Source organism: Veillonella sp. 6_1_27, assembly GCF_000163735.1.
In the GTDB taxonomy this organism is placed as follows: domain Bacteria; phylum Bacillota; class Negativicutes; order Veillonellales; family Veillonellaceae; genus Veillonella; species Veillonella parvula_A.
Genome location: NZ_GG770216.1, coordinates 115,343 through 173,013, shown reverse-complemented (window position 1 = coordinate 173,013; position 57,671 = coordinate 115,343). Strand labels below are relative to the sequence as shown.

Annotated in this window: 43 protein-coding genes and 2 CRISPR repeat arrays (2 of these 45 running past the window's edge); of the genes, 7 read left to right on the top strand and 36 right to left on the bottom strand. The window is 37.1% G+C overall.

All coding sequences use genetic code 11. The annotated features are described in order from the left end of the window. The 17 genes from HMPREF0874_RS04660 to HMPREF0874_RS04580 all read right to left on the bottom strand — a co-directional run. A protein-coding gene (locus HMPREF0874_RS04660) for a hypothetical protein (protein ID WP_008601973.1) crosses the window boundary here: on the bottom strand, positions 1–142 show its 5' portion. 2,114 nt of this gene lie to the left of the window's left edge; only the first 142 of its 2,256 coding nucleotides appear in the window; its start codon is at positions 140–142; its stop codon lies beyond the left edge, outside the window. A 116-nt stretch (positions 143–258) separates the two neighbouring features. Further along, positions 259–795: a hypothetical protein gene (locus HMPREF0874_RS04655; protein WP_008601971.1), complete on the bottom strand. Its 537-nt coding sequence runs from the start codon at positions 793–795 to the stop codon at positions 259–261. 26 nt (positions 796–821) lie between these two features. Beyond that, positions 822–1,769, bottom strand: coding sequence for a DNA-processing protein DprA (locus tag HMPREF0874_RS04650; protein ID WP_232197512.1), 948 nt, complete (start codon positions 1,767–1,769; stop codon positions 822–824). 1 nt (position 1,770) lies between these two features. Next, a complete protein-coding gene (locus tag HMPREF0874_RS04645) occupies positions 1,771–2,433 on the bottom strand; it encodes a phosphoribosyltransferase (protein WP_232197511.1) in 663 nt (220 codons plus the stop codon). A 346-nt stretch (positions 2,434–2,779) separates the two neighbouring features. Next, a complete protein-coding gene (cas6, locus tag HMPREF0874_RS04640) occupies positions 2,780–3,583 on the bottom strand; it encodes a CRISPR system precrRNA processing endoribonuclease RAMP protein Cas6 (RefSeq protein ID WP_008601968.1) in 804 nt (267 codons plus the stop codon). Beyond that, entirely contained in the window at positions 3,583–5,508 is a 1,926-nt protein-coding gene (locus HMPREF0874_RS04635) for a TIGR03986 family CRISPR-associated RAMP protein (protein WP_008601966.1), read from the bottom strand. Before HMPREF0874_RS04635 ends, cas6 (HMPREF0874_RS04640) begins: the two co-directional genes overlap by 1 nt. Position 5,509: 1 nt before the next feature. Beyond that, entirely contained in the window at positions 5,510–6,073 is a 564-nt protein-coding gene (gene csx19 / locus HMPREF0874_RS04630) for a CRISPR-associated protein Csx19 (RefSeq protein WP_008601964.1), read from the bottom strand. Then, complete coding sequence (locus HMPREF0874_RS04625) at positions 6,066–7,421, bottom strand: RAMP superfamily CRISPR-associated protein (protein ID WP_008601962.1); 1,356 nt, start codon at positions 7,419–7,421, stop codon at positions 6,066–6,068. Before HMPREF0874_RS04625 ends, csx19 begins: the two co-directional genes overlap by 8 nt. 12 nt (positions 7,422–7,433) lie before the next feature. Then, the gene (locus HMPREF0874_RS04620) at positions 7,434–8,993 is read right to left on the bottom strand and encodes a hypothetical protein (RefSeq protein ID WP_039965181.1); all 1,560 of its coding nucleotides are present in this window, start codon (positions 8,991–8,993) and stop codon (positions 7,434–7,436) included. Continuing rightward, positions 8,981–9,628, bottom strand: coding sequence for an RAMP superfamily CRISPR-associated protein (locus tag HMPREF0874_RS04615; protein WP_039965180.1), 648 nt, complete (start codon positions 9,626–9,628; stop codon positions 8,981–8,983). Before HMPREF0874_RS04615 ends, HMPREF0874_RS04620 begins: the two co-directional genes overlap by 13 nt. Positions 9,629–9,630: 2 nt before the next feature. Next, positions 9,631–11,235, bottom strand: coding sequence for a hypothetical protein (locus tag HMPREF0874_RS04610; protein ID WP_008601961.1), 1,605 nt, complete (start codon positions 11,233–11,235; stop codon positions 9,631–9,633). Between the two features lie 30 nt (positions 11,236–11,265). Then, positions 11,266–11,631, bottom strand: coding sequence for a hypothetical protein (locus tag HMPREF0874_RS04605; RefSeq protein WP_008601959.1), 366 nt, complete (start codon positions 11,629–11,631; stop codon positions 11,266–11,268). A gap of 191 nt (positions 11,632–11,822) precedes the next feature. Further along, positions 11,823–12,818, bottom strand: coding sequence for a CRISPR-associated endonuclease Cas1 (cas1, locus tag HMPREF0874_RS04600; RefSeq protein WP_232197510.1), 996 nt, complete (start codon positions 12,816–12,818; stop codon positions 11,823–11,825). 17 nt (positions 12,819–12,835) lie between these two features. Beyond that, on the bottom strand, positions 12,836–13,111 hold the full coding sequence (gene cas2, locus HMPREF0874_RS04595) for a CRISPR-associated endonuclease Cas2 (protein ID WP_232197509.1): 276 nt from the start codon (positions 13,109–13,111) through the stop codon (positions 12,836–12,838). Between the two features lie 114 nt (positions 13,112–13,225). After that, positions 13,226–13,624 carry a DUF805 domain-containing protein gene (locus HMPREF0874_RS04590; protein ID WP_232197508.1) on the bottom strand — a complete coding sequence of 133 codons (399 nt, stop codon included), beginning with the start codon at positions 13,622–13,624 and terminating at the stop codon, positions 13,226–13,228. Between the two features lie 1,869 nt (positions 13,625–15,493). Continuing rightward, a CRISPR array of direct repeats spans positions 15,494–16,182; the repeat unit is 35 nt; unit sequence GTTTCAATACCGTAAACGGTAGGTACTGTTGCAAC. Between the two features lie 546 nt (positions 16,183–16,728). After that, the gene (locus HMPREF0874_RS04585; protein WP_008601947.1) at positions 16,729–18,693 is read right to left on the bottom strand and encodes a hypothetical protein; all 1,965 of its coding nucleotides are present in this window, start codon (positions 18,691–18,693) and stop codon (positions 16,729–16,731) included. Then, on the bottom strand, positions 18,690–21,539 hold the full coding sequence (locus tag HMPREF0874_RS04580) for an ATP-dependent RecD-like DNA helicase (protein ID WP_008601945.1): 2,850 nt from the start codon (positions 21,537–21,539) through the stop codon (positions 18,690–18,692). Before HMPREF0874_RS04580 ends, HMPREF0874_RS04585 begins: the two co-directional genes overlap by 4 nt. Positions 21,540–22,519: 980 nt before the next feature. Here HMPREF0874_RS04580 and HMPREF0874_RS04575 point away from each other — a divergent pair. Beyond that, the gene (locus tag HMPREF0874_RS04575) at positions 22,520–24,538 is read left to right on the top strand and encodes a TM1812 family CRISPR-associated protein (protein WP_008601944.1); all 2,019 of its coding nucleotides are present in this window, start codon (positions 22,520–22,522) and stop codon (positions 24,536–24,538) included. A 60-nt stretch (positions 24,539–24,598) separates the two neighbouring features. On the opposite strand, the gene HMPREF0874_RS04570 is transcribed toward HMPREF0874_RS04575, so the two are convergent. Next, positions 24,599–26,743 carry a TM1812 family CRISPR-associated protein gene (locus tag HMPREF0874_RS04570; RefSeq protein ID WP_039965179.1) on the bottom strand — a complete coding sequence of 715 codons (2,145 nt, stop codon included), beginning with the start codon at positions 26,741–26,743 and terminating at the stop codon, positions 24,599–24,601. A 168-nt stretch (positions 26,744–26,911) separates the two neighbouring features. On the opposite strand from HMPREF0874_RS04570, the gene HMPREF0874_RS04565 reads away from it, so the two are divergent. Further along, positions 26,912–29,281 carry a hypothetical protein gene (locus HMPREF0874_RS04565; RefSeq protein WP_232197507.1) on the top strand — a complete coding sequence of 790 codons (2,370 nt, stop codon included), beginning with the start codon at positions 26,912–26,914 and terminating at the stop codon, positions 29,279–29,281. Positions 29,282–30,089: 808 nt separating this feature from the next. Then, a CRISPR array of direct repeats spans positions 30,090–30,986; the repeat unit is 35 nt; unit sequence GTTTCAATACCGTAAACGGTAAGCACTGTTGCAAC. 442 nt (positions 30,987–31,428) lie between these two features. Here HMPREF0874_RS04565 and cas6 (HMPREF0874_RS04560) read toward each other — a convergent pair. The 8 genes from cas6 (HMPREF0874_RS04560) to HMPREF0874_RS04525 form a co-directional block, all read right to left on the bottom strand. Beyond that, positions 31,429–32,199, bottom strand: a complete 771-nt coding sequence (cas6, locus tag HMPREF0874_RS04560) for a CRISPR system precrRNA processing endoribonuclease RAMP protein Cas6 (protein WP_008601932.1) — start codon at positions 32,197–32,199, stop codon at positions 31,429–31,431. Positions 32,200–32,861: 662 nt separating this feature from the next. After that, the gene (locus HMPREF0874_RS04555) at positions 32,862–33,470 is read right to left on the bottom strand and encodes a hypothetical protein (protein WP_004694448.1); all 609 of its coding nucleotides are present in this window, start codon (positions 33,468–33,470) and stop codon (positions 32,862–32,864) included. A 319-nt stretch (positions 33,471–33,789) separates the two neighbouring features. Next, positions 33,790–34,656, bottom strand: coding sequence for a sigma-70 family RNA polymerase sigma factor (locus tag HMPREF0874_RS04550; RefSeq protein ID WP_039965178.1), 867 nt, complete (start codon positions 34,654–34,656; stop codon positions 33,790–33,792). Between the two features lie 291 nt (positions 34,657–34,947). Then, positions 34,948–36,012, bottom strand: coding sequence for an ATP-binding protein (locus HMPREF0874_RS04545; RefSeq protein ID WP_008601927.1), 1,065 nt, complete (start codon positions 36,010–36,012; stop codon positions 34,948–34,950). Positions 36,013–36,474: 462 nt separating this feature from the next. After that, positions 36,475–37,623 (bottom strand): glycoside hydrolase family 3 N-terminal domain-containing protein, encoded by a 1,149-nt coding sequence (locus HMPREF0874_RS04540; RefSeq protein WP_008601926.1) that lies wholly within the window; start codon positions 37,621–37,623, stop codon positions 36,475–36,477. A gap of 413 nt (positions 37,624–38,036) precedes the next feature. Beyond that, complete coding sequence (locus HMPREF0874_RS04535; RefSeq protein ID WP_039965177.1) at positions 38,037–39,467, bottom strand: [FeFe] hydrogenase, group A; 1,431 nt, start codon at positions 39,465–39,467, stop codon at positions 38,037–38,039. Positions 39,468–39,907: 440 nt separating this feature from the next. Further along, positions 39,908–40,282 carry a hypothetical protein gene (locus HMPREF0874_RS04530; protein WP_004694437.1) on the bottom strand — a complete coding sequence of 125 codons (375 nt, stop codon included), beginning with the start codon at positions 40,280–40,282 and terminating at the stop codon, positions 39,908–39,910. 112 nt (positions 40,283–40,394) lie between these two features. Further along, positions 40,395–41,492 carry a metalloregulator ArsR/SmtB family transcription factor gene (locus tag HMPREF0874_RS04525; RefSeq protein ID WP_004694435.1) on the bottom strand — a complete coding sequence of 366 codons (1,098 nt, stop codon included), beginning with the start codon at positions 41,490–41,492 and terminating at the stop codon, positions 40,395–40,397. 102 nt (positions 41,493–41,594) lie between these two features. Between HMPREF0874_RS04525 and HMPREF0874_RS04520 the strand changes: the two genes are divergently transcribed. Beyond that, positions 41,595–42,950, top strand: a complete 1,356-nt coding sequence (locus HMPREF0874_RS04520; RefSeq protein WP_004698075.1) for an MFS transporter — start codon at positions 41,595–41,597, stop codon at positions 42,948–42,950. A 448-nt stretch (positions 42,951–43,398) separates the two neighbouring features. On the opposite strand, the gene HMPREF0874_RS04515 is transcribed toward HMPREF0874_RS04520, so the two are convergent. Then, the gene (locus HMPREF0874_RS04515) at positions 43,399–43,770 is read right to left on the bottom strand and encodes a hypothetical protein (RefSeq protein WP_004694430.1); all 372 of its coding nucleotides are present in this window, start codon (positions 43,768–43,770) and stop codon (positions 43,399–43,401) included. Between the two features lie 78 nt (positions 43,771–43,848). Further along, the gene (gyrA, locus tag HMPREF0874_RS04510) at positions 43,849–46,317 is read right to left on the bottom strand and encodes a DNA gyrase subunit A (RefSeq protein ID WP_039965176.1); all 2,469 of its coding nucleotides are present in this window, start codon (positions 46,315–46,317) and stop codon (positions 43,849–43,851) included. Between the two features lie 259 nt (positions 46,318–46,576). Here gyrA and HMPREF0874_RS04505 point away from each other — a divergent pair, with 259 nt between their 5' ends. Further along, positions 46,577–47,818 carry an MFS transporter gene (locus HMPREF0874_RS04505; RefSeq protein WP_008601915.1) on the top strand — a complete coding sequence of 414 codons (1,242 nt, stop codon included), beginning with the start codon at positions 46,577–46,579 and terminating at the stop codon, positions 47,816–47,818. Between the two features lie 131 nt (positions 47,819–47,949). Here HMPREF0874_RS04505 and HMPREF0874_RS04500 read toward each other — a convergent pair whose 3' ends face one another. After that, complete coding sequence (locus tag HMPREF0874_RS04500; protein ID WP_008601913.1) at positions 47,950–48,747, bottom strand: hypothetical protein; 798 nt, start codon at positions 48,745–48,747, stop codon at positions 47,950–47,952. Between the two features lie 222 nt (positions 48,748–48,969). Beyond that, positions 48,970–50,232, bottom strand: coding sequence for a DNA/RNA nuclease SfsA (gene sfsA / locus HMPREF0874_RS04495; RefSeq protein ID WP_008601911.1), 1,263 nt, complete (start codon positions 50,230–50,232; stop codon positions 48,970–48,972). 394 nt (positions 50,233–50,626) lie between these two features. On the opposite strand from sfsA, the gene HMPREF0874_RS04490 reads away from it, so the two are divergent. The 3 genes from HMPREF0874_RS04490 to HMPREF0874_RS04480 all read left to right on the top strand — a co-directional run bounded on the left by HMPREF0874_RS04490 (position 50,627) and on the right by HMPREF0874_RS04480 (position 52,883). Then, the gene (locus tag HMPREF0874_RS04490; RefSeq protein WP_008601910.1) at positions 50,627–51,583 is read left to right on the top strand and encodes a DUF1858 domain-containing protein; all 957 of its coding nucleotides are present in this window, start codon (positions 50,627–50,629) and stop codon (positions 51,581–51,583) included. A gap of 1 nt (position 51,584) precedes the next feature. Next, on the top strand, positions 51,585–52,250 hold the full coding sequence (locus tag HMPREF0874_RS04485) for a hypothetical protein (RefSeq protein ID WP_008601908.1): 666 nt from the start codon (positions 51,585–51,587) through the stop codon (positions 52,248–52,250). Between the two features lie 345 nt (positions 52,251–52,595). Then, positions 52,596–52,883, top strand: coding sequence for a cupin domain-containing protein (locus HMPREF0874_RS04480; RefSeq protein ID WP_008601907.1), 288 nt, complete (start codon positions 52,596–52,598; stop codon positions 52,881–52,883). A 163-nt stretch (positions 52,884–53,046) separates the two neighbouring features. Here HMPREF0874_RS04480 and HMPREF0874_RS04475 read toward each other — a convergent pair whose 3' ends face one another. The 6 genes from HMPREF0874_RS04475 to HMPREF0874_RS04450 all read right to left on the bottom strand — a co-directional run. After that, positions 53,047–53,568, bottom strand: coding sequence for a nitroreductase family protein (locus tag HMPREF0874_RS04475; RefSeq protein ID WP_008601906.1), 522 nt, complete (start codon positions 53,566–53,568; stop codon positions 53,047–53,049). Positions 53,569–53,656: 88 nt separating this feature from the next. Further along, on the bottom strand, positions 53,657–54,115 hold the full coding sequence (locus HMPREF0874_RS04470) for an OmpH family outer membrane protein (protein WP_004698051.1): 459 nt from the start codon (positions 54,113–54,115) through the stop codon (positions 53,657–53,659). Between the two features lie 280 nt (positions 54,116–54,395). Next, complete coding sequence (locus tag HMPREF0874_RS04465; RefSeq protein ID WP_004698027.1) at positions 54,396–54,773, bottom strand: GerW family sporulation protein; 378 nt, start codon at positions 54,771–54,773, stop codon at positions 54,396–54,398. An 83-nt stretch (positions 54,774–54,856) separates the two neighbouring features. Continuing rightward, entirely contained in the window at positions 54,857–55,996 is a 1,140-nt protein-coding gene (locus HMPREF0874_RS04460; protein WP_039965175.1) for a hypothetical protein, read from the bottom strand. 29 nt (positions 55,997–56,025) lie between these two features. After that, on the bottom strand, positions 56,026–56,604 hold the full coding sequence (locus tag HMPREF0874_RS04455) for a cob(I)yrinic acid a,c-diamide adenosyltransferase (RefSeq protein WP_004694402.1): 579 nt from the start codon (positions 56,602–56,604) through the stop codon (positions 56,026–56,028). 129 nt (positions 56,605–56,733) lie between these two features. Beyond that, positions 56,734–57,671, bottom strand: partial view of a M23 family metallopeptidase gene (locus HMPREF0874_RS04450; RefSeq protein ID WP_008601903.1) — the 3' portion only. 19 nt of this gene lie beyond the right edge of the window; 938 of the gene's 957 nt are visible here — the last part of the coding sequence; the start codon falls outside the window, past its right edge — the gene reads right to left on this strand; its stop codon occupies positions 56,734–56,736.

Genomic DNA, 57,671 nt, shown 5'->3' with positions numbered 1-57,671 from the left:
CATCCTCTAGGAAACATCGATCTGGTACATAATAATCCAAAGCAAGCAAAAATGTCGTTGTTTCTTTTCCTTCTATAGGTGGAAACAACGATGGTCGAATAGCATTAAATATACCTGTTGTACTTAAGGTTAAAAATCTCATAAATCCTCCCCGTGCATAATACTACATAAAAACAAACTCTCTTTATTCAAACGGTTTAACATATAACAGCTATTTGCTCAATTATTACATTAAATCTTATTTCTCTATTTAATACCCTATGCAACTGTTTCCACTTTCACTTCAACAGCCATTACGGTCATACCTAGCTTTCGTAGGTGGTTAATAACCTCAGGATTATCTTCGTGAAAGCATAGTTCCTCTGGTTCACAGTCAAAGAGCACACAGAAATCTTGCACCGCATGGGATATATCGTTCTCTGTTTTATTGCTAAAGCGTATCGCTCTATAATCAGTGACCATATGGTGTCTTAGCAACATGCGTATCCGTTCAGGATTAGCCGCTGTCCATAAGGCACATCGCTCTCTGCCATATGTGCTGAGCACACGAGCTACAGAGGAATTCAATTGAGACATATCTAAGTGGCTTTCTACATATGATTGTTTTAGGGTAGCGATATGAACTAAGTCATACTCTGACAGCTGTGGATACCATTCCTGTACGATTTCACGAGTAATACGTGGCACGACCTTATGAGGTTCTAATGCCATACATGCCAAAGCGTGTACATAGCCAGCTGTATTTAATTCATCAGTAAAGACCAATGTATTATCTACATCTACAATGTGAAACATGAGAACCTCCTTTAGTCATATACATATCAAAATAGTTTTTGCTGTGCCTCTAGAGCTGGATTTACAAGGCCTACTAGGTCATCCACCGTTACCGATGTATACCCCGCAGCACCTACCACACTTGGAATTGTCACTAATTGCCGCGCTTTTTGTCGTGAAATCAAGTTACGGTTCAGTTTCATCTCTAACACTTCGCTATCTGTCGTTTCATCGTACATAGCACAGGCAAGATGTCCGTAAGAATATGCTTTTCCCATAGCATGGCGGGATCCACTGTCTCCATCACGGCCTTCATAGCTTGCGATGAGCACTACAGCCTTGGCAAATAACGCTTGCAACCGATCTCGCTCTACATAACGATTAATCGCTTCATTACGACTACGTGGCCCATTGTAGTATTCAGAAATAACAAGACCACCTTTTTCGATAATTTGATGAGCCATGTCCCGATGGTCTGCCGGTGAAATAGCATTTAATGGTGATGGCAAGATGGCAATTGTTTTTCCTCCGTAATCCATACAAACGGTATGCCCAATAGCATCACAACCTTTTGCAAGGCCGCTCACAATATGCTGACCGCGCTGTACTAATTGCTCAACAATCTTACTTTCACGAGCCATGATGTCCTCGTTCGGCGTTGTGTAACCAATAACAGCCACATTCCGATTCAAATCACTCAACAAAGACAAGTCACCCTTATAAAACAAGAGATACGGACGATCCCCTTTAGGAGCGCTTTCATTAATAACTGGAAAATCCGCATCAAAGCAGCATACAGCACCGTCCATCCAGTCCATGTCATCTACCGCAACGGATAGGTCATGCACTACATCATCGATGTTTGGAATATCGCTCATCATAGTGAGGAACTCATCCTCTGTTTTCCAGTTATCATGAAAGCTCTTTCTCGTTGTAATGCGACTCGTCGTATTATGGACGGCCCAGATTTTTAAAGCTATCGGTGAAATGTTCATATTATGCCCCTTTTCTATAAGAAGAACGACGGTAGGTGTATGCCACAGCATAGAATACAACACGAGCTGCGCCCGCATCATATAATGCCTGAATACAATCCTCATCAACGTTCACTGTTTTTGTATAAATATCATCAATTAAAATAACCGTTTTGTCTCGAACTACATCGGCATTGATATGACAAGTGTCATTTGTAATCCCCACATAGGGCTCGCTACCACAATTATCAAATCCTGGCAAATTTTTATGAATATGTGTTGTCTTCGTATTTGTATGTCGCATAATACAACTGATGCCATCTGTGATACCTGAGTATCCGTTGGCCTGTAATATTCTGACACACTCTTGCACCGCATCGCGGAAGCCCAACTGGTTAGGTGACATAAGGGCTTTAGATCTAGGTACAACGGCAACAACCGCCTCCTCAAGCTTTTCAGCCTTCATGATATCGGGTATATCCCTTTTTACTCTATCATACACTTCCTGACGGGCAGATTTTAGGACACTAGGACAATAGTTGTTCAATGTATTTTTTAAGGTATTAAGAAAATCAGGATTTCCAGGCTCACGAAAGCGCAAATACAAGTCACGATAATAACCAACACAGTCACGAGATAAATATTCATTGCTAGATAAAGTAAAACGTCTAATTAACTGTTCCATATGAACCTCCATGTATAAAAACTACATAATTATTGTTAAACCTGTGGAGTGCCCATCACTCAATTTCAAACCGTCAAGGACGGTCTCCAAACAAAGGAGATTTATGTATATAGAGAGGAGAAAATTTATTTTTAAAAGGAGAACTATCATGCTACTTGATGTTTCAACCCCTCAGGTTTAACTTGTGTGTTCATTATACGAGTTATACAAAAATGGAGATAATCAAAAAAACTAGGAACAAAAAAGAGGTCTCAAAGACATCTATAACAGATGCCTTTAAGACCTCTTTACTTGAGAGTAACTATATTTGAACTCCCATAGAATTCATCTGTACGGGCTATAAACCCTATTTGTTTTGTAATGTCACACGCACTTGACCAAGACTTTGGCTAGACAAACGACCTATGCCACAATGCTGACCGAAGAGTGCCAAAATAGTAATCAGTTGATTTTCTTCTTCTGTTAATTTGGAGATATTAAAGGTAAACTTACCTACAAAACCAGTAAGCCCTCGATCACGACCATAAAACACTCGTTTTGTATGACCTTCCCAACGTTCAAGGGTAACCTTCTCAACGACCGTCCGTATTAAATCCTTATTTAATGCATCGGTCATATCACCAGCATTCCATTTGTCTACGAGAGAAGAAAAAATAAGACTTGCTGTAGGAAAGGTTATATCCCCATGGGTTCCATTAAAGGATGTAGGCATCATAACTTCAAAAGTAATACGTCTCACCTGTTTTGCAGAAAGGCGCCGACTAATAAGCTCCAGTTCATTATCTACTTTCAACGGTAGATTAAACGGTGCCCCGTAGCGAACCCCTACAATTGTAGTTCGTAGTCTACCAAAGACTACCTCTAAGCCCTCAGATATACCTTCTAGTAATCCCCATAACTCACTATGCCATACAGAAACATGTAAATATAAGATATCCCCACGTCGAATGATATTATCTTGACGAGGCTCTTTAAAGGATAATTGTAGTGAGAAAGGCTTTATTCCTTCCATATCATGCCACCATGTAGCCTCATCTGCATCTACATGACTAAGAATAGAGAACAGTGCTGCATGTAGATATCTCCCTGGAAAGGCAGGCAAACTCCCTCTATTCTGAACTTCTAAAGCAATTGTAACTGTGCCGAGCATTATTTTTTACTCCAAGCTTTAATAAATTCACTTGGTGTACCTAACTTAACTCTTTTTTTGAATCGTTCATGTTCGTCATTATCAACCGACATCATAGACACTGCTTCGCTCCACTTTTCAATCGGTTTTTGACCATTTGCTAAATTCCAATCCATCATAGTTAATAATTCACTAAGCATTGTATCAGAACTTGATTGATTTTCTCCAAGAATATTGTTTCTATATTTCAAAAAAGCATCTATAAAGATATCTTTTGAAATATCTATTTCTCCTAGCTGCCAAGCGTTATTGTCAAACAATGTGTTGTATCGCTTATCTCTATCCAAGATATGTAAAGAAGAGTTTAGTTTGATACTACCTAAACCAATTGATTTTCCCTTACCTAATTTATAGGAAATATTTTTCTTTTCATCAGCCACTGTGTCAAGTTCTAGCCGATCAAGATTTAAAGTTAATAATAATGCACCTAATTCAATATCACTAAGATTATCAAAATAAATTCTACTTTGAAATGTCATACCAGAATCAATAGGCTGAATATATTTTGAAAGTTTATCTCCCTCCTTAACCGAAATATTCTTCCAAGAATTCGCTTTTTTTGTCGGCTGGTGCCAATATAACTTATACCCTCTAATAGTAGCATCATCATTATTCCAATTCTTACATTTATCAGTCTTTGAATTCTGGTTTAAATAAAATTGGAAAGAGGTTGGTTTCGGTCCCATCAATGGATGTGGTTTACCGCACTCACACCACTTAGGCTCATTACATAAATGAGCTTCTGAAAAAGATACTCGTCCGGCCCAATCACGAGAACGACCTAAAATACTTTCTGTTAAATCTACAACATCCTTTTGTTGTTTCAATGCTGTTGACAAATGATTACCAATACTTTTATCATATGGAATACGATAAAAACGGCCATGTCCGAAATGCTGTACCTTACCATTTTCTATCTTATAAAAACAAGGAACTACATAAGTTATATCTAAACAACCTGTATAGCCTTTTGCCACACTCCCTGATTTACCAGACTTACCATTCTTATCAACTTTATCGTTGTCTATTTCCAACAAATTTATGGTGTTTCTATTACTATCAAAATTATAGTTATTAATAACCTCTTCTGATATTAATATTCTACTATTAGCAAAATCTCTTGGCTTAAAAATACGCACAAAAGAATTTTTATTTGCCATTGCCCCTGTATGAATATCTACATAACTATCTTCCCAATCAATACTAGCATTACCATTTTTATGTTTTAGATGAGGATACTTTTCATATTTCAAAGGTTCAAAATCCGCATTTACTACATAAAACTTATGATCTACTGTCTTCATTATAAATCCAGCTTTAGCCTTAGTTTTAGAAGTCCATTTACCATTAACACGACAAGATTCAATCATCTTACTTTGATAATCTGTTATAGCCGATCCCACTTCCCGATAGAATAAACGGTAATCCTCAAAATCCCCAACACCAGATTTACTATCGTAAGCCTTAAAACCACTCGCAGTTACTATCTTTAATATCTGTTTAATCATACTTTTTATGCTACTACCGGGAATAATAGGGTTGTCATTACCACCAAAGAACTCTTGATATTCTTCTCCATTCTTCGTAACAACATTACCACCAATAAATAGAGGCGTTTGCGTCAGAATATCAATATCTATATAGCCTGAATTTTTGCCATTAGTTAAAATATGTTGTTTATATAACTCTTTATTGTCTTTACTAGAGTCTAATGTAAAGAATTCTGCAGGAATAACTTGTTTAGGCAAACTTACAAAATTATATGGCACAGATACTGGTTCAGTAGATTTCTGTTGATCTTTACTACTATAACTCTGATTTCCTTTATTATTTTTTGCCATACGGGCCTGATACTCTTTCTTTCTTTGAGCTTGTGTTTTTGCCATACTACACCTCCTTATCTAGAATCTTAACATACCGATAGTCGGTATAGCTTGCTTGATAGTTGTCTAGATAGCCAATATAATTGCGTGTTGTTAAATAGTAATATGGCTTTGATGTAGATACTGGAATAATTTGTGAAAGTTTACGCCCTGTATCCACTAAATAAGTAAAACCTTCTATTCGATTAAGCTGGCTATATTCAGCATTATTTTCTCCAATAAGACGAGATGTAGAATCTACATAGCTTACAGGTTCACCCAGTTCGTCACTAATATAACGATATAGTACTTCACCATGCTGTATAGTGAGTCTTAATTCTTCAACATCGTTAAAAATCCGCATATCTTGTAAGAAAGCTAAATCAACATCAGTTGTACCATCAGAAAATAAGAATCCACCTTGTCTGTAATATCCCCATTTCACTTCGTGTACTGACCAAATAATCACACGTCCATCATACTTCATAAAATCTTTTGCAGTAGATAACACATTTACTTCAGCTTTAAGTCCACATGTGCCAATAGTTTTTGTATATACGCCTTCATGACTATTTAATTGCTTACTCATGAGCCCCCTCCTTAGCTGAAACCGTATCTTTTTTAAAGTGATGTAAGGATTGAACTAATGCTTCTAAAGTCTCCTCTTGCCCCTTTGTAACCTTACCACTATCATCAATTACATAGCTTTCACCATTATATTGAATCGTAACAGATTCCCCCTTTATACGACCGCAACCAATTGTGCGATTAGCGCCCATTGTAACTTGACCACTCATTAAGTCCTTTACGAGAAGCATTGCAAGACCTGCTTCACTATTACTACAATCTTTAATTCTTATGTGCAAAGGAAACGTTAGTTTTGCCCCTTTCGTATTCCGTAGAGGATGATCAGCAAACAAGGCTCCATTCATAACACCGCCAGTAAATCTGTCAACACGAATGCGATGCTGTTCTTCTTGAGTGTAAGCTGTATCAAAATACACCTCATTAACCAAGACACGCCCCTTATGGCTCTCCTTAGTCTTATCATTACTATAGCCAAAAAGCTTATCAGTCATTGTAGTACCACGACCTAGTACATTTAATATACGACTACATTGATGACGTAATACACCTTTAACAGACGTACCAGGAATAAATAAAGTCAGTGACTTATTATCCCAACCAGCCTCAAAAATAGATTTAATAAGAATTGTATCCTCTAAATAGCAATCCATATCAATAATAAGGTCATTTTTTTCTATATTAGGTTTCTCAGGAAAAGTAACGGTTGTACCTGATTCATTCAATAGCCAAGACTGTACGTTCTTTGGTTTTGTAAAATCATAATGCTCTAAAGAAATTTCTTCACAAGCAATACAACCAAAGCCATTTACCGTACGAGCTCCGATAGAAATACCGTTTTTTAATAAGTTTGCTAATGTTATAAGAGTATCTTTAATTATATCTACTTGATTTTGATGGCATTCACGAATGATACAATCGATACGCAATGTACCATGGGCACCTGATTCAATGACTTCGAAATCATATTTTGCCCCATCTTTGGTGACACCAAGTACATCATCAATACAAATCCCATCACGAACAGAAATATTTGTATTTTCTAATGGGATATCATTAATTTGAAGTGCACTTTGTGTACCCTTATGCTCATCTATAGAGCCAAATAATACATTGTCTAAAGTTCTTTTAGAATCTTTAATCCCGTCAATATCTTGAATGGTTTGACGCAATACCCCTGCTAAAGATGTACCAGGAATAAATGGTTGCCCATCATGATAGGTTACCACTATGTCATCTACTGTATCATTTAAGATATCATTATAGACACCTGCCCGAATGATAAGTGGACTTATTAGTTTAACAGTGCCGGTAAGAGTATACCGCCCCATGATTTTTGCAGAATTTGACATATGACGGCCCCCTTACTGAATCTTTCTAATATGTCTAAAGAAATACACCCAATATTCGTAAGCTATAACCTTTGAAAACTCCTCTTTATCAATACCAATCATATCAACTAAATCAGCAGGAATTTCATAGTAAGAATCTTTTGTACGAGACTTAGATAAGCAAATTTCTAATAATATATCCTTATTAAATGTAATAATATAATCCATTAGATTTACATATTTTTCGACTTCATTTGTATACTCATGTTTTATATTGAATGGTTTTAAATTTTTTGCCAATATCTTATCATCATCTTTTATTTTGGCTACAAAATCCTTCAATTTTTCATAACCTGTTTTACGTTCCATACCTAGTTCAAATAGTAGAACAGTAGTAAAATGCTTTACTTGGCCACCTACATTAAATCTTGGTTTAATATATATATCTACATCCTTAGCAGCACGCAAACGAGCATTTACAATAACTTGTTTTTCCAATACCTTTTTAGCAATTTCTTGTGTTGGCGTATGTAAAGATTTAAGCTTAGGTGCTTCTTGCTTACCTAATTTCACCATCTTGAACTCGCCAGGAGTCCATAAACGGCCTTGACCGTAGCCCTCTTGAAGTCGAGTACCCATTCCGTTATACAAGATATTTTGTAGTTTATCTAGATCATCTTGGGACCAACCAGATTCCTTTACAAGCTCTACGATACTACCAGCAGATGCAGACGCTTCCGCGCTACTACGAACGCCCCAAATACTATTAAAGCTTTGCTCCTCTTGATAAGAAGCAAACACAGCACCTACAGAGATATCTGAACCAAGCGGTTGGACTGCTTGAGCTACTACATGACCAATAGACTCATTACCTAGCACTAATGGCGTATGAAATCTTACATATACAGAGTTACCACTATTTACTAGCGTTGGAACAACTGTAATATCACCAATTTCAACGAGACAATGACCATATTCAGTGCGACGAGAGCGACCGATATGACAATCCAACTGTTTAGGGAATTGACGAACAAACTCTTCTAATGAAGCTTTAGGCCCCACCACAGAACCTACAAACACTTGATTTGGCTCAAGATATTCATAGTTGAAGATATTGCCATCTTTACTGCGACCTTGTACACGTTCTTGCTCTAAAGAACGAGACATATGCAATTTAATAGCTGTTTCAATTTGTACAGGGCTGCATTCTTTGCCCTCTACAACAACAAAACCTTTAACGCCTTTAAAACCCAAAAGATCTTTACCGGTGTAGAAGTCTACGACATCATCACTGGCATAGCCTTCTGCATTTTTGTTCTTTTGTAAGCTCAGCGGTGCTGGAAAAGACGTACCTTTTGGCGTATGCTTATAGGCAGCAACAAATCGTAAGTCACCATAGAATAACTTCATAAAGTCTTGGTTTTTATGAGCTTCTCTACCAAGCTTATGAGCTGAAATAAATTGAGATGCAAAAAGACCTCGCAATACGCGACCATCAATAAAACCACGCGTAGATGTTAATACACCAGCTGTAGAGGAATTCGCAATGAGCGTTGGGGCTTTAACGGTAATCGTAATATTTACTTGTTCCATAATGTACCCCCTACAGTTTCTAAATCAAAAGCCTTATCATCAATCGTACATTCTATTTGACCAAAGCCACGGTTACGTTTGCCACCAATACCTGTCAAGTTGCGTACCGCACAAGCTAAAATTAATCGTTCTGTTTCTGTTATATCTTCCACACCAATACGACCACTAAATACGAGGCCTCTATTGAGCACGCGAGAGTTATGCAATGTCCCCTCTAGTGCTGTGCCTGTCACTTGATCGATAGATGTGTAATAGCGCATGGATGTGTACTCTTCAAGAACACGTTTCTTTGTAAACACGTCTGGATAGTGCTGCTCAAGAGCGGCCAACTCGCTGGCTACCACATCATAATCAGCAATAGTTAAATTAGAAAGAGATAATCTAGGATTATCTTCCACACTTTCAAGACGGTTAAATAATACTTTTACATCATCAATAGTAAATGTCTTAAGCCCTGCAGCCTGCATCATTTCAGCTACTTCAAGAGCACTTTCATATAAAACACCACGCACACGTTTAGCAGGAATAAAAGGAATTCCATAACGATCATGAACGATGGTACTGTCTGTGTTAACATCGCCTTGGCCGGACATAAGCATCGTTGGCGACAATAATTTAATAGTTAATGTGTACATACTTACTCCAATCCAGGCAAAATATAATCCATTAATTCTATGGCATCTACGTATGGCGTACGCATTTCACCGTCCACTTTAGCCCATAATTTTTCTTTGAAAGCATCCCAACCAGATACGGTAGGCATAGATTTATCAGTATTGCGCAATTGCTCAAGGAATACAGTCCACATATGCTCGTTATCTTGCAATACGGAACGCAGTTCTTTTACCTTATTATGAGCCAATAAGTCACCTACATAGCCCTTATCTTTAACCAAATTGAATTGACCTGTGCAATCTAACAATTGATGTAATGCTTCCATATCTTTGGTGGCATTTGCGTCCGCCTTACCATACACACGATATGGGCCAAAGTGCATATTACCAGTTAAACTGCTGTATTCATTAGCAAAGAACTGCTCTAATGTAGGCGCTGTTTCACCATGAAGAAAAGCAAAGTCCATCCAACAAGACTCATTAACTTTGTGAGATGCGTTATAAGCGCGCATTTTAGATTTAGCACTATCACAGAGTTGCTCTGCCATTTCGTACCCTCTAAAAAATGGATAAGACGTTGGGATAACTGCGATACCTGCACAAGAGGAAATAGACATGCCGTCTGTATCGCTCAATAATTGTTGCATCAAATAATGGGATGCTTGCACCGCAATACGAGCATTACAGATAAAAGTAATATCATCGCCACCAATGATAATCGGACGGATCGGCAACATATTCTTAGACAATTCGAGGTTTTCATCAAGAATATCATATTTATCAATAATCCATTTTACCAATGCTTTGAAGCTCTCCAATGTTTTAGTGGCAACACGTTTAGATAAAGCGCTACGCTCTTCTAATGTTTTACATTGTCTAAAGTGAGCACCCATGTTATTACCATCGATATGAACAATAGCAATATCATTAATTCCTGTTTTACTCTTTTCGGTAGATTGGTTTTGACCTAACTCTTCAAATTCAGATGGAAATACCCAATCAGTCGTTTCCGTACCAAATAAGTCTATTTTTAACCGGCTATTCGCAGCCTCAAAGGCTTCAAATTTAGCTGTGAAGGATGTAGCAACTAAGCGCTTTTCATCACCAAAGCTTTGCGTTGTATCTGCTACATCACCACTGAAATCACAAATAGTTGTCAAACCTGTATTAGCAGGATGCACTATTGGATTCAATGCAAATTGATTAGCTTTCAATTGTTTATATAATTTGCCGAGATCTGCAGAAAACTGTGTTCCATCAAGAGTAATGTAACCAGTTGTGGCACCTACTTTTAGACCTGGATACTGCACCAAAACTTGAGTCGTAAATTTCTTAACAATATCTTGAACCAAACTTTCATGTTTATCATCTATAAGAACCAGAGCATTACCGCCGCCAATATACGCAACATATATAGTTTTTGGAAGAGATGTAATGCTGTCACTACGTGTCAACCAGGATGTAGTGTCAGCCTCTACCCCAAGCTTATTGATAATTTCTTTACACAATACATCCTCAAACAATCTATCCACAATAAACGATGCTCCAACATTGGCCTTCAGTTTATTGTTAGCAAAAATATACTTTTGAATAGACTGCACATCAAACAATATGGCATTTACTTGCATAGGCTCACTCCTTACCTATTAACACAACATTTATAAATGACAATATTCTCGAAATTGAACAAACTGAAAGTTGACGATTTTCTCATTTATGCCTGCTTCGTAAGATTCACTCACCAAGCGCTCACTAGTGGCTACTAATACAGTAATTCCCACTGCTAATAGTCGTTCCACTAAAGCGTGACAGTATACAAATTCCCCCTGGCACAAGACAGCCTGTGGATTGAGACTTATAATCCTCCCTGCATATTCCTGTACTAGCTGCCCAATTTCACCAGATGGTAACGCTGGATCAATGAGGGGAAATGGTATATCTACCACCTCACCATATTGATGAGCTGCTGCCAACTGTTCATCCGACCAATATTGAGAAGGATGATTCGTATGATTGATAAACATAACCACTCCTCACTATACAAACTACAAAACAAAATTCATTTATTATTCATCTTTAATGATAGCAAATCGTATAAAAAAAATCACTCATAAATACATGATTTATGAAAGATTTTTCATATTTTATAAATTGTATATAATTACACGAATGTATAGGCTAATACCATATTTTACATATACATCAGCCCCTACTATCAAGATATATTCTCAGATTTTTCAATATCTACTGTTTCACCTAACGATTTGAGATATGAAATAAAAGCTTGTATTTCTTGTTGAATCCATTTTCTTGGTGCTAGATTATCAAGGCGAGAAAGCTCCGCTTTCATATAGTCCTCATAAAGCTCCACCCATTTCTTATTGACCTCCTTAGATAAAAAACAACCTCGTTCTGACAGATCAAAATCTTCAGGGAGTATCATATGACGATTCAATAGTTTTAATACAAAGCGATCGATTATATCTTGTCTAAATATATCCATTACATCGTACACTAAACTATCCTTTCGATTATTCGTGCTATGTAAAACACCTATGCGTACATCTAAACCAGCAGTCAACAAACAGGCACGGACTTCCCGTTCTAAAAACGAATAGCCATAACTCAAGATAGCGTTAACAGGATCAGGGCTAGGATGACGTCTACGGCCAGAAAATTCCCATGGTTCAGATAATACATGCCCTAATACAGAAAAATAAGTCCTAGATGCTAATCCCTCTATACCACGTAATGTGTCTACTTTTTTTGTTCTTTCTACACGTTTCAGCAACGCTTGCATCGTTCTATGTATGGCCACAAAATTTGGAATGCTTTTACTCTTTTTATACTGATTCAACAAGGCTATCTGACCTTTGATCTTACGTCGAACAATATATTTTGCCCCATCTAAGGCAAATTCTTGATTTTGAAAGCATGCTACTTGCCACAACAAACGTTGTAAAGTCGTATGCTCATCCCCTAAAGTTCCTACAAGCTGATACTTATAATCTACAAACTGAATGAGAGAACCTTGCTTCACTAAAGAAAACATAACCTGCGTAGAAATTTGAATCGTTCGGCCTAATACAAGATTTGATACAGTCGCTATAGGAATTTCTTTAATAACAGAATGATCCTTTTCAAGTACTAACAATCCTCCATCTTGTCGTATCGATATACCAGGTGTCATTACATATAAAGTTTCTAACATCACAACCTCCTAAAAAATTAAATAATCAACATCTTATCCTCTGTTAATGGAATCATTTTATTACACCATATAGGTGTCTTAGCTGTGTCAGAAATAGAAACGATGAGGAGGCGCCGTGTTTCATCCCCTTGTGTTAACACTTCGAGCTTTTTGGCAATCGTTTCTACTCTAACGTGAGCATGAACACATAAAAACACACTATACTGTACGCGGTAACAGAAGGATTCTAAATACTTAACTACCTTATTTCTAATTTTAGTATCGGAAATATCATAAGAAATAAGATACCGCATCAGAACCTCCTGTATCTTTACTTTCTACCATTAGTCAGAGAATCAAAAATCATAAACAATACAATTCCACACAAAAATATCCCTATGAAGCCAGTCATTCCATTTACTCCTTTACTAAACAACAATCATTGAATCCGGTTTTTCACCATAATGATTAGGATCTTCATCCCCTGGCATCAGCACTAAACCAATTTTTACAAATCCCATTATTTTAGCCAAAGTGGGCTCAAAAATAGCTATTATAGCGGCCACAATATAAATACCTGCTAAATAAGTTGGCCCATTTAAATCATGAATACGCCGCGATGCAATAGCTAACTCTCGAACAACAGAATACCCTATGATTGACCAACCCAATACCCAGAAAAACTTTGATACAGGGGCAAGACTAATACAAAGGCCCCCAAGATAGCCAATACCAATAATCATCAACAAATTCATAAAATAAGAGCGACGATTCATACGCCCTGATAAGGACAACATAGACTTTAATTCTTGCTGTAAATTTTCCATAATACCCTCCTTAATAATCATTCCGTGATGGTAATACAAACCACACCAATAAAGTTAAAAACAACATTGCCATATACTACCTCCTATATAAGACCAATTAAACTTGTTGAGTTCATTATACGAATCATACTGAAAGTAAACTAATCAGAAAAACTAGGAACAAAAAAAGAACTGTATCTTTGTGTGATATACACAAAAACACAGTTCTTTATTATTATGTAATTTTTAAGTTAGATATTCCGCACCCTTCGGTGCATACCGTAAACAGTAAGTACTGTTGCAACTCGAAGACGAGACTGCAGCTAAATCCGCAAAGCTAAAGTTTCAATACCGTAAACAGTAAGCTGAATCCCTTATCTCCCTCGTTTTACCTTCACTTCGTTCAGGAACTTGAGATGTGCGGACCTCATCGTCGCTCTGCTCCTCTGCTGTCTCGCACCCTTCGGCGCATACCGTAAATGGTAAGCTGAATCCCTTATCACCCTTGTTTTACCTTCACTTCGCTCAGGTACTTGAGATGTGCGGATCTCATCGTCGCTTTGCTCCTCTGCTGTCTCGCACCCTTCGGCGCATACCGTAAACGGTAAGTGCTGTTGCAACGAAAATTCTTATGACTTATTAATGGTGAATACTATAAAGTTTCAATACCGTAAACGGTCAGATTGGGCTCCCATTGGATCAAAAATACCGATAAGCATAAGTAAATACTGGTGGTAAATGATTTTTCTAAGGTTACAGTAATTATAAGGGTTTCTCGATTTTACGTCAATATTCTTTATCGTTTTCTTGCTGGCTTATGGCTTATTTTTAATTAAATGTAGATAGTATCTAAATGTAACAACCTTTAACTTAATTTGAATGCCTAAAAAAAGATTTAGTCTATCTACTACATATAAAAAGACCTATCCATACATCATCATATGAATAGGTCTATATACATTTATATTCTATCATTATTTTTACTATTAATCCTCAAGATACCAAGCGAATATATACAACAATAGTAATCCTATTAGAGTTGACATGTACACCTCTCCTATACTCAATCAAATAATTCGTCTAGTACAAAATCTACTGCTTCATCAACAGCTATTTCTATTACTAGATCCAATAGTTCATCCATATTTTCACCTCATTACAATTAAAACCTTTTAATACAATCCTTAAAACTTACATCTCCTGTTTTCTACTAATTTATATTGTAACAATTGTTTCATACTATTTTCTCCTTGCATTAGTCCTCAAATAATTTACATACTATTAATCCTACGGCAAAGCCTATATATGGATACATACTATCATCTACCTTTCTTAATATATCAACCAACAACTAGTCATCAGACTTAACAGCTTGATATACAGACACACCTAATAATACACCTGCTGCAAAACCTTCCCATGCGGCTGCGGCCGCTGCTGCTGCAAATAATGGTAGCATATTAATTCCTCCTAAAATACATATAAACAAAACAAATCCTTTGACATTTACAATTTCAAATATCCAATTCTACAAGTCATTCATTACCTCCCAACTCATATGACTAAATTAACTATCCATAGTATAACCTTATCAAAGATACAATTGAATTCATAAAAACTAAGGCGAACTATCATCTCCATAATTCAAGTATTTCGTTCTGGGTTACAAAATAATTATAGAATGAAAATCGACAAGTCCATATTCAAAAAAACTAAGACGCAAAAAAGGGTGAATCTAAAGATTCACCCTTTTACATTAAATATGAAAATACACAATCATAAACGATAAAAACTGTTACCTTTTCACCTTCGTTTTAACTTCACTTCGTTCAGGTACTTGAGATGTGCGGACCTCATCGTCGCTTTTCTCCTCTGCAGTCTAGCACCCTTCGGCGCATACCATAAACGGTAAGTACTGTTGCAACAGAGCTAGTAATCGGCGAACCAATCATGACCGTACAGTTTCAATACCGTAAACGGTAGGCACTGTTACAACTAGTGTCGATGGGGAATTAAAAGAAGGTGACATCTTATAATTTCAATACCGTAAACGGTAGGTACTGTTGCAACAACAAACAGTATCGTACCCACATGGCACGCGACTGATAGTTTCAATACCGTAAACGGTAGGTACTGTTGCAACGCCCAAAGAAATTTCGCCTTCGTTATCAGGATTATCAAGTTTCAATACCGTAAACGGTAGGTACTGTTGCAACCAGCTATCGCCATCTATGATTCGTCAAATGATGATAGTAGTTTCAATACCGTAAACGGTAGGTACTGTTGCAACATGTCGAAGACATGAAATTATCAGCAGAGTTATTTTTGTTTCAATACCGTAAACGGTAGGTACTGTTGCAACTCACCTAAATAACCATCTTCCTTCAAAAATGCAGGAACGTTTCAATACCGTAAACGGTAGGTACTGTTGCAACGTATGGTATTCTTTAGGTGAAGCGAAAACTCATGGTTTCAATACCGTAAACGGTAGGTACTGTTGCAACCATAGGTTTTACGATAGACTCTGTTTTGCCAGATTTTAGTGTTTCAATACCGTAAACGGTAGGTACTGTTGCAACAGCAGGTCTTAGAAGTCCAGTATTCATGGGCCTTAAAATTAGGTTTTGGAAAACCTCATACCGAAAACGGTCAGTTTGCGAACCCATTAGATCAAAAGTCCTGATAAACTTAGGTAAATACTGGTGGAAAATGATTTTACTAAGAATACAGTTATTATAAGGGTTTCTGAATTTTACGTCAATCTTCTTCATCATTTTCTTTTTAGCTTATTTTTATAGAAACATAGATATTGTCTATGTTTATTAGATTTTAGACTATTTATAACACCTTAGAAAATGATTTAAACCATATATGACATACAAAAAAGACCTACCCACATGAAATCATTTGGATAGGTCTTTGATTGGGATATGCAATATTCACGAACGAAATGATGATATAGTTTATTATATTTAATAGAAAGGAGGTAAATCATGTTATCATGCATATCCCTAATCACTCAGTTCTAACTGATATATTAATTATATTGGATATATTCTCATATACCTACTCAGAAAAACTAAGGTCTAATGTTATACCCAGCTTTTTTCTACTTACGATATTTTTTAATAAACGTCTCCTTGTAGATATTCAGGCAAATTTTTATAACCATCTTGTTCTACAGATTGAATTTTAATAGCACGCCATCCCCATTCTCGTTTTTTTGCGTTGAACGAGCGTATCGCAGTACCACTGACCACATCACCACTAATCAATTTATATTGCTCTACAAATCGGTCGTCAATAAATACATTTGTTTCATATGTGAAGGCAACTGTACCAACAACATTAACAATATTCTCAAATGTCATTACTAGTGAACGAGGTGGTTCTTGATTAACTTTGTGCCAAGATATAATATTCGTACCTTTAGAGCCATCACTTCGTTCATAAGTACTATAAACAACAGAGACTACATCCATAACTTTTAGCGGCTTATCCTCATCATAAGTACACACAATGGATACATCCCCACTAACAACAATATGTGCTTGATGATTACGCTCTATAATACGATTAACAAGACCACTTTTACTTAAAAGGGTTACATCCGAATTGATCTGTTCAATAATGAGTACCTCACCCTTACTATAACTAGTCCACTTAATTTTGGCTCGAATAGGAGTGCCTTTTCTATCAGATATTCCCTTTAACACAGATTTTTTGACATTAACGTTTACAGGGTTATCCAACTTTGTTTTAACGATATTAAGCCTAACCATCTGTCCAAAATCATTTGTATAAGAATCTCCAACAATACCTTCATACCAAGGAATATCTTTATATAGTAGTTCCACAGTAGGTTGACTATTCTCCTTATAAAAGTCAACATTATTTTTCTTACTATCAGGGACATACCAGTCAGATGCAATATAACCGTTTAAAACATCATCAATCTTCTGCTCATGATTTCTTTTATATGATACTAACTCTTGAATTTCTGCACTTGCTACATCATATTTTTCTAATGCGATTAGCTCTTTGATAACTCCAATTTTACCTCGCCCATTAAACTTTAAATCACCTTGGCATAATAATGATTTACAGTAACAAGCCAAACTAAGTTTAGAATCATCTTCTATCGTTTCTGCCAAACCATTCCACAGCCAAAATTCTTTAGGCTTAATTTGTAATAAATCAAGTATAAAATATTGAGCTTTACGTAACTCATTAGCTAACAAATAGGACTTTGTAATAGACCACTTTAAGAAAACCAAGTTTTCATCTAAACGGTTCATTTTTTCCTCTGCTAGATTGCAAAGGGTAGTAATCGTCTCTTTATCAACCTTTTTAGTAAGACTATCTAACGATTTCTTTAATATCTGTATAATAAGTGATGGCCAATCATGATACTTTTCATCTTTACCTTTATAGGATTTAGCTTCATAATCAATATTCTCAAAACAAGAGAAATCAGTATCTAGAGCATATCTATATAAATTAATCTGTCTCTCTACCCCTTCAATAGATACTATACTTCTCCAAACACAACGCATAAAAATAACTTCATTAGAAAGTCCTAAGGAGAATATTTCATCTAAATAAAATTGGATATGTTTGAAATTTGGAGTTTCTTCTTTAGCTTTTATAAATAACAATCTATACAAAGCCCAACCATATGCACGCTTAACAGAAACCTCTTGAGGGAATTGAACATATAGAGCTTTTGCTTTCTGTGCTGATTCTTTAAGTTTCCCGGCTTCCTTAAGCTTTTTAATAGTTGCCAATTCTGTTAGCACAGGACTGGAAGCACTTAAAAGATATTGCATATTCTTAAACAGAATCTCATCTGACTCATCAACCTCTAGCTTCTGCAATTCAGCACTATATTTTTCAATATCTTCTATTTGATTATTTTGCTTAGCTCTTTTAATGAGATCAATAACACACCACGCAAAAGCACGTGTATCCCATTCACTATGATTAGGATTATCCATTAAGGTTTGAGCCATCTTATAAGCCTGATCAATCTCCCCAGAGCGGCGCATCGTAAAAACATCGTTACTTGTTATAACTTTCTCATCGTTCATTTTGACACCCCATTTTCTAAAATGGTATTAATATCAGCCGACAGTTTGGAATCATTACATAACTTTTCAATGAGCTTTGTACTACTAATTCGTTTCTTACCATTGTAGTAAATATCTAATGTAATACATCCTTTGCCACGGATGAAAGTATAACGAACACAAAATGGCTTACATTCTATTTTTTGAATTTTAATATCTAAGGTTCTTAATTTTTCTGCTAGTGCTTCGCTATAACTTTGTAAAAACTCTTCATATCCAGTTTGAAATCTAGCATTTTGAATAATTTTCTGAGTATCAATCTCCTCATCATGATTAGAGATATTACTAGAAACAAGTCTCCCAACTAGGGTATTTAATATGGGTCCTATGTGATTTGTACTATTATTACTATCATGCAATATTCTTGAAATAATATGCTTGCCATTATAATAGACTCTATATTTTTCTACTGATCCACCAATATAAATTGTATAGATATCATGATAATCATGTTGTGCAATCGACTCAATAATACAACTATCTTCTGGTAATACTCGTGCAATCACCTCACAAATGTCACGAGAAATTCCAGAAAGTGTATCAATGTCAAATGCTACATGTAACTCTACATCACAGTCTTTTCTTAATGTAGCCTCTAACGCTTTACGATCATCATCTATATATAATTCATCTAATTTAATGGCTGAATCCACTATAATGTCAGACCAATTAATTAAATACAACTTATCTGCTGCTCGAGTAAGTCCTGTGTATAACCATCTAAAACCATTAGCAGATAATATATTTTGATAATAATGAGGATCTAGAAATACAGTTTTCCACTCACTACCTTGGGCCTTATGGCATGTAATAGCATAACCATATTTAGCTTGTACCGCATTGAAATAGCGATCCTCCTTCATAATCTGTAACCGTTCATTACTATTAATAAACTTCAACTTATTGTTCTTCGTATTTTGGTCTTTAGTCTCTTCTTTTATCTTCTTTGATAAGGCTGTTAGTGCATCACCATTTCGGATGCAAAAATCACGATACAACGCCTTTTGTTCATCTGTTGTAAGAGTACTAGTAGGTGAGTCTAATAAATGCTCAAGTAATAATGTCCACGCCACAGTACGAATGCCCGCTTCATTAACAAACTCAACCTCTACACGTCTAAAGCTCAGAGGTATTTGTATCTCTTTATTCAATGAAATAATGCGTTTTTCCACATCACCTACAGATATAATCGTAGCAAATTCACCATTATATACACGCTTACCATCAATAAATGTATTTTTTGTAAACATGATGCGGTCCCCTGGAACTACGCTATCCTCTTCGGGGAATAGAGATTCACGAATCATCTTATTATACGTACAAACCATATCATTTTTAGATGCAATAACTATACTATCCTCATCTATCTTATTATCACAGTTCATCATATAAGCATTTAAAAATTGATTGGTTTGTAGAGAAATAACCTCAGAATCATCTTGCTCAATGGTCAATTGATTAAATAAATCTTGAGCCAAATCTTCTCGAATTCTTAACGCATTTTTTAAAATAAGACTCGATGCCTTTTGCCGTACTACCTCAGTTAACTGGAATTCTTGTATAGGAAAATCTGGGGCATATATACTTGCAAAATACTCTTTTGCTAAAGCTGGCGAATAATTCATTCTAACCGGTGCCAATTGCGCATTATCACCAATAAAAATAACTTTTTTCTTATGATCATTGCTATCTAAATTAATAAAATGCATTAAATCATCTAATAATCGACCACTACCAAAACGAATAAACTCATTGTCAGAAATAGCATTAGACAATAAAGAGCTTTCGTCAATCAAATACACATGATTAGTAGGATTCTCATTTTCTTTTAATTGAAAAATAAGTTTAAAGGTTTCTGCCTCTTTATCCTCACCATACTCTTCTAATTGATCAAGAGAGTACAGCATGGAATGAACTGTAGTTGCTGTTTTTCCCGTTTTTTCACGTAATACAAGTGCGGCTTTACCAGTTGGAGCAGATAGACTCGAGCTACGACCAATACACTGCAAATAATTCACAAGGCCTTTAAGAATAAAGGTTTTACCTGTACCAGCGTAACCTTTTAAGAGAAAAATATGCTTTGAATCATCATTAATAAAAGTCTCTAGTTGTTCAACTAGCTCCTTTTGTCCAGAGGTTAACTCATATCCAATATATTCATCTAACAATTGATAATGTTTACGTGTTTCCTCTGGATATAACTCAATCTGATGCTTTTTAATAACATTTGTATACTCTTTTGCTCGTTCTTCAGTAATTTCATGACGTGTTTCAGAATCAATATCTTTGTACATCTTATTCTGTTTAGCGAAAGTACCATCTGGATCATCAAACACTAATTTTAATTCATTATCCAAATTGATAGGTTCTGCTTTAGGTGCAGTCATAGTTTTCTCAGGTAAGGCAAACTCTGGGTATTCAAGTGCATCAGGATCCATTTTAAAATATAACCATTTACCCAATAAATAAGCTTCTTTTAAGCAATGATTGACTGCATCTTGCCCGTACTCTAAAACTTGATGAGCCGCTTTATTACCATACACACGAAGCACATGAAGTTTATCACTAATATCTGTAGGAACCGCTTTACAAAAATTGGGCTCCTGTAATTTATCACAAAAACTAATTCTAGGATTATTAGGTAGCCTTAAATCATTATAGATATTTTTAACAAAATACTCTCCAAATACACGTAATTTGATGAGCGAACTCTGATGATCTGAATATAAATATTGCTCAGACTCCTTCGCTAGCTTATATAAATCAGAATCTATATATTTAAGCCTAGAAAAGTTATTTGTCTCCATTTTGCACCTCAAATATCCATAGATGTATAACAAATTACTATTCCTTATGAAATTTCCATGAATTATTCATTTTAATTATATGATAGACAAAATAATTCCGTCAATAATTGTGATATTTCTCACAACACAGTGAATAAATACCCGAGCCAATACAAAACCCAAGTAATTATGAGACACACTCCGTTTTTATTGTAGATATTAAAATTTTGCGTATACCCAAAATGTACATATAAAAAGACCTACTCATATGACATCATATAAATAGGCCTAATTAATATCAGATTCAATTATAACAACCAAAATTACTCCTCAACATAAACATGAACTAAACCAAAATCTACAAATTGTGCCATACAAATACCTCCTCTAATACTTTTTATCTTTAAATAATGCACAAAGGGCTAAGTCTACAGCTAATCTTGCAAATGAATACACAGTATCACCTACCTTTCTTATTTATATCAACCAATGATTAGTCACCAGACTTTATTGCTTGATATACGGATACACCTAATGATACACCTACTGCAAAACCTTCCCATGCGGCCGCGGCCGCTGCTGCTGCTAAAAATGGTAACATAGTAATTCCTCCTATAATAAAATCTTAAACAATATAATACAACTTCAATTACAAATCTAGACATCCAATCTTACTACGCATATTACCTCCTTGTTTTATAAAACTAAATTAACTATCTAAAGTATAAACTAATCTAATTTACCCATGAATTCATAAAAACTAGGACGAACCTTTAGTCTTATACTTCAAAAGTATTTCGTATCGGCTACAAGATTATTATAAAACGAAAACTTAAGTGCCCCTATTCAAGAAAACTAAGACAAAAAAGTGAATCCCAATATTCACTTTCTATGTATGTCAGTTTTTACACCAAACCAGTCTCTATGTAATTCTTATAAAATCTGATATAGTATTCATAAAAGATTCATTTTTTAAATCTTAATTTACTAGGAGTCCTATTATGGAACATCATATTTACCTAACATTTTTAAGCACCTTACATACGAAAAATAATCCATATAATCCGCAAAAGCTAGAAAAAACAGTTGTTAATCTTACTGAGATAGCTCCCTTTGATATCATCCGTCAAACCAACGAATCCGCTTTAAAGTATCTTTTACATAATAAGATAAAAGAAAATTCCAATTTCAAATTAGATAAGCTGTTCTTTTTTAAATCACCAGAAATGGAGAATACGTTTAAAGAATCTACCATATCAAGCCTCAATGTATTTGAAGAGCAAATGTGTGATTATATCAATAAAACAAGTATACCTATTACGTGGAGCCCAGAAACAATTAATTATATAGATTGTGGTGACATCGACTATATAGACAATCTAAAGGACAGCATTATAGATATGTCTCAAGCTATAATGGAATATTATAAAAGCAAGTCATCTGATGACAGGGTTATCTTACATGTAGACTTATCTGGTGGCCCACGAACAGCTATTATGCTAATGATTGCCATCATTAGACTAGTAGCTTTTCAAGGTATTGAAATTGGATCTATTTTATATGCCAATGTAAATGCAAATAACAATAGCATAGTTCGAGTATATGAAGGGAACTCCATCTATAATATTTACGATATGATTACAGGATTTGCTGAGTTCAACCAATTTGGTAGTGTTGATACATTAAAAAACTATGTAAACACCTTAGACAATCCCGATGTCCAAATCAAGGAACTAATCTCTAGCATGGGAGATTTTTCAGAAGCCGTTCGTCTATCTAGTCGCGGTATATTCCAAAGATCCATGGAGGACATTCATAAACTTTTAACAGATATCGAATCCTCTAAACAAGAAATACCTGCAAATAATATTGAAAACCATAAAAACTTTGAAATTGAGGCACTCAAATTAATGAGTGGCAAAATTCAAAATAACTATAAAACAGTGCTAGCTAATAAAGAAGACGATTTAGCATACATTGATTGGTGCCTAGATAATGGTTATTTACAGCAAGCCTTAGCACTATTCGCTGAATTTGTACCTCGTGCTATTTTAGAATCTAAAATGATTATTTTAGATGACACAATCTTCCCTACAGACTCAGACAATGAATTGAGTGCCTCTATGGAGAACTTTAATACGATTAATGAGTATACCGCCAAAACAATGGAAATCGTAAACAATAGAGCGACTAAGATTAATAATAAAATAAAAAGCATATTACTGAAATACTTTAGTGGTGATTTTTCAAAAGAGTCTAAGCGAATTATCAAAGAAGCATTAAAAGACAAGAAAAATAACACTAGCACTAACATTACTAGAGAAGATACACAATATCCTAAATTTGAGGAGCAACTAATAAACGATATTAATCAAATAATCTTAAAAGAAGCAGAAAAAGAGCCACATAATTATTTGAAATACAAAACGTTTACCAATAATAATGTTAATGTGCCTAGTAAGCTACTGCGACTTATCAGTAATATAGGTATAAATACCAAATCTATTGTAGGTATAAATGAGTTCAGTAAAGATATTAGAAGATATTTTACTGCTGCACTTGTACATCAATTAAAAGAAATTAAAGATTTACCTAGCGATGTTGTAACAGTTAATGATCAATATGAAATTACACTTAACGACACTAATAAACTCTTTAAGGTAAGAGATGCATTTATTTCAATCTTCACGAACTCAAACAATGATTATATATATCGTTTTCTATTTGCTAATTGTGTGTCATATCAATATCCAATAGATTTATTCCCCCATCAACTTTATGGAATAGATGGACTCACACTTAATTCAGTATTAAAAAGCAATCCAGAAAAAATAACACAAGTAGCTCGCATATTAAACCTTTATAGAACATTAAAAGGTAGTCGAAATGATACGGCACATGCACGTGAAGAAAAACGGGGCCAGTTTATTGAAAGTGAAGACATAAAAAGGGAATTAAAACAATGTCTTAACGATATTCGTGAGGTTCGTGAGTATATCTGTACGTATAATCAACAATAATTTCATAAAAACCAAAAGGCTATAGATTATTACTATCTATAGCCTCTTATATTAAATATCCTATTTTCTACTCAATTCTCTTGCCATTGCTACACATTTACGAATCTCATGGCGTAGTTCTTGGGATGTAGTATACTTACATAGCATTTCTTTATTCGCATGGTTACTATCATTACGTGCCTTTTTTATCTCAAAGTATTGCTCAATAAACTTCATTGTCTTAGTTACATCCTCTAATGCTACATGCGGAATATATACACCCGAAACCTCAAATAAAGGAACCCCTTTATCATACGGTTTTCGTTGTGATAATAATAACTCAGCCGTAGTCACTGCACTATCTTTAGCATCTGGTAATTGATGCATAATAAGACTCTTATAGGCCTTATGTTTCTTCTCTTCTATTAAATGCTTTAATATTCCATTACATACTATATTACGGGCTAACATACTCGTTTTTTTCAACCTAAACGAAGAATTATCTATATCACAAATAATATACTCTTTATATTCCTCTTTACTTAAAACTTCAGATATTATATTTCTACACAATGACTCTGAAATATTATTAAAAGCTTCTATATTCTCTGCACTTTCAAGAATATCTTGCAAAAACGAGATATATTCTAATAATGTATAATGTTCAGCATATCTATCGTCTTGTAAATAAAGTGTAAAACCATACTGATTTAAGAGAACCTCACATTTTTCTCTAAGTTTAGTAGTAGCTTCATCCACCATCAGATTAATTCGGCTTTTTTGTTTTTCCAGATTTTTTTCAACAAATTGTAGTCTTTTTTTTTCATTTCGTACTAATTTAATATAACTAGTAATTTCTTTATCGATTTCTGAAGCTACTTTATCTTTTTTTGTATTTATCATAGCCGCCAAGTTTTGCATACGAGCATTATTAATAGAATTGAATAAGCGCATAGGCATAGACCGTAGATCTTTTTCATAAGATTTTTTATCATGATCGGGCATGACTACATTATAAAATGTACTAAACTGGATATTATTCCCCGCTCTATTCCATGCTTTTATAGCAGCTTGTAACAATCTCTTTTCTTTATTCTGTTGCGTATCTTCATAATATGCATTAAACACAAGTGGATCACACTCTATAATACCTTTATCTACTGCGTATTCCGGTACATATTCACAAAACAAGGTAAGTGCTTGTTGTAAATAATCATGATCTAAACACCAATCAATATAGGCTAGTTCATCAGAAGCATGATTGCGATGATGTTGTAAAAGTGTAGTATACGACTGCTCAATAGGTTTATGCAATAATTCAATTAATTCTTGGTCAAAGGTCTTATTGTTATCTGTATTATTTGCCGTACTATGTACTAAGGCTAAGCTATCATCAAGACGAGCTATAGATTTTTCAAATGCACCACGGCTTGAAATATTAATAGCTTCTGAAAAGCTGTCCATAGCTTTTAACAATTTTTTTGTAGCGATAGCAGTCGATTCAATATTACCTGTTCCAATATTTTCAGGTGGCTTAAAGTAAGTATTTAATTTTTTGGCACTACCAAATAGTTTAAATTCTTCAAATCCTGCAATAATATCAAAAAGCTCATAAATATCTAGCACTTTATGAACTGTAATTTCTCCAGGGCCGTTTTCAATCTCCTTATAACCAGAGTAATATACATCATCAACAATGATACCATGATAGGCGAGCAGTCTACTAATAACAAGGAGAATCATAGCTGCATTGCGTGGGCCACCAGTGATATCCATATAGAGGCGGACCTCATCTTTATCATTGGTGAAAGTATCTTTAAACTCGAGAATCTTCTTTGACATCTCAATGATGCTAGACTTAATACGGCTAATATCATCTAAGTCTGTACCACATGGGACATGATCAAGAGCATCTAAAAAAACTTGCTCATCACGGCCCATTACTTTGTAAAACTGACGCATCTGATTGATAAAGATATCATAAGATGATGGGCTATCGCCTTGACGTTCCATTACGCCATCAGTACATAATAAATATACCTTATCAAAGGATATCTCCCTCGTTTTTTCATCCTTCCATGTATGGTATAAAATATATTTCAAAGACGACTCATTTGTGGCAATGCTACTACGAATAGCAGCTTCCATATCTGTATTTACAATCGTCTTTATACTCGTATTAGACACCTTACTCAAAAAAGATAAAAATATATTATGAATTGCCATAGCTTTCACCAAACTTACATTAATTGATTAACTACACTTGGTCATCCGTGTATTATCAGAACCTAACCTCGAATTTTATCCTTACATTTTATATTGTATCATGTTATATTCATAATTAAGAATTATTTTGTACAGTCGAGAATGTACATATTTAAAAGGGAGTCAATAATGGCAACAACAACTAATTATCTAAATGATTTAGCTAGTATGCGCCAATTTATCCGCAGCTTAACCTTCGGGAACCATAATAGAGGTAAAGCAACAGTTCGTGGTATCAAAGAAAGTCAGCACGACGATGTGATTCGTCGCCTTGATTATTTTGATATCATACGTCACATTTACACGCAAAGAATTGGGAAAACATCCATTCATCATTTGGCAAAAGATGATTTTATAGATGGCTATAATTATCTTAACAATTTATATGAATTATATGCTGCCGTTCCAGAACAAATTTATGTACAGCTCTGCATCTTATCATATATTGGAGCAAACGATGATGTAACTATTACAGATTTATATACTAATTTAAACCAAGAACCATACTTGGATCACTATATTGATTTAGTAAAAAACCTATATGAGCAACGAAATAAAAAACAAGAGCCCCCTTGCATTATTGACCAACAATATATTCAACGCCAAGTAAAGACTTTAGAAATTTTAGGTGCTATCACCAAAACAGAGCTCACAAAAGGCTATACATATTCAATAAAACCAACTATTATAGAGGAACTATCAAAACAGCAGTTGCAAGAGCTAGCAATGGCAGTATTCTTTTATACTAATGTTTCTATTACTTCAGCAGCAGGTCATATCTTACTCAAGAAAATTATGTATTTAATTAATGACTTTTCTTTAAAAGACCAACAAAAGTCTATGTACTATGACTTTAATAATACATATTTTTCTTTCAAGGATAATAATCCAAATAATGTAATTGATGGAGATATTTTCTACCCTTTAGCCGATGCCTTACATCGACAAAAAAAGGTGCGTCTATCCTTTTATGAATCTGGGAAACCTAGGGAAATCGTTAGTCCATTAGCGTTACAAACCTATTATGGGGAAAATAAAAATATGCTATGTAGTATTAATAATGGACGTATCCAATGGAATCGTATTGATCGCATCAAGTCTCTTGAGGTTACAAAATATAATAGTACTAATGCTGTACCAAAAATACAAACAAGAGATAAAACATTTGATACTTGTATCATTCACTTCTTGACCTTAAAAGATTATGAGTTGGTCTACGATAAATTTATTCGTCATTTCAAAGAGTCACTAACAGTGCTCTCAAGAACAGATGAATATATAGAATTACAACTAGAAGTACCAGATGCATTACAATTATTACCGCAATTACGTAGCTATTTACCTTATGTATATATTACATACACAAACAAATCCAGTATTAAGGATAAATTCTACAATAATTTATACGCCTCTTTAAATATAGATTTTGTAGAACCAGAAGGATATAAAAAGCGAAAGAAAATTAATCGATTCCTTCATCCACTCCAAAGAAAAGAATCTGATAATAACAAAACCAAAAAAGACAAAGACTTAGATGGTACCTATGTATCATCCGTTTTAAATGATATCAATGCTATTACCTTTACGATACAATACCAATTGCAATTAGACTTAATTAATGGTGTTGTCCATACAAAACAAGATATAGAAGGATTAATTAATCATCGTAGGCTGCTCACGCCAGCCCCATACAAAAAAGTATTGCGGAATGATGATTATGAGCAATTTCTAGCCGATGCATTAGTAGAGCCGAATGAAAATGGTGAAGAGGTTGAGTCTATTCTTCCAGATTTACCTCTTGTTATTATCTCTGATGCTGAAAGAATGTTCTTAAAGGACCTCATTTCCGATACTCGAGCTAACTGGCTGCTTTCACCAGAGCTATGTCAAATATTATCTACTGAATTAGAAACTGTAGATACTACCTTTCCAAGAGGATCATGGACACGTGTTCCAACCATGACAGACGATACTCCGTTAACAATGCAAGTAATCACCCAGTGCTTACAAGCTATCCAAAATAACGAACGTATCATGATTCAAGATAAGGAGCTATCTCCTTGTCGGATAGAATACTCTGTAGGAAGCAATGGCTATACGCTTATTGCCTATGACCATGCAACGGATACCTTTTTAGACTATCCACTACGCAATGAATCTAATATCATAAAAACGGCTGCACCACGACTAGAAGATATAGAAACTATATATGCTAACTATAGAGATGAATCAAAGCGAACCGTAACATTTACCTTGCACGATGCAAACAATGCAGTTGATCGTTGCTTTAACTATTTTAGCAACTATACAATTCAAGCTAAAGATATCAACGATGAAGAGTTTACCATTGAAGTTAGCTATCTTCCCTTCCAGGAAGTAGATATCTTACGACATTTATTAAAACTAGGCTGTGCAGTCCGAATTACAGATGATGGTCCGTTAAAAAAGCAACTAGAAACAATTTATAAAACAGCACTCATTCATGCACCTAGTATCTAATATTTATAAAATTATACGATTAAAAGGATATCTTTATATACAATAGAGGTATCCTTTTAATAAACTAAAAGACCTAGTCACATATCTCTATGCACTAGGTCCTTTAACTTTCTTGTATCCAAATCAAAATCTACACCAATTATACAATAATACTATGTACTAAAACTTAACGAATCCAAAAAACCGAGGTCACTTACTATGCTCTGTTCGAGATAGTATGAAGCCTGACATATGATTAACTGTCTATACAATTTAACAAAATAATTACTTTTCTAATCCAATTCTATACTTACTCAAAATATCACCACCTTACACACTTTAACCGATCAACATACATAAATAAAATTACTCTTCAAGTGCATCAAGCACCGCTACTAACACTGCTACTGCAGAATCCACTGCTAAAGGTGACATAACATCCCTCCTATCATTACAACTAAATATACTATTATTAGAATAATCCATTCCAATTAACGTTCATATACTACCTCCTATACCTAACACTATACATATTTTCTATAATCCCCAACAAGCTACCAATGATTTAATACAAAACTAAGATACCCTAAGCATATTAAAATTATTACCGCTTATCGGCTACATCTTTAGTATAGGATGAAATCTAATATAACCAAATTCAAAAAAACTAAGACTAAAAAAACGAGTGAATCAAAAAATTCACTCGTTTTCTATTAGATATAAAAATATAGTGCAACCCCTTATCACCTTTATTTACCTTCAATCTGTATAGATAACTGCAATATGGTGGATTTCATCGTTGTGCTGTGCCGCTTCTACCTCACAGTCTGCGACATATATCATAACGGTAAGTACTGTTGCAACGTAATTGTGGAAGTGTGGATGCGTTCCTTGGTTGCTTTCAATACCGTAAACAGTAAGTACTGTTGCAACAGCAAATAGAGTTGTAATTATTATGCGTAATGTAAACCGGTTTCAATACCGTAAACGGTAAGTACTATTGCAACGAGAATTATTATGTGTGTTATCGCAGTTTATGAAGCGTTTCAATACCGTAAACGGTAAGCACTGTTGCAACTCATAGTGAGCAACATTAGTAACTTTAATTTCATCAGTTTCAATACCGTAAACGGTAAGCACTGTTGCAACTGAATTTCGCTACCATCCGGGGAGCTTAATGATCCAGTTTCAATACCGTAAACGGTAAGCACTGTTGCAACCAAACCAGGCGATAAGGTAGCTGTTCCTATCTATCGGTTTCAATACCGTAAACGGTAAGCACTGTTGCAACATAATACTGTGATTTTACCTGCACAGCATTTTAGTTTCAATACCGTAAACGGTAAGCACTGTTGCAACTAAGAATTTCTATGCAGTTATATCTGCAGAATATACTGTTTCAATACCGTAAACGGTAAGCACTGTTGCAACGTATAAAAAATAATAAAGATGCTAGCAAATATAGAAAAGTTTCAATACCGTAAACGGTAAGCACTGTTGCAACGATGCTTTTTTAATAGCATCATTACGAACTCTATCCAGTTTCAATACCGTAAACGGTAAGCACTGTTGCAACAATATAGAGTTGTCTAGGGTGTCAGTTGTAGGCATGTTCATAGTTTCAATACCGTAAACGGTAAGCACTGTTGCAACTTTTTGTCCCTTAGGCTTCTGAGGAACGCCATTAGCCTGTTTCAATACCGTAAACGGTAAGCACTGTTGCAACAGCGTGTCTTAAAAAGCCAGTATTCATGGGTCTCAAAAATAGGTTTTGGCAAACCTCACACCGTAAACGGTCAAATTGTGCTCCCATTGGCTCTAAAATGTCGATGAGCATAGGTAAATACTAGTGGTAAATGATTTTTCTAAGATTACAGTTATTATAAGGGTTTATAGATTTTACGTCAACAATTAAGTTCATTTTCTTTTCATTTGAGTTTAAAGAAAAATATAATCAATCATCTACCCTTATTACCCTTAGTCTAAGACCATACCATAATATCCATGTCAATTCTTCTCATTTAATACCATATTTAGACAATTAAGATACTATCTACTATCCCCAGATAAACAAGTAAAACTGTACAAAAAACTCTATCTATAAATTCAGATAAAGCCAATAATATATGAATATTAGCTTTTTAACATTCATATATTTCTAGTGGAAACTATTCTATAATTTCACACTTCACACCACCCATACCAAGTGCCGTTTTAATACCAAGTCCAGTAAATTGACTATAATAACTTAATAGTGCCAAAATTTTTTGCAATTCTATATTTCTTTTAAATTGCATAACAATTTGACCTCGGAATCCTCTTATCTTTATGCCTTCAAGACTATAAATTCCCATACGTAGATTATAGTCTCGTATAAATACTCCCTTCTCAAAGGTATCTATAAGGGAATCAGCATCCATCGTTCCAAAAGTACTAAAGTGATTCCATTGACGCAATAAATAGCGGTATATACGAAATGCTTCAGGGAAGATTGTATATTGCTGATCTACTTTAAAACTTGTGGTACTCATGCACTGTAACTTAGTCTGAGAGTAGAATGCATCACTACTCCAGAACTTATGTATCAAAGCCTCATAGGAGGTTTCTTCCAAAATAGTTCTATCTTTAATATATAAATAACCTCGCTTTTGCTTTAAGAAGATTTTCTCAGGCATTTCTAACGTAGGTCTTACTATACGATTAACTGCATCAGCTGTTACAGCTGAAAGACGCCATATATATTGTTTTTTATGTTTATTAAAGTAAATATATTGGCTATAAGGACGTAAACCAGTCTCATGTAATTGGCCTGCATACTCTGTTCCCACAAGCTCCATTAGTACACCATGTAAAACACTACCTATGGACTGTACAATTTTGATAGATAGATCTGCAACTATAACCAACTCTATAGACATAATCTCTACATTATCAGACAATAAAATCCCTCCTTTCTATGTTACGCATATCTGAATATATAACACTCACAGTCTATCGATTTCATTATATATTCATTTCTGATTAAAACCAATAGAAAACTATCTAATTTATACAAAAAGCCAGTATATCCACTAAAAAGAATATACTGGCTATATTTTTGTACCTATATGAGTTTTTGACATAAGAACCGGTCCCGTAAAAGGATTATTTAATTTAACATTAGACATGAATTGCTGCATATCATTAATGATGATTTCCATATGTTTCCGTCCCCTAAAGGGGATTATTTAATTTAACCCTGTCTTTGAAACAACAGATATTTACTGGTTCTAAAATACCAAAAACGGCGGAGATTGTAAATCCACCCCGAAAGGCACTTTAGCGAGCTAAAATAATACCGTTTAACCGCGCTACTATCACAACGGCGCAGATTTGGTTTTCAAAAGATTAAATCTAAGTCTATTATAGCATATCACTAGCATTAATGAAAAACATATGAAAATAGAGCCACCTTATATAAGGTAGCTCTATTGAGGTGCAATATTTAACTTATTTTCAATAGTTCATCTGCTCCCGCAGTTCTATTTATTTTCTTATACGCCTATCCTCCTTTTCCAGATTTCTCTCCACCCTCCTACTTCTACTTTCACCGTCCAACGAGTTATCTCGTTAGGTCTCTCCAGGCGATAAATAGTTCGGCCACGACTTGAGGGTTTTGGCTGAGTTTGATGCGGGCTAGCATTTTTCTCACGTAGTTGCAGTGTTCTAGCATCGCTTCGTTCAGTTTGTGTTTAACATGACGCGGGGATTGGTACACCAAGATTGGTGCAAAGTCCGCCACATGAATATAGCTCGTATCGGGTTCCGGACCTTCCGTAACGATATATTCATAAGGTATAGCCACGTTAAAGAGGCCGTACACCACGTCCTTGCCGATAGGGCGGCGACATTTAATATGAGCAAAGGTTAGATGCGGACCATAGGTCTTAGGCGCGGTATAGCTGCTACGCCGACCGTCGCTAGTCATGATGTAATTAGGTCTCAGCCCTTCCTGCATCGCTAACTCGCGCGTAATCGTGCGCATTGGCAGATGAACCATTTCTTCCCGTCCATCCACAAAATAACACTTCGTACTGTCCCCACCACTAGGTTGATAGGTAGGAATAAAACAAACAATGTGATTCTTTGGATTCGTATAAATCAAATCCAAGTCTTCTCCCTTAGATAGCCGAGCGGCCATCAAATCTGTTAGTTTATCATCTATTGCCATGGAATCCTCTCCAATCTAATCAGGAACATTCCTTTCAACAATACAATGAACACGTGTTCTGTGAAAGCAGATTAGCATGCTTTAATCTGCTGCTGACTTAATTGTATATCAGCCTGTATAATTTGTAAATATATATACAAAACTATAGAAATTTACGTATATTTAATGACTTTATGATCTTGTAAAAGTTATATATACCTTGATGTGTCATTATTTTCTCATTTAAATTGAGAATTGCATATTTTATGTATATTCGTTAATCGAGATTAAAAGAAATATGCAATATATAGGATATAAATAAGAAATTAAATTATAATAACTAATGTACACGCACGTCCGTAAAGTCTGTACTCAAATACCTACGCAGCTTCCGAATGGCTCGTTCGTGACGCCGTTGGATGGCTTGGCGGCTGCAGTTCAATTCTTCACTAACCGATACCAAGCTTTGGCACTCACCGTAGACACGGCGCAGTAGGTCTCGTTGATCAGGCGATAGTCTGCCTAAGGCCCATGCGAGGCGTGCTCGCAGCCTATGCTCTTCATCGGCACTCATCACCATATCCGCTACATTCTCGCCAGATGCGAAGATATCCATGCCAAAGGCGACTTCTCCATCATCGGTGGTGCGATCTGGGATGTGTATTTCACGACGATAACGCAATCGCTCACGTTTCCAGTACCGCATGTAACCGTACATGATGCCAGCTTTCACAAAGCCTGGGAACGGTACGGCCCCATTCAAATCAAAGCTATAAATCGATTCTATAAGGATGGCCCAGAGATAGCTCTCTACGTCCTCGCGGAACTCGCGGTTTCCCATGCGATTCGTATAGTGCAAGATGAGCGGTCGATACCTGCGACAAAGCTCGATTTGTGCCGCATCATGACGAAGCTCATCAACGGACCACGGCTGATACCCTACCGTCTGAATCCGCATATTCGGCTTTTGACAGATGGACACGAGGCTCTTGTCCGACAAGGACGATAAAACTTGATGACCACAGACGAGGGTCTGTAATTTCAATTCCTCTGGAATACTTTCCCTAGACTCATTAGCTTTCGATAGTAAAGAATGAGATGGTAATGCCTGTGTTTCTAACGTTTCTGACTGATAGTTGTCATGTTGTAAGTTTGCAGTTTTAATACATGTTTTTTGTACTAAAGGTTCTTCGTTTGTGTATAACATAAATCCCCTTTCCTGCCATGGCATAGCGCTTATGTACACAATACCGCGGAAAGAGTGTTTTGACAAATCAGCAATTCCTCGGAATTACCCTATATTCTGTTATATTTGAACCTTAATTTCTATCCATAGTACACCGTACCTATGCGATTCAAAGGGTAATTGCTGAAAATAGATAATTACCAAAAATGACACCACATACATAATGTGGTGTCATTTTTTAGAGGAAATATACTATCATTGGGTAATAGTATTCAATCTTTAGGTAGTAGTATTCAATCTGAGATTGTCTGATTAAATCGCAATACACGCGGCTTGGACAAAGTCGTTTAGCTGCGGTTTTACATGATTATAATATACATCAGCGCCATAACCGCGCACGATATCGCCCCAATATTTATATACATAGCGGTACCAGAAATGGAACATACTGTTCGTAAAATGGTAATCCGCGTACTTTGCGTTCCCACGGTTACTTGCCTGAATACGGCCCACGAGCCCCATGGACATGAGATCGTTCAAACGAGATGTAAAGGTGCCACTTTTAATTTGGCTTTCTTGTAAAAGCTCTACGTAGTACGGTCTTTCCAAGCTAGCAAGGCCCGTTAAAATGGCATTGGCGCCAGTTATATTCTTCATATCTCGATGCAAAATATATTGTGTTTCTTCAAAGAGAGCTCCCGTTACTGAGAAGAACAAGTTAATAATATTCGTATCGATGCTTTCACCATTATCAAAGTATTGCACATAGGCAGGTAACCCACCGGTTACGGCAAAGACGGTGCGCAAATCATCCTTTGCATAGTGAAGTCCCAAGGATTTCATATCAACTAAGGAAAATGGTTTCACCTCAAGATATTCGGACACGAAAGGCCCAATGAGGCTGCGATCGCCAATGATGCGGCCATCGAGCTGTTCCAGACCATTAGCCATCAATATGATGTTCAAACGGCTCGTATCTTTATAGGTATCTAATAAATCGCGCAAGTGAATGGGAAACTGAGGAACAGCTTCCACCAAGGATGGATAATCGTCAATCACCACAGTCTGAGGTGTTTTCACACTGCTTTCAAAAAGTCTCACAAAAGCCTGCTGCAAACTCTCTACAGGCTCGAATGTATCTTGAGCATTAGCAGGAACAAAACGTGCCTCAAGAGCTCTATTTATATCAGCCACATGGACGGATTCATTAGCCATACGCCCCGCCAAATATATCGCCTTATGACGGCGTACAAGTTGCGAAGCCACATAGGATTTACCACTGCGATGAGGACCATATACAACACATAAACTCATTTGGCCCATTGCAATTCGGGACTGGATACGCTCTATAATTTCAGCACGTCCCACAAAATTCATATACTCACCTCCAACTATTTACGGAAATTATTATATCATAATTTTAAATCATTATTAAACTTTTTTTCATATAGTTAACATAGCTTTTTATTATGTTAATTTTTTTACGCATCAAATCAGAGCTTTTATGCGATACGTGTTGCCTTACTATCATAAAAGGTCTTATGATTACTTTATTTTCATATACCTTTGATATCCACATATCCTATAAGGCATGGTTATATAAGTTATACATTATAAGATAAGCTATACATATTAAACTATAGATTTTAATCTATATAGTTTAATCCATATATTTTAAAAATGACGTGCTAACCAAAAAGTATAGCACGTCATTTGCATGTTAAGTATATTAAATTATTACTGAATTTTCTTATACTAAGTCTATTAATGGTAAATTTCTAACTTGTAAATATCTAATTCGTAAATTTCTGATTACAAAATCTAATATTCTTAAATATCTTATGGATCAATTTGCGTTTGCATTTTCATCAATAAGATGCGCTTAACCGATTCATTGAGGCGCTCGGTCGTAATCGTTCCATCCGCCACCGCTTGCGTCAGTGCACGATGGACTTCATCGATATGAATTGTATCCGCATCAACAAGAATGAGATCACTGCCCGCCAAAATAGAGGCCACAGCGTAATCCCCTATCTTTTCGTTGGATTGCAACGCACCCACATCGATACGGTCCGTCATAACGATACCCTTATAACCGAGCTCCTTGCGAAGCCAACCGTCTATAATCGGCTTAGAGGAACTCGCCAAGTGTTTGTTATCGATAGCGGGAATCTGGATGTGACTCATCACAAGCATATAGCTATTCGCCGTCGTCTGCGCAATGAGACGTTTAAAGACGGCTACATCATTATTGCTGAGATACGCTTTCGCCTCATTAGCTGATCCAAAAGATGCATCCCCTAAGGTCACCGCCGGAAAGTAGTTATAAGCGGACCACATATGATTAATTTGGTAACGCTCCACCATGGCAAGGTTTATGTGACCCGCCCACGTGGGGTCGGATGTATAGGACATATTTGGTACTCCAAGGTTAGCATTAGGCCCAATAACCAAGTTAAAGCCCATATCCCGCATTTCAATAGCAGATCGCGTGGCCAAATTAATGATACGATCCATAGGCAATTGCCCCCATCGATTGGGCTTCGGCAACCGCAAGAAACTTTCATTCCCATGCAATATGCGATCACGATGCACCGCAATATAAGGTGTCACCATGCTAGAGGTTATCGCCGTTTGCATAATATCGCTGGTGAAAGTTTTCACTTGGTTCTTATTAATAAGATTTTCATTCGTTAGCATAACGCCACTGACACGGTATTTTCGGATCACATCCTTTTGGGATTGTCCTATCGTGCTACCATGAAGGCTGATCATCATCAGCTGCCCCACCTTATCCTCTTGAGACATGGCCGCAATCCAAGTGTCCACCTTTTCAGACACGGGTTTGTTGGACTCCAGGACGGCACGGTACGATACGGTTCGTACCGTTTCTTGTTCTGCCTGACTCTCATGTTGGCATCCAGTTGTACCAACGACAGCAACTAGTAAGGCAAGGCCACTCAGGACCCGCCGAAAAAACTGGTTCATCTCTCCTAAAAGCTCCTTAATGCTTACGCAATATTATGAATATTATGGGCTTTCTATGTTGCTCTCCCAATGCAACACCCATAAGTCCCCTCTTGATCCGTACAGTATATTTTTATATTATACACTAAATGATTCATCTTTTCCTCATAATAAAATAATTTTTTTTATACTGAATTATTATAATAAAGTTATACAGTAAAAATATGTGAATTTTGAATAATTATATAAAAAAATCCTACGAATCGTTTAAAAAGTGACCGCACTGTAACAAAAGGCTACGTGAGTATCAAGTCACTCATGACCCGTAGGATTTTCTATTTTATATTGTTGTACCCTAAATAGCTAACGCTACTATGAGTGTATAAGCATTTGATTACTTTATAACAGCCTGCTGTTTGAGTAATCGACTATTATTAACCTTTAAATTTAGGGGATGTTGGACATGTTTCAGGTGTTACGTCTTTACGAGTACCAAGAACCGCACTGCGGTTTGTGTAGTGTGTGTGTAAAAGTTCGTGTGCCTTATGGCCCAATGGTTCACCTAAGAAATCTTTGTACAAGGTTTGGATTTCTTCATTTTCATAGGACGCAACCCATTTGTAGTTTTCGTCAGCTTCGTAAAGACCGCCGATACGAGCTTCCTTAGTTTTCACAGCTTGCGGCAATTTAGTGCGCGGTTGACCGCCACCACCGATACAGCCACCTGGGCACGCCATAACTTCGATGAAGTCGTAGTGTTTACCGCTGTCTTTCAATGCATTCAAGAAGTCACGTGTGTTTTTACCACCGTGAACAACGGCAACGGACAATGTTACGTCATCACCCAATTGAACAGTTGCCTCTTTTACGCCTTCCATACCGCGAACGTCCTCGAGGTGAGTCAACGCATATGGAGGTGGCTCTTTATCAGTGAGGAGCTTGTAAGCCGTACGCATCGCCGCTTCCATAACACCACCTGTGTTACCGAAGATGATGGATGCGCCAGTTTCCATGCCGATTAAGTCGTCGAATTGAGATTCTTCCACTGTGTTGAAGTCGATATGTTCCTCTTGAATCCAACGAATAAACTCACGAGTTGTAATGGAAATATCTGTATCCATGCCAAGGGATTCGTCATTGTGGTAACGAGCCGCCGCATTTTCTTCTTCCCGTTTCGTTTCTGCTTTTTTAGCCGTACAAGGGTTTACAGATACGGATACGATCTTACGAGGATCGATACCTTTTTTCTCTGCAAAGTACGTTTTAATCATAGCCGCTTCCATAGCGATACAAGAACGTGTGGAAGACAAATTAGGAATCAATTCAGGGAAGTAGATTTCCGCAAAGCGTACCCACGCTGGGCAGCAGCTTGTAAACTGAGGAATTTGACCACCATTTTTAAGGCGTTCCACAAGCTCGGATGCTTCCTCCATAATGGTTAAGTCCGCACCAAAATTAGTATCTACTACATAGTCTGCACCAAGTTTACGCAAGGCACCAACCATTTTGCCTTCCAAGAATGTACCTGGTTCATAACCAAAGCCTTCACCGATGGATACACGAACTGCTGGAGCTGTTTGGATAACGACGATTTTCTCAGGATCAGCAAGGGCTGCTTTTACCTTTTCAAGCTCAGATTTAGCATGCATGGAGTCGAATGGGCATGCTGCCGCACATTGACCGCAATGGATACATACAGGCACATCGCCGTTTGCATCAAGGTCGTAGTAATCAAGTACGCTCATTACATCCGCACAAGCGCGACGGCATAACGTACAGTTTTTACACTTGGAAATGTCGTGATAAATGGATGGATTGTCCAGTGCAATCGGCACGCGTTTATCGATAAATTCGTATTGAGACATGAGGACCTCCTCTAACAAACTATAACTACCAAACCTATTGGGGCGAAATATGCTAAACTACGGAGCACTGCGCCCAAGCCATACTTCTGCATCTTACCTATAGTATACGCTATGGTGAAAGTTTATACTATGTAGAATTGTTACACTTTTGCACAAAACCTCTGAAAAAGTGTACTATAAATCACATTTTATCATGAAAAAATGAATAATTCACCTATCTTAAGGGCATTAACTAACGTGCCTTAATATGTGACTTACTTATTAGCACTATAAAAACTATTGGCTTAATTGTTAATACTATAAGAACTAAAACAAAATTATATTGTACATAAAAAACGCACGCCCTCCATAGGAGAACGTGCGCAAGTGAAGCTTTCACAAAATCATTCAATCTAGACAAGCCTAAATTAATCAACAGTGTACTCGTCTGTAGGATTCAATTATTTACCGCCCCAAATAAGTTGGAATACAGCGTACGCAGGCGTACCTGGCTCAACTTTACGGCTATTTTTATTAACTTGTTCCTCTTTCACAACATAACCTTGTGGGTTATAAAGAGTCACCTTAAGATCCTTAACTTCCCGTTTTTTATGATTGAACTCTTCAGTCACAATATAGTGGTAACCTTCATAGTCCATAGCTTTAATGTCCATTACCGCTTTTTTATCATCTTTTTTAACGGAATCGTTGTCGATAGACCAAGTAACACCATTGCTATCAGTGCCTACTGTATACCAATTAGCCGCATCAACACTACCAATACCGCCGATTAATAATGCGCCTGCTGCCAAAACAGCTGCCAATGTTTTTTTCATATTAATACCTCTCAAAGAAAATACAAAAATATACAAACTAGTATATAAGGGAAAACTAAATGTTATATGAAAACTATCTCTATCAACCCACAACATGGTAATTCATCTTCGCTTAATTTCGAAAGAAGCGATAGAAATTCGGCATAAGTTGAGTAACTAACTCTGTCGGTTCATATAGAACAAACTTCTTCACTTTTCTTGCTTTCAATAACTTTGCGTCTTTTAAAATTTGTAAGTGTCTCGATACGCTTGATTCAGTCATTAATAAAATTTGCGCTAAAGACTGTGTCGTACTTGGTTTTTCCAAAACATAATTCATAATTTGCAACCGCACTGAATCGCTCAAGGCTTTAAAAATAGTAACTAATCCCTCCGGTGTGGAGTTATAATAACTTGGTTGCTCCGCAATATCATAAGTAATAGCAATTCCTTGATTAAAAGATTCAACAAACAGATGCGGCCAAATAAAATAACTTGGTAACAACATAATAGAGTCACTGTCCTTTAAATAAACCTCTTGATTAAAAGGTTTAATAATAGCTAAAGCTCCTTTTTCCCAATGGATTCGATCAATTTGTAAATGATTAAACATCTCTATAAAACCTTTTTCCCTCAAAAATGAAGATTGCTTTTGTATTTCAATTAAAAGCTTTTGCTCAATTGATTTTTCTTTCCAAGTATCATCAAAAATTGATTTTCTATACCAATCAATAAAAGAAAAAAGTCTCCTATAAACACTTGTAGCATTTCGCTTCAAATCTTTAAGCAATTGATCATTTTCATTTAAAGAAAAATCTTTCCACTCTAGTCCTTTTGCTAATGTTGGAATAAAGGCATTTTCTCTATCATCTATTATTCTCTCCAAATACTCAATTAATTGAATAGTCGGATAATTAACCAGAAATTTCTTTAAATTTTGTATTTCCTCTTCAATCGTTGTCATATGATAACGAAAATTACAAAGTAAAATAGGAGAGACCCCCAGTTCATAAAAAAGTTGGAAATAATGAAGATTCTCATAAAATTCTTCAGTAAGTTTATCTTGTATCTCAATCACCCAATCAATATTAGTTCCATGATGGCGCGGATTTAAAAGCACATGTAAACTTCTAAAAAGTTCATTTAAAGGGGAATACACAAATTGTATTCTTTGTATTAACGTTTCATTTGTTTCCAAAGCATAATCGCTAAACCGAATTGTAATAGACATAAACATCCTCCTAAACGATTCGATATTTTTTGAATCGTTTGATTATAGACTTTAGACTTATTATATTATACTTAATAGTTTTAAAGAAAAGGAGAAATCTTTATGAATAAACAATTGCAAGATTTACTCATAACAATTGTTGCAGGTATGGGAATGTTATTATCCACTCTCGATACAGGAATTATCAATATAGCATTACCCTTTTTAAAAGAACAATTTCAAACTTCAACTGATATTGCAGCCTTCACAATAACCGGTTATACTTTAGCTTTAGCTATCTCTATCCTACCTTTAGGCGTATTAAGCGATAAATTTGGAAAATTAAAAATTTCGTATTTAGGATTCGTGCTTTTTGGTCTAAGTTCTTTATTTTGTGGCTTAATTAACAATATCAGTTTATTAATTATTGGACGAATTTTTCAAGGCATAGGAGCGGCTGCTTTACAAGCTACTTCTGCCGCACTAATTACAACTTTAGTTTCTGAAAAACGTAAAAATAGCTCTATTGGTATCCTCGGAATTATGATTGGTTTAGGCCCTATTCTAGGGCCCTCTTTAGGCGGGATCATACTTTCGTTAAGTTTCTGGCAACTTATTTTTTTGATAAATATTCCTTTTGTAATTCTCGGAATTGCATGTAATAATTTCCTTCTCAATAAACTCTCCGAAAAAAACAACAACCGACAATTAGATATGCTTGGAATTACTATAAACACTCTCATGTTAGTTTCTCTCTTATTAGGATTATCTTTATTAAACAAATCACATCTATTTGTAGTTGGTATAATCCTGATACTATCTAGCTTGTTGCTCGGAATTATATTTTACTATGTGGAACTTAATAACAAACACGCACTTATCGATATCAAAGGATTAAAAAATAATCCTCAAGTAATCTCTTACCTTTTTCAAACAGTTACTTTTGGCTTTGCCTCTGCAATGATCTTTTTACTTCCTCCCTTCATTTTTGAACAATCATATCATCTAGAAGTGGGGCAAACTGGATTTCTTGTTCTAGGAGCTCCTACAGGGCTGGTGCTTTTTTCAAGAATATCCAGTAAAATCAATAACGGCAATAAAAATAAGCTATTTAGCCATATTGGTCTAAGTATTATTATCATATCCTTGATTTTTCTCTTACTGATCAATCCTAACTGGCCTTATCAACTCTTAACATTAGGATTATTCATCTACGGTATTGGTGGAGGATACTTTCAACCTGCTAATATTGCCAGTATTATGCAAGCCAGTCCTATGGAAATCCAAGGAAGTACAGGAGCTTTGCAACGAATGCTGCAAAATGTTGCGATTTCAATCGGTTCAGCTATTGGTGCAACTTGCTTAAATATCTGGTCAAATGATTTATTATTAGCAACTCGAATTGGATGGGGAATTACACTAATTCTGGTTATTATAAGTTTAAAAGAAGTATTTAAATTTTCCCATCATAATAGTTAATACAATCTAATCCAGAGGCTGTAATTAAAACTAAGTTTTAATTACAGCCTCTTTGTCATATCTATTCAATAACATACCTACCTAAAACAAAAACACACTCACCTTGGAATATTCTCTCTGTATGAAAAAATGAATCTGACACGATTGAATATGGATATTCGCCCTGTAAAAGTACTAATGATATAGAAAACCTCGAACTACTCTGAAAACGACTTAGGTCACTTTTTCTCCCTAGGAAGTCTAGCAAGGCCCCTTATGGGATTAAATAATCCAACGGATTTGAAAGCTGATATTCGCCCTGTAAGAGTACTAATAATATAGAAAGCCCCGAACTATTCTGAAACCGACTTAGGTCACTATGGAGGCTTTCAGGATAGTTCGGGGCTACTTATACGTTCTGAGTATCTAAATAGACAGAGCGAATATCAGCTTCTATTAAATTGTTGGATTATTTACCCCATAGGGCCTGCATAACTTCCGCCCCCATGGTATCCGGTTCAATTTTCGTAGGTTTTTGTGCTTCTTTACTGGATAGCAATGCTATACCAGCATTGCTATATACTGTTGTATCAAGTTCTGTCCATGTTTTTTCTTTGCGATCGATCCTTACTGTGTAGATATATGTAAAGCCTTCAACATTGTTGATTTTAACAAGTACTGTAGCCGCATCATCTGTTTTATATACAGAAGAGTTGTCAATAAACCATGCCGCATCGTCAGCATCAGCATCGATATAGTACCAGTCAGCAGCACTAGCTTGACCAAAGCCACCTACAAAGAAAACCCCTGCTGCAAACATAGCAGCTAACCATTTTTTCATTTTTAAACTCCTCAACACTAGAGGCGACCATCTTAGATGGTCGCCCATGGTTACTTAATAGTCATATAGTGTTTTATATTATTCTACTTCTTCTTCGATTTCAGCGCCTGGAATAACAGCAATACTAGCTACCTTATCACCTTCGTCGAGGTTTTGTGTTTTCACACCAGAAATAGCTTTGCCCTTCTTCACAGCGATGTCATTCATATTGAAGCGGATGATTTTGCCTTGCTCAGAAATAAGCATGACTTCGTCATCGTTATGAACAACTTCTACGGCTACTACATCGCCAGTTTTGTTCGTAATCTTGAAGTTCTTAGAGCCTTTACCACCGCGTTTTTGCAATGTGTAAGCTTCCGCATCATTGCGTTTACCAAAACCTTCTTCAGAGATAGTAAACACTTGTGCTTCACTTTCATCAGTATTAAGAACACCAGCGCCTACAACTACGTCGCCTGCATTCAATTTAATGCCGCGCACGCCGTGAGCCGCCCGTTTCATGAGGCGCACATCGTGCTCGCTGAAGCGAATAGCGATACCCAACTTAGTGCCAATCAAGATATCTTGGTTGCCAGTCGTTACATTAACGGAAATCAAACGATCGCCTTCGTCGAGATTAATCGCATTGAGGCCAGAACGACGGATATTACGGTATTCTTCAATAGCTGTACGTTTTACAACGCCGAACTCAGTGACCATGAATAAATTTACATCTTCATGGACCCGTTCAAGGTCGATCATAGTCGTAACGGATTCGCCTACTGCAAGTGGCAATACGTTAACCATAGCGGTACCACGAGAGTTGCGGGAGCCTGCTTCCGGCACTTCGTACGCCTTGAGGCGATATGCACGACCTGTAGATGTGAAGAATAACAATGTATTATGGGTCCGCACATGCATAATTTGCGTTACATAATCATCTTCCTTCGTCTTCATACCGATAACGCCAGCGCCGCCTTTATGTTGGTTGCGATATACATTCGCGTTCATGCGTTTGATGTAACCTTGTTTAGTCAAGGTAATAACCATCTCTTCGTCAGCAATGAGGTCTTCTACATCAAGATCGGATGTATCGATGGTGATTTCAGAACGACGAGGGTCGCCGTATTTCTTCTTCATATCATCGAGTTCGTCTTTGATGATTTGACGTTGACGCGCTTCGCTAGCCAAGATAGCTTTCAAATCTTCGATCAATGCCAATAATTCCTTGTATTCCTCTTCGATTTTCTCGCGTTCCAAGCCTGTTAAACGGCGTAAACGCATATCGAGGATGGCTACCGCTTGTTTCTCTGAAAGCCCGAATTTTTGCATTAATGCATTGCGTGCAATTTCGTCAGTTTGGGAACTGCGGATGGTAGCGATTACTTCATCGATGTGGTCGAGGGCAATCAACAAGCCTTCCAAGATATGAGCACGCGCTTCTGCTTTGTTAAGCTCGAATTGAGTGCGGCGTACGATTACATCTAGACGGTGATCTAAGTAATAACCCAATACTTCTTTCAAATTCAATACGCGAGGATGTCCGTCCACGAGGGCTAGCATAATCACGCCGAATGTTTCTTGAAGTTGAGTGTGTTTATATAATTTATTGAGTACGATGTCTGGTTGAACATCAGCGCGCAATTCGATAACGATGCGCATACCTTGGCGGTCAGATTCATCGCGAAGTGCTGTAATGCCATCAATAACCTTATCACGGCTCAAGTTCGCAATGGTTTCAATGACACGAGCCTTATTCACTTGGTACGGAATCTCAGTCACTACGATTTTATGCTTGCCTTTGGACATCTCTTCGATGGTTGCACGAGCACGCATTTTAACGCTACCACGACCTGTGGAGTACGCTTTTTTGATGCCTTCTCGACCCAAAATGAGTGCACCAGTCGGGAAGTCTGGACCCTTAATAGCAGTCATCAATTCATCTACCGTCACATCCGGATTGTCGATGAGCATCGCTAGGCCATTACATACCTCGTTGAGGTTATGTGGTGGAATATTTGTCGCCATCCCTACGGCGATACCGCTGGAACCATTGATGAGAAGATTTGGAATCTTCGCTGGTAATACAGTTGGTTCTTGCAAGCTTTCATCATAGTTCGGCATGAAATCAACAGTTTCCTTGTCGATATCGGCAAGCATTTCTGTTGTAATCTTCGCCATACGTACTTCGGTATAACGCATCGCAGCGGCACTATCGCCATCGATGGAGCCAAAGTTACCGTGACCGTCTACCAAGAGGTAGCGCGTATTGAAATCTTGCGCCAAACGAACCGTCGCATCGTAAACGGAGCTATCACCATGTGGATGATACTTACCGAGTACGTCACCGACGATACGAGCGGATTTCTTGTACGGTTTATTTGGCGTCATGCCTGTTTCGTGCATCGCATACAAAATACGACGATGTACTGGTTTCAAGCCATCGCGCACATCTGGAAGCGCACGCATAACGATTACGGACATTGCATAATCGATGTACGCATTCTTCATTTCTTTATCAATCTGAACGGGATGAATATTCCCGTGGGACCATTGTTGGTCTGCCACAATCTCACCTCATTTTACTAACACTGATACTAATTCATCATATAATTATAGCATTTTTGCAGTTTTAACGCTATATTTTGTAAAAGTTTCTTCCCATTACATGGCCCAATTGTACAACTGTTGCATAGCTGTAATTAATTCTATAGAATTTACTTTAAAAAGCCCTTATTTCTTGATAAAATAACATTACTTTATTATTATTCTTTTTCTATATACATATAAATTCTCATTGTATATAGGTTCATGAAAGGCGATACATATGAACGACGAGAAATCAAAATTTCATATTCCTAAAATCCCCATGATCATATGGGTCCAATTAATCTTACTCGCTGTAGGCTATGCATTCTACTCAGCAAATCGACTATCCTTTAGTGTCGGTTTAAAAGCCATTGCGGCGCAGTTAGCATTAACCCCAATTGAGGTAGGCACCATTGGTACTATATTTACACTAGGTCAAGCAATTATCGATATTCCGGCAGGTTATTTAGCCGATAGATTTGGTCGCAAACGTTTACTTGTATCTAGTATGATTTTCCTTGGTATTATGACAGCGATTGTAACCAAAGCCTCTGATGCCATTCAAGTAGGTTTAGCCCGCACCATCTTTGGCATGGCTGAAGGTATCTGGAATATCGTCATGTACTCAGTAGCAGGTTCCATCTTCCCCGCCGCAAGGGCTATGCTCAACGGGCTCATGATGACTTTCTACTCCATTGGCGCTTATGTAGGACCTGCCTATTATGGATATAGTCTCTCTGCAACGGGCGATTGGACCCACGGTCTGCTCAATATGGGCTTAGTTACCGCTCTATTCGGCGCATTACTCTACTTTGGTTTCCGTAAAAAATACACCGACAGCTCTACAGATGTGAAAGGTATGAATCTTATTGAAGCAATAAAGACGGTAGGGACTAATAAGATTGTATGGCTTGCCATTCTTATTCAAATTTTAAATATCGTACCTTATTGGGGCTTTGCTTCCATGGGACCATACTTATTTATGACCTTTAAAGGCTTTAGTGCTGCAGAAGCAGGGCAATTCTTTGGTATGGTATACGGCATAGGCGGTCTCTCCGGCGTAATTCTAGGCTTCTTCGCCGATAAGTTTGGTCGCAAGCCAACCATCGTGGCACTAGCTTTGTTAAATACAATCTGCGGCATTCTAGTATTTCACTTCATCCCTAAAGCCTCTATTCTCTTATATATCATTGGTGCGATTATGGGAATTGGCCTTCATGCCATTTATGTACTAGGCTATACAATCGCACAAGATGGTGTCAGCCACAAACAAATTGGCCTTGCTACAGGTCTCGTAGGGGCCTCTAGCTATTTCCTATCCTTCTTCTCTGGTCCATTCATGGGTTGGCTCACTAGTACATGGGGACATATGATTGCTCTAGACATCGTTGTTGTTACCTTTGAGGCTACATTAGTTTTCATCGCTTTCATTATGAAAGAAACACAAAAGAAACATCCTATAGTATTGAACGAAAAATAAAATAGCTCATATATACAAACGACGTGTAGATAATACTACACGTCGTTTGTATATATTGTTAATTTCAATCTTAATAATACAGTCGAGGCTTACTTATTAATAATAGATATGTACTAAACAATACTTGCTATTTACTTAACCATAGCTTGTAAACTACTGGCTAGATTACGTTCCAACTGTTGTGTATCCATACTTTCACTACCATAATTTTCTAACAATGTCTCTCGCCAATCTTTGTTTTTACTGAGGAATCGGAACCCTTTTATATACTGAGCCTTTGTTTTATCTACCTCACCTTTAGGTAAGTAATAGAAGGTAACCTTGCGACCGTACGAAGCACTCAATAAGTGTTTATCATTATTTGGCGAGTAGAGATTATAAATCCCCTTTAACACTGCTACCATATCAGCACCCTTCACGGTATCATCTACAAATATAAATTCTCCTTCATCAAATAAAGATACATCACTCTGTCCAGCACGTCGTTTTAATTTAGAATCCATTAGCATATGCTGCTCATCAACCGTAGCCGTTTGCATACCATACTGTTTAGTTAAATTGCTAACCCTACCATTCAAATGATTCAAATATGCATCAGCATACACAAAATCCGCATCATTTTTTCGCTCGCCACCAGGGGCCGGCAATGTTGGCGACTTGACTACAGAATTTGTAGTAAAGGAAAAACCATTACTTTCATCATAAAACACATACACATTTCGCTGGAATGGCTTCTCCTTCTCCACCACAGATGACTGAAGAACAAGCTTCGGATGCACAGCCGAAAACTCCTTCTCCACACTAGACTTGATATCCTCTGGTGTCGCAGGATCACCATTCTCCGTCGTCCAAATGAAAGAACAACCACTCAACACAACACTACAAACACCAACGATACCTAACAACACAAACTTAACAAACAACCTCATACACAAAACCTCCCCTCTCTCTATGTAGAAACTATAGAATGAATATGCTGGGATAACTATGGATAGGACTATATTATTATTGATGGGACACCTCTATAGCTAGTGTTTTAAAAAGTGCTATTACCTATTGATGAGCGACTTAGGTCACTATGGAGCGAAGAGATAGGTAATAGCACTTTTTAATTAATTACGTATATAGTTCTCGGGCCCCATCAATAATAATTACCTATTAACTAGTTCATCTAGCATATTCATCCTGTAATTTTCTATTACGTTCATAAATTTTTTATTGTGTATCGGATTTTCACTCATTCCGAATAGATGGCTATTGCATTCACAGTCGCTACACCCAAAGTTCGGTACATTCCATTCCGCAATAGCTCGCACCGCATCAGCGAGAGCACATTCTACGTCAATTTTGGTTAAATCTACATCTGTGCTTTCACGAGCAGCCGAATCATCAGAGAGTTTACCTTTACGCCGTTCCTGAGCAGAAATTGTCATAGCCTGCGGCCGCCCACTAGTACGAATCGGCAAGCCCGCTATCATTTCACAGTGACCGCGGAAGTAATCTAGATGCCAATGCATTTTCTTCCGTTTTCGTTTATGACGTTCAATGCGTTTCGTTAAATTTGCCTTCGCGGAACCAACGTACATATAGTAACCAGGTTTAAAATGCATCATCCCTTTAGAACCAATTTCGAGATCTAGATCGTAATTGAGGTGCATGACCATCACATACACGCCACTATCATGAGCCTCTGTGTCGAGGATACTACTAGGATAGGAACATTCATGTGTCACCGTAGGCATGGTGAAAGTCTCATCCCACGCCACAGCAACGGCTTTCCAATCTAATGAAGGTGCCACCTCTTTAAAGGTTTTGGCAAATTCCAAATCCGTATGATAATCTGGCAAGAACCACTGCGCTTGGTCCCATTGTACGAGGAATAGAACACCCGTGTGGTAGCCTTCATTTTGTAATTCTTTCAGATGCAATAAGTGCTTGCGGCCTCGCTCTGTAATAGCATCAGGGAACATGGCTCCCGTCTTGGAGAACAAGGTACAAGACTTAACCTCCAATAAAAACTCATCCCCCTTATCATTGGTGAGGAGCAAATCAAAGCGAGATGATGTGCCGTGTAGTTTAACCGTATACTCCCGTCTCACTACGCACCACTCCTCCCAACCAGGGATACGTTTATTTTCAATCAAATGTTGCGCCACATCGTTGCTGTAGTTTGTATCGAGCATGATAACAACGCCATCGCGCTCGATGCCTACCACGCGATATTTCGTCTTTGCATCCGGCTTGTCGTGAGGCACGATGTACATCGTTACCCCCGTAAACAAGAGCTCCCACATGCGACCAGGATTTGGCAAATGAGCGAGCACACTTTCACCATTCAAATCTAAAGTCACCACAAAACGATTCGGGCGGCCTATGTATGTTGCTTTTAAAATAGTATCGTAAAGGACTTTCATCGTTTCTCCTACATCAAGAACATTCTATATGTCTATTATACGATATGTAACCTTGGGTTTCATCTGTAAACAGTATCGTATATAATGATAGTTAGTAAACAATCAATAATTAATATTAAAAAAGTTCTATTTTTGTAGCTTGAGTTACATTATTGTTTGTTAAAATGGTTTATACTAAGAGCGTCGGGTCAGTATTCTAAATACCCATACTGATCATTACGCCGGGTTTTGATGAGGCATCGCCTAGTTGATCTCATCCCACTTGTCCGTATATATGTGCGAAGCTTTCACAAAACCCTAGGGCGTAAATAATTAATATATAAAGAGTTTTATAGATTAACTAAGTAGTTTTAGCCACTATTCTCCGCAGAGAGGGCTCGAGAAAGGATTTAATATGGCACAAATTGCAGCAAATTTACAACGCATAAAAAACGGTCAACGCCGTTATGCAATTACACCTCGCGTTCCTGCAGGTTTCATTCAACCAGATCAATTACAAAAATATATCGACGTAGCAAATGAGTTCGGCGCTGTTCTTAAATTAACTGGCAGCCAACGCATTATGATTACGAATTTGAAAGCAGAAGACGTAGATAAAGCATGGGAAATGCTTGGCATGGAGCCAGCGTACACTGTGTCCAACCGCGTGCGCAGCGTAAAAATCTGCCCAGGTACTACCTTCTGTAAACGCGCTAAACAAGACAGCGTACACCTTGGCATGCAAATTGAACGCAAATATTTATCTCTTGAAATGCCAAGTAAAATGAAAATCGGCGTGTCCGGTTGTCCAAACTCTTGTACTGAAAGCCGCATGAAAGATGTGGGCGTTATCGGTACTGTAGACGGTTGGAATGTATACGCTGGCGGTAGCGGCGGTGCGCATCCTCGCATCGGCGACCTCATCGCAGAAGTTAAAACAGAAAAAGAAGCTCTTGCATTAGTTGATCGAATCATCGCATACTATAAAGAAAACGCACAAATCGAACGCATGGGCGAATTCATCGACCGCATTGGTTTAGAGGCTTTCAAAGCAGCTGTATTGGGCGACCTTGAAGGGACTCCAGCTGAAAGCAAATCCGAAGAACCAGCTGTGTTCTTGCCTGGTCAAGGTAACGATCCTGAAGTGGAAGCACCACGTCTCGAAGCAGGTTCCCCTATCACTCCAGACACAATTATTCGCGACATCGTTGAAACCTATCCACATGTTGTACCTGTATTACAAGGTATTGGTATGGGTTGCCTAGGTTGCCCATCTGCAACAGCTGAGCCATTATGGCAAGCAGCAGAAATCCACGGTTTTAATGTATACGATTTAGTAGAGAAATTAGAAACAGCACGAAAAGGAGCTTAATATGTCCGCATTCTTAGGTCACATCCATTACTGGTTATATCGCAAAATTCAATTGCTCGTTGAGCGTGAAAATTTGATTTTAGAAAAAACATCTAAAGTTGTTGATGATTTGGCGGAGGAACTACACTCCATCTCCGTAGATACATACGGCGAGCCAATTAATCCAAGCATTCCCTTGGAAAACATCATCGACCATGGCAATATTCACGGCTGGTTAGCTAACCAAATCAATATTGCTTCCGTTCGTGAAGCAGCTTTCATCAAAGATATGCTCGACACAAATTCCGGCGATGAAGCAGTACACGTAGTAACCGCTATTCTAGATGCCTTTGCAGTACAAGGCCAAGCATGTGGTGTTGTGGCTCAAGATAACCTTGAAGAACACACTGCACCAGCGATTTACAATGCGTTACAAAACTTCTACGTAAATGGCATGCCTTGCGATGGTGGTGACCAAGTGGTTTCTGAAAGTCCAGATGAATTTACCTGGGTTGGCGACCACAGATTACAAGCAGGCTACTGGCGTACAGCGGGCGTTGACCCTAAGTTCATGGCATTAGCTTACCAAACATGGTTCGAGGCCTTTGTAAAAGCTATCGATCCAGCATTTGAACTTGTAACAACAGAAGAAAACGGTACACGTTTATATACAATTAAGAAAAAATAAATCCATAACAGTTCGTTTGATTAAGAAAATATAAACGGATGAAAATGGACGAAAAAACGAACGTAACAGGTTACGTTCGTTTTTTATATAGTAAATGTATCGTTGTATATTTAATTAATCTTTATATATCCAATCTACCAACATTTACTCCACCCTATTTTACTCAATATAGGTAAAAAAAGCATACAATGTTGAATGTAACATATTTTTTAAAAACTGTAGCTATAGGCACAGCATTGATAAGCAATATCATTTATAATATAATTATAAGGTAATTACACAATGTAAAATTAAATGTTAGCGTAAGCTTTCAGAACATAAAAAGCTAGAATTAGGAGGTCTATTATGGCAGGCACAGTTAATCAAGAATTAGGTTTATTATTCCAAGGTCCTAACTATGTAATCGTAAAAAAAGGCGGCAAAGCTGGTGAACAAGTTGAAAAACACAACCACCCAGAAGCTAATGTTATCTTTACAGTAGTAAAAGGTAAAGTACAAGTACTTCTTAACGAAACTGAAGAACATGTACTCGTACCAGGCCAAGTATTGGAATTCAACGGCGATAACTACATCCAAGCAACACTCGTAGAAGACAGCGAGTTCGTTGTAAACCTCATTCACAAACCTGAATAAAATACCAAAGGACAGTTGATACAAGCAACTGTCCTTTTTATATGGTGTATGTATTAAAAAGAAATACTATAGTTATTAGGTTTTATATAGCTATTTAGTGGTTCAGTTATATCCATAGTTATTAAATACCCACAGGATAATACACAATCTAAAGAGTATTCTTTTAAAAGGAGTTATAAGTTGTAAATTCCCCCACATCAAAGCGTTTTGTATGGCCCGGTGCAGGAACACAGTCTGGATGAGGATAACCAATTGGGAAGATGGCTACAGGGATGATAGCATCAGGCAAGTTATATGCCTTGCGTACTTTAGCAGGATCAAAGTGAGCAATCCACGTTGTACCTAGACCGATATCGGCTACGGTAAACATGATGTGAGATCCCACAATGCTAGCATCTACAACCCCCATATCCGCATCATCGTATTCTCGCTTCCAGCTCACCGTATTATCATAACAAACGATAATTGCTAACGGTGCATTAAAATGGCCATTTGTACAATCTTTTAGTTTGTTTAAGCTATCTTCTGTATTTAACACGAGCAATCGTTGCGGCTGATAATTGTGCGCCGTAGGTGCTAATCGAGCGACTGCTAGTAACATATCTACCTTCTCCTGCTCCACTGGTCGACTATCGAATTTTCGAACCGAATACCGCTCTGTGGCTAATGCTTTAAAATCTTTCATTAAATCTCACTCCTTTATCGGATTCATCCAAATGTATTTTAATAAATAACCCCCTAGCTGATACCTCAGTTAGGGGGTTTTGTGCTTATTATTTTTTAAGACGGCTAATTACTTCGTTAGTAATGTTTTCGATTTTGCTGTTAGCGTCAGCAGCACGAATTGTGTATGGGTCATCCAATACTACGTCCATTTGTTTTTCAACGCGGATAGCTTCAACAGTGTTGTGAATTGCTTGCATCATAGGTTGAGCAATTTTATTGATTTCTTCGTTTTCTTTTTGAAGCAATGGAGCTACAGTTTTGTTGAATTCTGCTTCTGCTTGTGCAGAGTCTTTAATTTTTTCAATTTCTTGTACTTTTTTTTCAATTTGTGGACGGTATTGAGCGTCTACTTGTTGCATTTTCATATCTAATGCACCGTAGCCAGGGTAGCTATTTACTACTTGGCTCATATTTACTAAGCCAATGTTAGCAGCACTTGCTACTGCAGCAGTAGCAGACATAGCACCAACGATAGCTAAGGTAGTCAATTTTTTAGATAATTTCATCTGAAATCCTCCTCGATTAAAAGTTTCACTATACAATCCAATAGTGTACTATTTTTACTATAACAAATCTTGCTAACTTTCACAAGACTATGATAAATAGCATAATAAAGGCCTATGAACTACTTATGAAAGTTATTAGAACTTAAAATAATACCCACAAGCATACTCTGAGACCCTTAAAGCAGTCGATACAAACATATTCAGAACACACATGTGGGCATTTCGGCTTTCACCAATTATTTATAATTTGTCATCAAATTATGGTTTATTATTCACCGAATTATTGTTCATCATTTAAATAGATGTATTTATCGGATTTCAATTTGGACACGAGATCAGGCACCAAACCGATAAGACGATCAAAGCTGCTACTGTAAGGGTTGCCCTTAATATTGAACAATTCGATGCGGTCACCTTTAATAACAAGGATCGCACTTGGTTCCATTTTGGCACCACCGCCACCGCCGCCAGATTCTTGGCTTTTATTGGCTGTGCAATGGTTTGTACCAGTACCGAAGCCAAAGGTTACATCAACGAATGGAACGAGTGTAGTATCGCCGATTTGCACAGCTTCACCAACTACAGTTTCCACTTTAATCATATTTTTAAACTTCTCGAATAGGACTTCCAAATTCTCTTTTACATTACTGTTCTCCATCACAGTACCTCCGCTTTTTGTGAAAGTATTATTATTATAGCTATAATAATACAGCTCATATACTCAATTGACTTTATATATCCTTACGCTGTTTGACCCTGTTCGGCTTTTAGCTTTTCTAGTTGCTTGGCTTCCTTCCGTTTAACCCAGAAGACACGAGCACTTTCACCCAATAGGGAACGCATAGGTTTAGATACCAAGAATCTAGTACCATACCACGCCAATATGGCAAGAATCATACGACCTTTGATATGACCGCTGCCTTCAGCTACCCAGTTCACATAATCTATTTCAATAGACTCTGCTTGCTCAGGCCAAATGCTATATAACATAGATGCAATAAGCCCCATCCGATACGGATCGCCAATGCCAAATCGGCCCTCTATAGCCATATCACGTGGTTTAGAGTGGTTATAGCATCGTTTCGACACAAGGAATATCTGACGCCACAACTCTGTATTTCTCAAGTGTTTCATGAACCAGAATGTAGGAATTTCAGACTTGAATGATGCTACCGGATCATTGGGATCAGGCTTTCCAAAACGTTGTTTCACAGTCGTTTTAATATCATTTACCTTTGTAAATACCTTTTCCTTGATAGATCCGTCACTATTGAAAGTAACATGACTTATTACTTCATCATCATCTTGAATATGAGCCGTTGGATCTTGTTGTATCGAATCATACCGCTCAGCACGAGCTTGTGCATCCATATCCTCAGAAGCCGCATCAGGTCGCTCAATGCGCTCCTTTGCCCTAGGTGCGCTCCCCGCCCCTGGTGATTCGTCATCATCAAAAATTGTATCGGAGCCTTGGGCGCTCTTCAAGTCATCAAAGCTTGTGCCGCTAGAGCTTGCAGTTGGACCTTGTCCGCCTCCTTGCATAGCCTTTGCAAAAGCTTCTGCTTGTGATATGTCGCCGTCATCATCCATTACCTTTTGATATTCTTCATCTACACGATTTTCAAGCCATTGTTCATAGTCTTTTACAGGACCGATCTTAAGTACACCTAAAACGTATAATTCCTTAAAAAATGGTTTATTTTGAATGTACGCTAAGTGGAGTGAAAATACGCGCCACAGCCATTTGATACGCAGCTCGCCACGATATGGTGTCCGCCCATCAATTTCGATGCTATATGTGATTGGTGCCAGTAGGATAGTCAAGATGAGTGCTACAATGATGGCCACAATAACGAGGGCCACAATAGCCACTGTACTCAACCACATCACCTCCTTAGGTGTTCCTATGATTAGTTTTCAATGCCCTTTCGAGCCATTACGCCTTGTAAGTAGTAATGTTTAATCTCTTTCATCTCCGTTACGAGATCGGCCTCATCAATTAATTCTTGAGGAGCCCCACGGCCCGTAAATACGAGTTCCGTTTCTGGATGACGAGCATCGAGTAAAGCTTTAGTTTTATCCCATGTAATGAGTTCAAAGAAGAGAGCCATATTGTACTCATCAAGTACAACAAGGTCGTACTCACCACTGCTGATCGCAGCGAGTGCACGTTCATAGCCTTTTTCGATAAGAGCCACATAATCCTTCGGAGGATTACCAGACTCAAAGACAACGACTTCATCGCCCCATTTAGCAAGTTCATCCTTACTCTTCATGCCTTCTTTGATGATAAAGAATGGCTTGCCCACAGTTTCTAACGTTAAATTTGTTAAGGTAGGTAAAATAGTATGTTCACTATATACTTTAGATTTCATAAATTGTAAGAAGAGGACTTTCTTGCCAGCGCCGATGGCACGAATGGCTAGGCCAATTGCGGCAGTTGTTTTGCCTTTGCCTTCGCCGGTATAAACTTGTACATAGGCCTTCATAGATATACCTCCGTTCATATACTTTTATTTTACAATATATATATACAAAAGGAAAGAAAAAGAACTTGCTATGAGCGCATATGCACGCATAACAAGTTCTTTTTAGGTCTTATATAAGCTTTTATATTTTTAATTGCTAATTGGTAAGAAGATCATAGGGTCTACAGGCGTATTGTTAAGGCGTACCTCATAGTGAACGTGGGCGCCCGTACTTTTACCAGTACTACCCATCAAAGCTATGGTTTGACCTTGTTTCACACTCATCCCTACCGTTACCAATACGGCACTATTATGGCCATAACGGGTAACAAAGCCATTGCCATGATCGATTTCAACGAGATTACCATAACCACCGCTTGTATACCCTGCAAAAGTTACCACCCCTGCCGCAGTAGCCACGATTTGGGAACCATAGTCATCGGCAATATCGATACCTTCATGGAATGCACCAATAGCACCCGTAACAGGGTCAACACGGCTACCAAATGGAGATGTAATAACGCCCTTACTTGGCCAAATACTAGGTGTCGTACTATTCACAGCACCACCAGAACCAGCGGAGAAATTGATGGATTGTAATGCCATCAAATCTTTTGCGCCACCATCGCGAAGGATATTGCGCATTGTATAGAAACTAACAAGCAATTTTTGTGCTTCCTTGTCCATTTTGGATAGTCGAGCCGATAATTGTGCCGCTGTTAACGTCTGTGCTTCACTATTATCAGCGGCTTCCTGCTTTGGGTCGCTACCATCCCCGCCACCTTGAGCTGGTGTGCCAGATTCAGCGCCCTTCAGCATTTGCTTATTCTCTTCACTAATTTGATTTAAGTTTTGAATTTTCTTATCCAGAACCTCTGTTTTTTGTTGTAACAATTTCAACTGTTCCGATTGTAATTGCGTTTGTTGACGTAATTGCACAACCTCAGCTTGACGCACGATGCCCCAAATACCGAGTACCAATGCCAAGATCAATACTACAGAACCAATAATAGCAACGAGTTTCGCTTGCTTGGTAGTTAATGTCAATATGCAGTTGTCACCATTTCTTTCAACTTTGTTTGAAATGA

What these genes read in the sequence shown, in the direction of transcription:
- HMPREF0874_RS04655 (WP_008601971.1), bottom strand. Translation starts at nt 795, where the DNA reads ATGTTTCACATTGTAGATGTAGATAATACATTGGTCTTTACTGATGAA.
- HMPREF0874_RS04535 (WP_039965177.1), bottom strand. Translation starts at nt 39,467, where the DNA reads ATGTCTCAATACGAATTTATCGATAAACGCGTGCCGATTGCACTGGAC.
- HMPREF0874_RS04540 (WP_008601926.1), bottom strand. Translation starts at nt 37,623, where the DNA reads ATGAACCAGTTTTTTCGGCGGGTCCTGAGTGGCCTTGCCTTACTAGTT.
- HMPREF0874_RS04470 (WP_004698051.1), bottom strand. Translation starts at nt 54,115, where the DNA reads ATGAAATTATCTAAAAAATTGACTACCTTAGCTATCGTTGGTGCTATG.
- HMPREF0874_RS04650 (WP_232197512.1), bottom strand. Translation starts at nt 1,769, where the DNA reads ATGAACATTTCACCGATAGCTTTAAAAATCTGGGCCGTCCATAATACG.
- csx19 (WP_008601964.1), bottom strand. Translation starts at nt 6,073, where the DNA reads ATGAGTAAGCAATTAAATAGTCATGAAGGCGTATATACAAAAACTATT.
- HMPREF0874_RS04585 (WP_008601947.1), bottom strand. Translation starts at nt 18,693, where the DNA reads ATGAACGATGAGAAAGTTATAACAAGTAACGATGTTTTTACGATGCGC.
- HMPREF0874_RS04555 (WP_004694448.1), bottom strand. Translation starts at nt 33,470, where the DNA reads ATGGCAATAGATGATAAACTAACAGATTTGATGGCCGCTCGGCTATCT.
- HMPREF0874_RS04520 (WP_004698075.1), top strand. Translation starts at nt 41,595, where the DNA reads ATGAATAAACAATTGCAAGATTTACTCATAACAATTGTTGCAGGTATG.
- HMPREF0874_RS04480 (WP_008601907.1), top strand. Translation starts at nt 52,596, where the DNA reads ATGGCAGGCACAGTTAATCAAGAATTAGGTTTATTATTCCAAGGTCCT.
- HMPREF0874_RS04525 (WP_004694435.1), bottom strand. Translation starts at nt 41,492, where the DNA reads ATGTCTATTACAATTCGGTTTAGCGATTATGCTTTGGAAACAAATGAA.
- HMPREF0874_RS04610 (WP_008601961.1), bottom strand. Translation starts at nt 11,235, where the DNA reads ATGCAAGTAAATGCCATATTGTTTGATGTGCAGTCTATTCAAAAGTAT.
- HMPREF0874_RS04490 (WP_008601910.1), top strand. Translation starts at nt 50,627, where the DNA reads ATGGCACAAATTGCAGCAAATTTACAACGCATAAAAAACGGTCAACGC.
- HMPREF0874_RS04580 (WP_008601945.1), bottom strand. Translation starts at nt 21,539, where the DNA reads ATGGAGACAAATAACTTTTCTAGGCTTAAATATATAGATTCTGATTTA.
- HMPREF0874_RS04635 (WP_008601966.1), bottom strand. Translation starts at nt 5,508, where the DNA reads ATGGCAAAAACACAAGCTCAAAGAAAGAAAGAGTATCAGGCCCGTATG.
- HMPREF0874_RS04550 (WP_039965178.1), bottom strand. Translation starts at nt 34,656, where the DNA reads ATGTTATACACAAACGAAGAACCTTTAGTACAAAAAACATGTATTAAA.
- HMPREF0874_RS04605 (WP_008601959.1), bottom strand. Translation starts at nt 11,631, where the DNA reads ATGTTTATCAATCATACGAATCATCCTTCTCAATATTGGTCGGATGAA.
- HMPREF0874_RS04530 (WP_004694437.1), bottom strand. Translation starts at nt 40,282, where the DNA reads ATGAAAAAAACATTGGCAGCTGTTTTGGCAGCAGGCGCATTATTAATC.
- HMPREF0874_RS04625 (WP_008601962.1), bottom strand. Translation starts at nt 7,421, where the DNA reads ATGTCAAATTCTGCAAAAATCATGGGGCGGTATACTCTTACCGGCACT.
- HMPREF0874_RS04590 (WP_232197508.1), bottom strand. Translation starts at nt 13,624, where the DNA reads ATGGAAAATTTACAGCAAGAATTAAAGTCTATGTTGTCCTTATCAGGG.
- HMPREF0874_RS04500 (WP_008601913.1), bottom strand. Translation starts at nt 48,747, where the DNA reads ATGAGGTTGTTTGTTAAGTTTGTGTTGTTAGGTATCGTTGGTGTTTGT.
- HMPREF0874_RS04475 (WP_008601906.1), bottom strand. Translation starts at nt 53,568, where the DNA reads ATGAAAGATTTTAAAGCATTAGCCACAGAGCGGTATTCGGTTCGAAAA.
- HMPREF0874_RS04575 (WP_008601944.1), top strand. Translation starts at nt 22,520, where the DNA reads ATGGAACATCATATTTACCTAACATTTTTAAGCACCTTACATACGAAA.
- HMPREF0874_RS04620 (WP_039965181.1), bottom strand. Translation starts at nt 8,993, where the DNA reads ATGGAACAAGTAAATATTACGATTACCGTTAAAGCCCCAACGCTCATT.
- HMPREF0874_RS04465 (WP_004698027.1), bottom strand. Translation starts at nt 54,773, where the DNA reads ATGGAGAACAGTAATGTAAAAGAGAATTTGGAAGTCCTATTCGAGAAG.
- cas1 (WP_232197510.1), bottom strand. Translation starts at nt 12,818, where the DNA reads ATGTTAGAAACTTTATATGTAATGACACCTGGTATATCGATACGACAA.
- HMPREF0874_RS04515 (WP_004694430.1), bottom strand. Translation starts at nt 43,770, where the DNA reads ATGAAAAAATGGTTAGCTGCTATGTTTGCAGCAGGGGTTTTCTTTGTA.
- HMPREF0874_RS04615 (WP_039965180.1), bottom strand. Translation starts at nt 9,628, where the DNA reads ATGTACACATTAACTATTAAATTATTGTCGCCAACGATGCTTATGTCC.
- HMPREF0874_RS04570 (WP_039965179.1), bottom strand. Translation starts at nt 26,743, where the DNA reads ATGGCAATTCATAATATATTTTTATCTTTTTTGAGTAAGGTGTCTAAT.
- HMPREF0874_RS04455 (WP_004694402.1), bottom strand. Translation starts at nt 56,604, where the DNA reads ATGAAGGCCTATGTACAAGTTTATACCGGCGAAGGCAAAGGCAAAACA.
- HMPREF0874_RS04485 (WP_008601908.1), top strand. Translation starts at nt 51,585, where the DNA reads ATGTCCGCATTCTTAGGTCACATCCATTACTGGTTATATCGCAAAATT.
- HMPREF0874_RS04505 (WP_008601915.1), top strand. Translation starts at nt 46,577, where the DNA reads ATGAACGACGAGAAATCAAAATTTCATATTCCTAAAATCCCCATGATC.
- cas2 (WP_232197509.1), bottom strand. Translation starts at nt 13,111, where the DNA reads ATGCGGTATCTTATTTCTTATGATATTTCCGATACTAAAATTAGAAAT.
- HMPREF0874_RS04545 (WP_008601927.1), bottom strand. Translation starts at nt 36,012, where the DNA reads ATGAATTTTGTGGGACGTGCTGAAATTATAGAGCGTATCCAGTCCCGA.
- HMPREF0874_RS04565 (WP_232197507.1), top strand. Translation starts at nt 26,912, where the DNA reads ATGGCAACAACAACTAATTATCTAAATGATTTAGCTAGTATGCGCCAA.
- cas6 (WP_008601968.1), bottom strand. Translation starts at nt 3,583, where the DNA reads ATGCTCGGCACAGTTACAATTGCTTTAGAAGTTCAGAATAGAGGGAGT.
- sfsA (WP_008601911.1), bottom strand. Translation starts at nt 50,232, where the DNA reads ATGAAAGTCCTTTACGATACTATTTTAAAAGCAACATACATAGGCCGC.
- HMPREF0874_RS04645 (WP_232197511.1), bottom strand. Translation starts at nt 2,433, where the DNA reads ATGGAACAGTTAATTAGACGTTTTACTTTATCTAGCAATGAATATTTA.